General features: G+C 56.4%; 52 protein-coding genes and 2 tRNA genes (2 of these 54 running past the window's edge). 37 read left to right on the top strand and 17 right to left on the bottom strand.

All coding sequences use genetic code 11. The annotated features are described in order from the left end of the window. The 7 genes from bioB to BW956_RS01565 form a co-directional block, all read left to right on the top strand. Window positions 1-972 carry the 3' portion of a biotin synthase BioB gene (gene bioB, locus BW956_RS01595; RefSeq protein WP_076460280.1) on the top strand. It extends 96 nt beyond the left edge of the window, so 972 of the gene's 1068 nt are visible here — the last part of the coding sequence; the start codon falls outside the window, past its left edge; its stop codon occupies window positions 970-972. 9 nt (window positions 973-981) lie between these two features. After that, complete coding sequence (bioF, locus tag BW956_RS01590; protein ID WP_076460278.1) at window positions 982-2151, top strand: 8-amino-7-oxononanoate synthase; 1170 nt, start codon at window positions 982-984, stop codon at window positions 2149-2151. Beyond that, entirely contained in the window at window positions 2148-2915 is a 768-nt protein-coding gene (bioH, locus tag BW956_RS01585) for a pimeloyl-ACP methyl ester esterase BioH (RefSeq protein WP_076460277.1), read from the top strand. Before bioF ends, bioH begins: the two co-directional genes overlap by 4 nt. Then, complete coding sequence (gene bioC / locus BW956_RS01580; RefSeq protein ID WP_076460275.1) at window positions 2902-3684, top strand: malonyl-ACP O-methyltransferase BioC; 783 nt, start codon at window positions 2902-2904, stop codon at window positions 3682-3684. The genes bioH and bioC overlap by 14 nt, the downstream gene beginning before the upstream one ends. Further along, a complete protein-coding gene (bioD, locus tag BW956_RS01575; protein ID WP_076460274.1) occupies window positions 3681-4367 on the top strand; it encodes a dethiobiotin synthase in 687 nt (228 codons plus the stop codon). The genes bioC and bioD overlap by 4 nt, the downstream gene beginning before the upstream one ends. A 106-nt stretch (window positions 4368-4473) precedes the next feature. Then, entirely contained in the window at window positions 4474-4719 is a 246-nt protein-coding gene (locus BW956_RS01570) for a hypothetical protein (protein WP_010321850.1), read from the top strand. A 38-nt stretch (window positions 4720-4757) separates the two neighbouring features. Further along, window positions 4758-5537 carry a putative metalloprotease CJM1_0395 family protein gene (locus BW956_RS01565; protein ID WP_076460272.1) on the top strand — a complete coding sequence of 260 codons (780 nt, stop codon included), beginning with the start codon at window positions 4758-4760 and terminating at the stop codon, window positions 5535-5537. Here BW956_RS01565 and BW956_RS01560 read toward each other — a convergent pair. Genes BW956_RS01560 through xseA form a run of 3 tightly spaced genes read right to left on the bottom strand, consistent with a single transcriptional unit; the run spans window position 5521 to window position 8361 of the window. Then, entirely contained in the window at window positions 5521-6294 is a 774-nt protein-coding gene (locus BW956_RS01560; protein ID WP_076460271.1) for an alpha/beta fold hydrolase, read from the bottom strand. The two genes, BW956_RS01565 and BW956_RS01560, sit on opposite strands and share 17 nt — an antisense overlap. A 45-nt stretch (window positions 6295-6339) precedes the next feature. Beyond that, window positions 6340-6966, bottom strand: coding sequence for a BamJ family beta-barrel-assembly machinery protein (locus BW956_RS01555; protein ID WP_076460269.1), 627 nt, complete (start codon window positions 6964-6966; stop codon window positions 6340-6342). A gap of 60 nt (window positions 6967-7026) precedes the next feature. After that, window positions 7027-8361: an exodeoxyribonuclease VII large subunit gene (gene xseA / locus BW956_RS01550; protein WP_217695090.1), complete on the bottom strand. Its 1335-nt coding sequence runs from the start codon at window positions 8359-8361 to the stop codon at window positions 7027-7029. A gap of 133 nt (window positions 8362-8494) precedes the next feature. Between xseA and guaB the strand changes: the two genes are divergently transcribed. The 7 genes from guaB (at window position 8495) to tadA (ending at window position 15923) form a co-directional block, all read left to right on the top strand. Then, window positions 8495-9964 carry an IMP dehydrogenase gene (guaB, locus tag BW956_RS01545; protein WP_076460267.1) on the top strand — a complete coding sequence of 490 codons (1470 nt, stop codon included), beginning with the start codon at window positions 8495-8497 and terminating at the stop codon, window positions 9962-9964. A 94-nt stretch (window positions 9965-10058) separates the two neighbouring features. After that, entirely contained in the window at window positions 10059-11639 is a 1581-nt protein-coding gene (gene guaA, locus BW956_RS01540; protein WP_010321844.1) for a glutamine-hydrolyzing GMP synthase, read from the top strand. Window positions 11640-11822: 183 nt separating this feature from the next. Then, on the top strand, window positions 11823-12395 hold the full coding sequence (locus tag BW956_RS01535) for a LemA family protein (protein WP_076460265.1): 573 nt from the start codon (window positions 11823-11825) through the stop codon (window positions 12393-12395). Next, window positions 12392-13474, top strand: a complete 1083-nt coding sequence (locus BW956_RS01530; RefSeq protein ID WP_076460263.1) for a DUF3137 domain-containing protein — start codon at window positions 12392-12394, stop codon at window positions 13472-13474. Before BW956_RS01535 ends, BW956_RS01530 begins: the two co-directional genes overlap by 4 nt. A gap of 52 nt (window positions 13475-13526) precedes the next feature. Then, window positions 13527-14102 (top strand): TetR/AcrR family transcriptional regulator, encoded by a 576-nt coding sequence (locus BW956_RS01525; RefSeq protein ID WP_076461267.1) that lies wholly within the window; start codon window positions 13527-13529, stop codon window positions 14100-14102. A gap of 110 nt (window positions 14103-14212) precedes the next feature. Then, window positions 14213-15256 (top strand): NADP-dependent oxidoreductase, encoded by a 1044-nt coding sequence (locus tag BW956_RS01520; RefSeq protein WP_076461265.1) that lies wholly within the window; start codon window positions 14213-14215, stop codon window positions 15254-15256. A 166-nt stretch (window positions 15257-15422) separates the two neighbouring features. Further along, the gene (gene tadA / locus BW956_RS01515) at window positions 15423-15923 is read left to right on the top strand and encodes a tRNA adenosine(34) deaminase TadA (RefSeq protein ID WP_076460261.1); all 501 of its coding nucleotides are present in this window, start codon (window positions 15423-15425) and stop codon (window positions 15921-15923) included. Here tadA and mltF read toward each other — a convergent pair. Then, entirely contained in the window at window positions 15920-17422 is a 1503-nt protein-coding gene (mltF, locus tag BW956_RS01510) for a membrane-bound lytic murein transglycosylase MltF (RefSeq protein ID WP_076460259.1), read from the bottom strand. The genes tadA and mltF overlap by 4 nt on opposite strands. Before the next feature lie 108 nt (window positions 17423-17530). Here mltF and purL point away from each other — a divergent pair, with 108 nt between their 5' ends. Then, a complete protein-coding gene (gene purL, locus BW956_RS01505) occupies window positions 17531-21433 on the top strand; it encodes a phosphoribosylformylglycinamidine synthase (RefSeq protein WP_076460257.1) in 3903 nt (1300 codons plus the stop codon). A gap of 72 nt (window positions 21434-21505) precedes the next feature. Here purL and BW956_RS01500 read toward each other — a convergent pair whose 3' ends face one another. The 4 genes from BW956_RS01500 to BW956_RS01485 all read right to left on the bottom strand — a co-directional run bounded on the left by BW956_RS01500 (window position 21506) and on the right by BW956_RS01485 (window position 23639). After that, the gene (locus tag BW956_RS01500; RefSeq protein WP_076460255.1) at window positions 21506-21937 is read right to left on the bottom strand and encodes a DsrE family protein; all 432 of its coding nucleotides are present in this window, start codon (window positions 21935-21937) and stop codon (window positions 21506-21508) included. A 93-nt stretch (window positions 21938-22030) separates the two neighbouring features. Then, window positions 22031-22633 carry an OmpA family protein gene (locus tag BW956_RS01495; protein WP_010321835.1) on the bottom strand — a complete coding sequence of 201 codons (603 nt, stop codon included), beginning with the start codon at window positions 22631-22633 and terminating at the stop codon, window positions 22031-22033. Between the two features lie 153 nt (window positions 22634-22786). Further along, window positions 22787-23086: a YciI family protein gene (locus BW956_RS01490; RefSeq protein ID WP_076460253.1), complete on the bottom strand. Its 300-nt coding sequence runs from the start codon at window positions 23084-23086 to the stop codon at window positions 22787-22789. 1 nt (window position 23087) lies between these two features. Continuing rightward, a complete protein-coding gene (locus BW956_RS01485) occupies window positions 23088-23639 on the bottom strand; it encodes a septation protein A (RefSeq protein ID WP_010321833.1) in 552 nt (183 codons plus the stop codon). Between the two features lie 98 nt (window positions 23640-23737). On the opposite strand from BW956_RS01485, the gene BW956_RS01480 reads away from it, so the two are divergent. From BW956_RS01480 to rluB, 4 genes are all read left to right on the top strand, one after another. Then, on the top strand, window positions 23738-24556 hold the full coding sequence (locus tag BW956_RS01480) for a PHP domain-containing protein (RefSeq protein ID WP_244894309.1): 819 nt from the start codon (window positions 23738-23740) through the stop codon (window positions 24554-24556). Between the two features lie 35 nt (window positions 24557-24591). Continuing rightward, entirely contained in the window at window positions 24592-25212 is a 621-nt protein-coding gene (locus BW956_RS01475) for an L-threonylcarbamoyladenylate synthase (RefSeq protein ID WP_010321831.1), read from the top strand. 73 nt (window positions 25213-25285) lie between these two features. After that, the gene (locus tag BW956_RS01470) at window positions 25286-25684 is read left to right on the top strand and encodes an H-NS histone family protein (RefSeq protein ID WP_029510936.1); all 399 of its coding nucleotides are present in this window, start codon (window positions 25286-25288) and stop codon (window positions 25682-25684) included. A gap of 109 nt (window positions 25685-25793) precedes the next feature. Beyond that, window positions 25794-26726: a 23S rRNA pseudouridine(2605) synthase RluB gene (gene rluB / locus BW956_RS01465; RefSeq protein WP_076460249.1), complete on the top strand. Its 933-nt coding sequence runs from the start codon at window positions 25794-25796 to the stop codon at window positions 26724-26726. An 85-nt stretch (window positions 26727-26811) separates the two neighbouring features. Here rluB and BW956_RS01460 read toward each other — a convergent pair whose 3' ends face one another. The 3 genes from BW956_RS01460 to ubiG are packed head-to-tail and all read right to left on the bottom strand — an operon-like array spanning window position 26812 to window position 28992. Then, window positions 26812-27567, bottom strand: a complete 756-nt coding sequence (locus BW956_RS01460; protein WP_076460247.1) for a YciK family oxidoreductase — start codon at window positions 27565-27567, stop codon at window positions 26812-26814. A 33-nt stretch (window positions 27568-27600) separates the two neighbouring features. Then, complete coding sequence (locus tag BW956_RS01455; RefSeq protein WP_076460246.1) at window positions 27601-28272, bottom strand: HAD-IA family hydrolase; 672 nt, start codon at window positions 28270-28272, stop codon at window positions 27601-27603. Window positions 28273-28275: 3 nt separating this feature from the next. Beyond that, on the bottom strand, window positions 28276-28992 hold the full coding sequence (gene ubiG, locus BW956_RS01450; RefSeq protein ID WP_076460244.1) for a bifunctional 2-polyprenyl-6-hydroxyphenol methylase/3-demethylubiquinol 3-O-methyltransferase UbiG: 717 nt from the start codon (window positions 28990-28992) through the stop codon (window positions 28276-28278). Between the two features lie 100 nt (window positions 28993-29092). Here ubiG and BW956_RS01445 point away from each other — a divergent pair, with 100 nt between their 5' ends. From BW956_RS01445 to BW956_RS01385, 13 genes are all read left to right on the top strand, one after another. Then, window positions 29093-30448 (top strand): HDOD domain-containing protein, encoded by a 1356-nt coding sequence (locus tag BW956_RS01445; protein ID WP_010321824.1) that lies wholly within the window; start codon window positions 29093-29095, stop codon window positions 30446-30448. Between the two features lie 115 nt (window positions 30449-30563). Continuing rightward, the gene (gene gyrA / locus BW956_RS01440; RefSeq protein WP_076460243.1) at window positions 30564-33200 is read left to right on the top strand and encodes a DNA gyrase subunit A; all 2637 of its coding nucleotides are present in this window, start codon (window positions 30564-30566) and stop codon (window positions 33198-33200) included. 26 nt (window positions 33201-33226) lie between these two features. Beyond that, entirely contained in the window at window positions 33227-34309 is a 1083-nt protein-coding gene (gene serC / locus BW956_RS01435) for a 3-phosphoserine/phosphohydroxythreonine transaminase (RefSeq protein WP_076460241.1), read from the top strand. 1 nt (window position 34310) lies between these two features. Continuing rightward, on the top strand, window positions 34311-35201 hold the full coding sequence (gene pheA / locus BW956_RS01430) for a chorismate mutase (RefSeq protein ID WP_076460240.1): 891 nt from the start codon (window positions 34311-34313) through the stop codon (window positions 35199-35201). Window positions 35202-35231: 30 nt separating this feature from the next. Continuing rightward, on the top strand, window positions 35232-36335 hold the full coding sequence (hisC, locus tag BW956_RS01425) for a histidinol-phosphate transaminase (RefSeq protein WP_076460238.1): 1104 nt from the start codon (window positions 35232-35234) through the stop codon (window positions 36333-36335). After that, on the top strand, window positions 36329-38566 hold the full coding sequence (locus BW956_RS01420) for a bifunctional prephenate dehydrogenase/3-phosphoshikimate 1-carboxyvinyltransferase (RefSeq protein WP_076460236.1): 2238 nt from the start codon (window positions 36329-36331) through the stop codon (window positions 38564-38566). The genes hisC and BW956_RS01420 overlap by 7 nt, the downstream gene beginning before the upstream one ends. Beyond that, a complete protein-coding gene (gene cmk, locus BW956_RS01415) occupies window positions 38566-39258 on the top strand; it encodes a (d)CMP kinase (protein ID WP_076460234.1) in 693 nt (230 codons plus the stop codon). Before BW956_RS01420 ends, cmk begins: the two co-directional genes overlap by 1 nt. A 28-nt stretch (window positions 39259-39286) precedes the next feature. Further along, on the top strand, window positions 39287-40963 hold the full coding sequence (rpsA, locus tag BW956_RS01410; protein ID WP_076460232.1) for a 30S ribosomal protein S1: 1677 nt from the start codon (window positions 39287-39289) through the stop codon (window positions 40961-40963). A 67-nt stretch (window positions 40964-41030) separates the two neighbouring features. Next, window positions 41031-41327 (top strand): integration host factor subunit beta, encoded by a 297-nt coding sequence (ihfB, locus tag BW956_RS01405; RefSeq protein ID WP_010321816.1) that lies wholly within the window; start codon window positions 41031-41033, stop codon window positions 41325-41327. 35 nt (window positions 41328-41362) lie between these two features. After that, entirely contained in the window at window positions 41363-41668 is a 306-nt protein-coding gene (locus BW956_RS01400; RefSeq protein WP_010321815.1) for a LapA family protein, read from the top strand. Between the two features lies 1 nt (window position 41669). After that, complete coding sequence (gene lapB, locus BW956_RS01395) at window positions 41670-42860, top strand: lipopolysaccharide assembly protein LapB (RefSeq protein WP_076460230.1); 1191 nt, start codon at window positions 41670-41672, stop codon at window positions 42858-42860. 8 nt (window positions 42861-42868) lie between these two features. Then, complete coding sequence (pyrF, locus tag BW956_RS01390) at window positions 42869-43594, top strand: orotidine-5'-phosphate decarboxylase (RefSeq protein ID WP_175611947.1); 726 nt, start codon at window positions 42869-42871, stop codon at window positions 43592-43594. Between the two features lie 81 nt (window positions 43595-43675). Then, the gene (locus tag BW956_RS01385; protein WP_076460228.1) at window positions 43676-43957 is read left to right on the top strand and encodes a ComEA family DNA-binding protein; all 282 of its coding nucleotides are present in this window, start codon (window positions 43676-43678) and stop codon (window positions 43955-43957) included. Window positions 43958-43996: 39 nt separating this feature from the next. Here BW956_RS01385 and BW956_RS01380 read toward each other — a convergent pair whose 3' ends face one another. The 3 genes from BW956_RS01380 to BW956_RS01370 are packed head-to-tail and all read right to left on the bottom strand — an operon-like array spanning window position 43997 to window position 48304. Further along, a complete protein-coding gene (locus tag BW956_RS01380) occupies window positions 43997-44899 on the bottom strand; it encodes an AEC family transporter (RefSeq protein WP_076460226.1) in 903 nt (300 codons plus the stop codon). 51 nt (window positions 44900-44950) lie between these two features. Beyond that, window positions 44951-45439: a universal stress protein gene (locus BW956_RS01375; RefSeq protein WP_076460224.1), complete on the bottom strand. Its 489-nt coding sequence runs from the start codon at window positions 45437-45439 to the stop codon at window positions 44951-44953. Between the two features lie 9 nt (window positions 45440-45448). Further along, complete coding sequence (locus tag BW956_RS01370; protein ID WP_083702886.1) at window positions 45449-48304, bottom strand: FAD-binding and (Fe-S)-binding domain-containing protein; 2856 nt, start codon at window positions 48302-48304, stop codon at window positions 45449-45451. Between the two features lie 155 nt (window positions 48305-48459). On the opposite strand from BW956_RS01370, the gene pdhR reads away from it, so the two are divergent. From pdhR to aceF, 3 genes are all read left to right on the top strand, one after another. Beyond that, window positions 48460-49221 (top strand): pyruvate dehydrogenase complex transcriptional repressor PdhR, encoded by a 762-nt coding sequence (gene pdhR, locus BW956_RS01365; protein WP_010321808.1) that lies wholly within the window; start codon window positions 48460-48462, stop codon window positions 49219-49221. 246 nt (window positions 49222-49467) lie between these two features. Further along, window positions 49468-52116: a pyruvate dehydrogenase (acetyl-transferring), homodimeric type gene (gene aceE, locus BW956_RS01360; protein ID WP_076460222.1), complete on the top strand. Its 2649-nt coding sequence runs from the start codon at window positions 49468-49470 to the stop codon at window positions 52114-52116. Window positions 52117-52164: 48 nt separating this feature from the next. Further along, on the top strand, window positions 52165-54117 hold the full coding sequence (aceF, locus tag BW956_RS01355; RefSeq protein ID WP_076460221.1) for a pyruvate dehydrogenase complex dihydrolipoyllysine-residue acetyltransferase: 1953 nt from the start codon (window positions 52165-52167) through the stop codon (window positions 54115-54117). Between the two features lie 107 nt (window positions 54118-54224). Here aceF and BW956_RS01350 read toward each other — a convergent pair whose 3' ends face one another. The 3 genes from BW956_RS01350 to BW956_RS01340 all read right to left on the bottom strand — a co-directional run bounded on the left by BW956_RS01350 (window position 54225) and on the right by BW956_RS01340 (window position 55786). After that, the gene (locus tag BW956_RS01350) at window positions 54225-55517 is read right to left on the bottom strand and encodes an NCS2 family permease (protein WP_076460219.1); all 1293 of its coding nucleotides are present in this window, start codon (window positions 55515-55517) and stop codon (window positions 54225-54227) included. 91 nt (window positions 55518-55608) lie between these two features. Further along, window positions 55609-55685 (bottom strand) — tRNA-Pro (locus BW956_RS01345). Between the two features lie 24 nt (window positions 55686-55709). After that, window positions 55710-55786, bottom strand: a tRNA-Pro gene (locus tag BW956_RS01340). 173 nt (window positions 55787-55959) lie between these two features. Between BW956_RS01340 and BW956_RS01335 the strand changes: the two genes are divergently transcribed. Together BW956_RS01335 and BW956_RS01330 are read left to right on the top strand one after the other, a co-directional pair. Further along, window positions 55960-56328: a CidA/LrgA family protein gene (locus BW956_RS01335; RefSeq protein ID WP_076460218.1), complete on the top strand. Its 369-nt coding sequence runs from the start codon at window positions 55960-55962 to the stop codon at window positions 56326-56328. Next, window positions 56321-56774, top strand: the 5' portion of a protein-coding gene (locus BW956_RS01330; protein WP_076460216.1) for an LrgB family protein. 260 nt of this gene lie beyond the right edge of the window; 454 of the gene's 714 nt are visible here — the first part of the coding sequence; the start codon lies at window positions 56321-56323; its stop codon lies beyond the right edge, outside the window. The genes BW956_RS01335 and BW956_RS01330 overlap by 8 nt, the downstream gene beginning before the upstream one ends.

Here is a 56774-nt window from a genome sequence, read left to right as displayed (position 1 = left end):
TTCCAGGCGCAGAGCGTTCACCGGCAGCACTTCAATCCCAATGAGGTACAGGTCAGCACTCTGCTGTCGATCAAGACCGGCTCCTGCCCGGAAGACTGCAAGTACTGTCCGCAGAGCGCCCACTACAACACCGGCCTGGAAAAGCAGCGCCTGATGGAAGTGGAAGCGGTACTTAACAAGGCGAAGCAGGCCAAGGCATCCGGCTCCACCCGCTTCTGTATGGGCGCGGCCTGGAAGCACCCCACCGACCGTGACATGCCCTACGTGATCGAGATGATCAAAGGTGTAAAGGCAATGGGGCTGGAAACCTGCATGACGCTGGGCATGCTGAAGGAATCCCAGGCCGAGCAGCTGTCCGAAGCGGGGCTGGATTACTACAACCACAACCTGGATACCTCGCCGGAGTTCTACGACAAGATCATCACCACCCGTACCTACGAGGATCGTCTCAACACCCTGCAGCACGTGCGTGATTCCGGCATGAAGATCTGCAGCGGCGGCATCCTCGGTATGGGCGAGACCGCCAGGGACCGATACGGCCTGCTGATGCAGCTGGCCAACCTGCCGCAGCAGCCGGAATCGGTGCCGATCAACATGCTGGTGAAAGTGCAGGGCACGCCGCTGGAAAACGTGGAAGACCTGGATCCGCTGGAGTTCATCCGCACCATCGCCGTGGCGCGTATCATGATGCCGAAGTCCCACGTGCGTCTGTCCGCCGGTCGTGAGCAGATGTCCGACGAGCTGCAGTCCATGGCCTTCTTTGCCGGTGCCAATTCTATCTTCTACGGCGAGTGCCTGCTGACCACGCCAAACCCGGAAACCAACCGCGACCTGCAGCTGTTCAAGCGCCTGGGCATTCGCCCGGAGCAACGCATCGAAGACTCCGATGCGGACCAGGAGCAGAAGCTGGCCGCCGAAATTCAGGCCCAGCAGGACGCCGACCTGTTCGTCGACGCTACCGCGACTCACTGAGGCGCGCCCATGTCCTTCAATGATCTGGCTGCCGCGCTCGAGGCGCGGCGGCAGGAGAACCTCTACCGCCAGCGCCGGGTGCTGGAGTCGGCGCAGGGGCCGGAAGTCAGCGTCGATGGCAAGCGCTATCTGGCGTTCTGTTCCAACGACTATCTGGGCCTGGCCAACCACCCAGAGGTGATTGCGGCGCTCAAGCAGGGCGCTGATACCTACGGCGTGGGTGGCGGTGCTTCCCATCTGGTCAACGGTCATTCACAGGCGCATCACGCGCTGGAAGAGGAGCTGGCTGCTTTTACCGGTCGCGAGCGGGTATTGCTGTTTTCCACCGGCTATATGGCCAACATCGGTGCCATCAACGCCCTGATCGACAAGCAGGGCGCGGTATTTCAGGACCGCCTAAACCATGCCTCCCTGTTGGACGCGGGTCTGCTCAGCGGCGCCCGCTTTCAGCGTTACCTGCACAACGACCCCGACAGCCTGGCCCAGCGCCTGAGCCGCCCCGAGGCCCGCCGCAAGCTGGTGGTCACCGATGGCGTGTTCAGCATGGATGGCGATATCGCCAATCTGCCAGAATTGAGTCGCGTCACACGCGAAAATGATGGCTGGCTGATGGTCGATGATGCCCACGGCTTTGGCTGTTTGGGTGCGACCGGCGCAGGCTGTGTCGAGCACTTTGGCTTGAGCAATGAGGACGTACCGGTACTGATCGGTACCCTGGGTAAGGGCTTCGGTACCTCCGGCGCCTTTGTCGCCGGTTCCGAAGTGCTGATCGAAACCCTGATCCAGTTCGCTCGCACCTACATCTATACCACCAGCATGTCGCCGGCCGTGGCCCAGGCCACCCGTGCCAGCCTGAAGCTGGTGCAGGCCGAGGTCTGGCGTCGCGACAAGCTGGCGCAGTTGATTCAGCGCTTCCGCCACGGCTGCGAACAGCTTGGCTATGAACTGATGGACTCGCCGACGCCGATCCAGCCGATCATGATCGGCGATGCCGGTGAGGCGATGCGCATCAGTGCCGCTCTGGAGGCGCGCGGCATCTTCATCAGCGCCATCCGTCCGCCCACGGTACCGGCGGGTAGCTCGCGTCTGAGGGTTACCCTCAGCGCCGCTCACAGCGAAGAGCAGGTGGACCGTCTGCTGGAGGCACTGGATGTGGTTCGTTCAGGAGGCGCGGCATGAGCCTGTGGCATGAAACGCGAGGCATTGGCCCTGATCTGGTGCTGCTGCACGGCTGGGGGCTGAGTTCTGCCATCTGGGGTGATTTTGCCGATCGTTTGACGGAACAATATCGAGTGACGCTGATCGACCTGCCAGGCCTGGGGCGCTCCTTGCCGGTCGGTGACATGTCGCTGGATGTGGTGGTGGAGGCACTGCTGGCGGTTGCCCCTGAGCGGGCCCACTGGCTGGGTTGGTCGCTGGGTGGGCAACTGGCGCTGGCGTTGGCACAGCAGGCATCCGAGCGGGTCAAAAGCCTGAGCCTGATCGCGGCCAACCCCTGTTTTGTGGCGCGTGACGACTGGTCCTGTGCCATGGCGCCTGAAGTGTTCAACGCTTTCGTTGAGTCGCTGGCCGACAATGAGGTCAAAACGCTGCAACGCTTTGCCGCCCTGCAGACCCGTGGCTCGGCTACGGCCCGTGACGAGCTCAAGCGTCTCAAGTCCGTAATTGTGTCGGCCGAGCCTCAGGCGCTGGCACCGGCGCTGATGCTGCTGGAGTCTGATATGCGCCCGGCTCTGGCTACTCTGGGCTGCCCCGCTCAGTTGATACTGGGCGCTGAAGATCAGTTGGTCCCCCAGGCGTTGGCAGCAGAAGCGCAGCACTTGAACAACAACCTGAGTGTTGAGGTGCTTGAACAGGGTGCTCATCTGCCGTTTATCAGTCATGCCGATAGGGTGCTGGCGTCCATTCAGCGACAGGTGGATGCAACTGATGCAGCGGGATAAGCGCAAGGTCGCCCAGGCATTCAGCCGAGCGGCCCAGAGTTACGACTCCGTGGCCCAGTTGCAACGCGATATTGCCGATCAGCTAATGAGTTGGTTACCGCCACAGGTTGAAGGCAATCTGCTGGATCTTGGGTGTGGTACCGGCTATGCCGCGCCTCATTTGCGTGAACGTTACCCTCAATCCCCCCTGCTGCATCTGGATCTGGCCCATGGCATGCTCAGTTTTGCTCGCGAGCAACGTCCTGTACCGGATGCTCATTATCTGTGTGGGGATGCCGAGCAGCTGCCGCTGGCGGATGCGAGTGTGGACCTGGTCTGGTCCAGCCTGGCGGTGCAATGGTGCGAGCAGCCTGAGCGTCTGCTGGCTGAGCTGGCACGGGTACTCCGGCCCGGCGGACGTTGCCTGTTGGCCACGTTGGGTCCGGAAACCCTGCATGAGCTCAAGCGCGCCTGGGCGGCGGTGGATGACGATGTGCATGTGAACAGCTTCATCCCGCTCCAGCAACTGCTGCAGCACAACCAGGGGTTGAAGCTTGTGCGTTGCGAGACGGAACGGCGTGTGCTTCGTTACAATCGCCTGCAGGAACTGATGCAAGAACTCAAGGCGCTGGGTGCACACAATGTGAACAGCCGGCGAGAGCAAGGCTTGAGCAGTCGTCAGCGTCTGGTCCGGTTGCTGGAAGCCTATGAGCAGCAACGCCAGGCTGATGGCAGTCTCCCTGCAACCTACGAAGTCTATTATCTGGAATTGCTCAAGGAGCCCCAGTGAAAAAGCGTTTCTTCATCGCCGGTACCGATACCGACGCCGGCAAGACACTAGTCACCATTGGCCTGCTGGTTGCCGCCAACCGTAAGGGAATGCGCACCATTGGCCTGAAGCCGGTCGCGGCAGGCTGTGAGCCGACAGCTGAAGGGCTGAGAAACTCGGATGCACTGCAGCTGCAGGAAGCCGCCAGCGTCAAACTGAGTTATGAGCAGGTGAACCCCATCGCATTTGAGCCGCCGATCGCGCCGCATATTGCCGCTGCGCAGGAGGGGCGTAACCTGAGTGCCGACCGTCTGGCTGCCTATTGCCGTGGTGCCATGATGCAGCCGGCCGATCTGGTGCTGGTAGAAGGAGCGGGTGGCTGGCGGGTGCCCTTGAGCATGCGCGAAAGCCTGGCACGCTTGCCGCAATTGCTGGAGCTGGACGTCATTCTGGTGGTTGGCATGAAGCTGGGCTGCATCAACCACGCCATTCTGACGGCCGAGGCGATCGCCCGTGATGGGCTGCGCCTGGCAGGGTGGGTCGCCAACCATGTGGACCCCGAGATGAGTTGCCCGGATGAAAACCTGGCAACTCTGGAAACCCTGTTTCGTGCGCCCTTGCTGGGGCGGGTCCCCTGGATGGAAGCGCCTTCTGCGGATGCCGTGGCCGATTGTATTGATCTGAATACCCTCTTGCCTGAGTAAAAAGTGACCAGAGGCAGGGTTTGTTCTATACTGGCCCTGTAAACAGGTGACAGTTGATGTCACAGGTCACAAGATTCGGGTCAAAGCCCGCAAGGTCAGGTGAAGCATGAACGTTACAGCTGCTCAGAACAGTGGTCTGTTCAATACTAATCGTACTCTGGATAATGCCCCCAAAGCGTCCGGTGACGTGCAGGGCAGTGGTAAACCTGAAGACACCAGCTTGTCTTCCGGCCGTGAAGTCAATCCGGCAGTTGCCCAGTCTACGCTGGAGGCTACTACCGAGGCCGCATCTACCAAGGTCGTCAATCAGGCTGACGAAGTCTTGGGTAATCTGATCGATACTCGCGCCTGATCAGGCACGCACTGATCACATGATCAGGGGGTAAAGTCATGAGCTCACCTCTGGTTTCTTCCACTGTAGCCCCGGTGCGCTATACCGGGTATTCAGCGAGCGTTGATCTCGGCGGTAAGCGCGCTGTAGGTGCTGAGGCTGATGAAGAGGCCTCAGCATCCGGTTCATCTTCCGCATCCAGTCGTGCCGAAGTGTTCAGTTCTTCCGAACAGGCGGCATACGGACAGGATGGCAAAACACGCGCTCAGGTAATTGAAGAGCAGCGTGTTATTGACGCGCTTCAGTCACGTGATCGAGAAGTCCGCCAGCACGAACGTGCGCATCAGGCGGCGGGTGCCGGCCACACCGGTGCTGTTTCCTACACTTTCCAGAAAGGCCCTGATGGGCGCATGTATGCCATTGGTGGTGAGGTTGGCATTGATACCTCTGCCGTCAGCGGTGATCCGCGAGCTACGCTGGAGAAGGCGGAAGTCATCATTCGTGCTGCCATGGCTCCTGCCGACCCATCTCCTCAGGATTATCGCGTTGCTGCCAGCGCCAGAGCAATGGCTGCTGATGCCCGTGCCGAGTTGCAGAAAATGGAAACGGAAAAGGCTGAGCCCGGTGAAGAGGGCGCTGAAACCGATGACAGTTCGGCTGAAAGCGCAGAAGATAGCCAGAGCGGCAGTGTGTTAAACCAGCAAGCAGATGCTCAGGATGGTGGCCGCTCTTCGGCGGCCAATGATAACGGGCTTGGCAGCATTGAGCAGCGCCTTATCCAGTCAGGCGCCTATAACCGACTGTATCCGCCCGGCACGATATTCAGTCAGCAGGCGTGAAAAACTGCTGTACCAGTCGGGTGAAAATGGCTGGTTTTTCCACATGCGGCAGGTGGCCTGCGCCGGCGATAATCTTGAAACCCGCCTTGGGAAAGTTGTCCTGAATCGGCTGTTGGTGCTCGGCTTGCAGGTAATCCGAATCCCCGCCTTTGATAAACAGAACCGGTCCTGCATAGGGGGCTCCTGACCTGGCAGGTGCGGCGCCAATATCGGCATAGCGCTCGGCCAGGGCGTTCAGGTTCATGCGCCAGGCAAACTGTTTTTCCTCGTTGCGATAGAGGTTCTTCAGCAGAAAGGCGCGCGTTGCCTCTTCGTCTACATATTGGCCAAGAATTTCATCTGCTTCACGGCGGCTTTTCAGGCTTTCCAGAGGAATTGCCTTGAGGCCGGCTATAACCTCATCGTGACGTGGTGCGTAGGCTACAGGTGCGATATCAACCACAACCAGCTTTTCCACTCGTTCGGGATGATCCAGGGCAAACTGCATGGCGACCTTGCCGCCCATGGAGTGGCCCATCAGTAGCACCTTGTCCAATGACAGCGAGTCCAGCAGTTCCAGCAGGTCCGCACTCATCAGTGAGTAGTCAATCTGCTCGGCATGTGGTGATCGGCCATGGTTGCGCAGGTCGACCGCCAGAATATCGAAATGCTCACTCAGCGCCTTGGCTTGCAGCCCCCAGTTTTCCAGGCTGCCAAACAGACCGTGCAGAATGACCAGCGGGGTGCCCTGTCCGAGGCGTTGGTAGTGCAGTTTCATGATGGCTCCTGAAAGCAAGCGGGGTGCCTGAGCACCCCGAAAAGATCAGACGATATCGAGCAGTTCGACATCAAAGACCAGAGTCGAGTACGGCGGGATACCACCCGGTGAGCCCTGAGCGCCGTAACCCAGCTGATAGGGTACGTACAAACGCCATTTGGCACCTTTGGTCATCATCTGCAGTGCTTCGGTCCAGCCTGCAATTACGCCACCTACCGGCAGTTCGATCGGCTGGCCGCGCTCGTAAGAGCTGTCAAACACCTTGCCGTCGATAAATGTGCCGTGATAGTGCGCACGTACCTTGCTGTCAGGCTGCGGCTTGTCACCACCTTCTTCGCCTTCAGTTACGATTTCGTACTGCAGGCCGGACTCCAGAGTAATGACACCATCACGCTTGGCGTTTTCAGCCAGGAACTGCTCGCCTTCAGCTGCGGCTTCCTTGGCTTTGGCTTCCTGCTCGGCGCGCAGACGCTCAGTGATTTCGTTGAACGCTTCCTGAATCTGCTCAGCAGGGATACGCAGGCCTTCGCCAGCGAAAGCATCACGCAGGCCCTGGGTAACGGCGTTGATGTCGACACCATCGAAGGTGCCCTGAGCCAGCTGGTCGCCCATCTGGCGGCCGATGCCATAGCTGGCACGCTGTTCAATGGTTTCCAATGTCGCTTCTGACATGTAATTGACCTGTTTCGAGGGTTGAAAGGGTGGGGATCCTAACACAGACAGCCCTTGGGATCAGTCGTCCGTGCGTTCGACGGTACTGAATACGCGCCCCTGATGCAGCTGTGTGACCAGCTGATCGCCCGCTTTAAGCTGCTGGCTGCTGGTAACAGCCTGACCTTCTGAGTCCTGTACGATGGCATAGCCACGTTCCAGTGTGGCAAGAGGGCTGACACCATGTAACTGGCGCATTTGTGCCGACAGTTGCTCTTGCTTGTATTTCAGTAAGCGCTGCATGCCAGTGTTGAGGCGTTGTTGCAGCGGTGTCAGTAACGCCTGCTTGCGGGCCAGCAGGCGCTGAGGGCTGCTGCGCTCCAAACGATGTTCCAGTTGCTCCAACCGTTGCCCCTGCATGCGCAGTTTCTGCTGCAGAGCTCGTTGCAATCGCAATTCCAGCTGGTCGAGCCGCTGGGACTGCTCGCGCAGGCGTTCACCGGGGTGGCGCAGACGCTGGCGCAGGTGTTGCAGCTGCATGCGCTGCTGGTTCAGCTGGCGCAGGATCTGTCGGTGCATCCGCTTTGACAGTACTTCCAATTGGCGCAGCTGGATACTTCGGTCAGGACTGATCAGTTCTGCCGCCGCCGAAGGGGTGGGTGCACGCAGGTCGGCGACCAGGTCACTGATGGAAATATCGACTTCGTGCCCAACGGCTGAAACGACAGGGATGCGGGAGGCGACAATGGCGCGGGCCACTGTTTCTTCATTAAAAGGCCAGAGGTCCTCCAGGGAGCCACCGCCACGGCCTACAATCAGCACGTCGCAGCGCTGATCCCGGTTGGCCAGTTCAATGGCTTGTACAATCTGAGCCGCGGCCTCAGCACCCTGAACAGCGGTCGGATAGAGCGCGACGGGCAGCGATGGGCAGCGGCGTTGAAGTACCTGCAGGATATCGTGAATAGCGGCGCCCGATGGCGAGGTGATCACACCCAGGTGTTGTACCTGGGGCGGGATGCTGCGTTTACGCGCCTGGTCAAACAGGCCTTCAGCAGACAGACGTTGCTTCAGCTGCTCGAAAGCGGCCTGCAGGCGGCCGGTACCGCTTTCGCGCATCTGCTCGCAAATCAACTGGAAGTCACCACGGCCTTCATACAGGCTGACTTTGGCCAGCACGCAGACCTGATCGCCTTCCTTGGGCCTGAAGCCAACCCTGAGGTTGCGACCCTTGAACATGGCGCAGCGCACCTGGGCGCGCTCATCCTTGAGAGTAAAATACCAGTGTCCGGATGAGGGGCGTGCCAGGTTGCTGATTTCACCCTCGACCTGAACGGTCATGAAGGAGTTCTCCAGCAGCGCCTTGACCTCTCGGTTAAGCTGGCTCACGCTGAGCGCGTTACGGTTTCGATTCGGCATGGATGGGTTCATGCGTGCATCATAAACCAGCCGGGCACGAGCCGCACGGGTATCGTTATTTGGATTGCAGGAAAGCTCTTTTTCATGCATAATTTCCTGTTTAATTTTTCACAGAAATACGGGCTGGTTCAGTATGTTGCGAATCGTTGAAGAAGCGCTCACCTTTGATGATGTTTTGCTGGTTCCGGGATACTCCGAAGTACTCCCGAAGGACGTTTCACTGAAGACCCGCCTGACCAAGGGTATTGAACTGAATATTCCGCTGGTCTCGGCGGCCATGGATACTGTTACCGAATCCCGCCTGGCAATTGCCATGGCGCAGGAAGGTGGCATGGGTATCATCCACAAGAACCTCACCATCGAACAGCAGGCCGACGAAGTGCGTCGCGTCAAAAAGTTCGAATCCGGTGTAGTGACCGATCCTGTCACCTGCAGTTCTGATACCACTGTACGGGAAATCATTGAGCTTTCTCGCAAGCTCAGCTTCTCCGGTTTCCCGGTTGTCGATAACGGTGAGCTGGTCGGTATCGTGACCAGCCGTGATGTCCGTTTCGAGAACGATCTGGAAGCAACGGCTTCAACTATCATGACGCCCAAGAGCAAGCTGGTGACCGCCAAAGAGGGGGAAGACCCCGAGGTGATCCGTGAGCTGCTGCGTAAGCATCGCATCGAGAAGATTTTGTTGGTCGATGATGCTTTCGCCCTGCGCGGCATGATGACTGTAAAAGACATGAACAAGGCGCAGGCCTTCCCCAACGCTGCCAAAGACAGCCAGGGTCGTCTGATTGTAGGCGCTGCTGTTGGTACTGGTCCGGAAACACCGGATCGAGTGGCTGCACTGGCGGCTGCCGGCGTTGACATGATTGTGGTGGATACCGCACACGGCCACTCCAAGGGTGTGGTTGACCGTGTTCGCTGGGTGAAGGAAAACTTCCCGCAGGTGCAGGTTGTAGGCGGTAACATCGCTACGGCTGAAGCCGCTGTCGCGCTGGCTGAAGCGGGCGCTGATGGTGTTAAGGTCGGTATCGGCCCGGGCTCCATCTGTACGACTCGAATCGTTGCCGGCGTAGGTGTGCCTCAGGTATCCGCAGTGGCCAACGTTGCTGCAGCACTGCGTGAACATGGCGTACCGTTGATTGCCGATGGTGGTATCCGCTTCTCCGGTGACTTTGCTAAAGCGGTGGCAGCAGGTGCATCTGCGGTAATGGTTGGTTCCATGCTGGCCGGTACTGACGAAGCGCCGGGTGAAGTTGAGCTGTTCCAGGGTCGTGCCTTCAAATCCTACCGTGGCATGGGCTCACTGGGTGCGATGTCTGGCCTGACCGGTTCTTCTGACCGCTACTTCCAGGATGCCAAAGACGGTGCCGAGAAGCTGGTGCCGGAAGGTATCGAAGGTCGCGTGCCCTGCAAGGGCCCGATGGGCGGTGTGGTACATCAGCTGATGGGTGGCCTGCGTGCCTCCATGGGTTATACCGGTTGTGCAACCGTTGAAGAGATGCGCAACAAGCCCAAATTCGTTCGCATTACCAATGCCGGCATCACCGAGAGCCATGTGCACGATGTCAGCATTACCAAGGAAGCCCCCAACTATCGTGTGGGCTGATTTTTTACAACACTAACCTGAAAGTGGGGCGCAACGGCTGCCCCACTTTTTGTTTGCGCCGCATAGCGGCCAGCTTTCGGTGGAGTCACTGAGTATGAGCAAAGACATTCACGCGCAACGCATCCTTATTCTGGACTTCGGGTCCCAGTACACCCAGCTGATCGCACGTCGTGTACGTGAAATCGGTGTGTACTGTGAGATTCATGCCTTCGACATGGATGAAGCGGCGATTCGTGAATTTGCCCCCAAGGGCATCATTCTGGCGGGCGGTCCCGAGTCCGTTACCGAACTGGATTCGCCTCGTGCGCCCGAGTGTGTCTTCAATATGGGGTTGCCGGTACTGGGTATCTGCTACGGCATGCAGACCATGGCCGAGCAGCTGGGCGGCAAGGTTGCCGGTTCTGACAAACGCGAATTCGGTTATGCCCGTGTACGTCTGGCCGATAGCCCGAGCCGTTTGCTGGAAGGTATCGAAGATCATATCGCCAACAACGGTTCTCTGTCGCTGGATGTATGGATGAGCCACGGTGACAAGGTTACCGAGATGCCGGAAGGCTTCCACGCCATCGCGTCTACCGACTCTGCACCAATTGCGGCCATGTGCGATCCCAAGCGCAACCTTTACGGTGTTCAGTTCCACCCGGAAGTGACGCACACCAAACAGGGCCTGCGTATTCTGGAGCGTTTCATTCGTGAAATCTGCGATACCGAAGCGCTGTGGACGGCTGCCAACATCATCCAGGATCTGGTTGAAAAGGTTCAGCAGCAGGTGGGTGATGAGAAGGTACTGCTGGGTCTGTCCGGTGGTGTCGATTCATCCGTTGTTGCGGCGCTGCTGCACAAGGCGATCGGCGACAAGCTGACCTGTGTCTTTGTTGATAACGGTCTGCTGCGTAAGGGTGAGGGCGAGCAGGTAATGGATATGTTTGCCCGCAACATGGGTGTAAACGTTATCCGTGCCAACGCCGAAGACCAGTTCCTGGGTCGTCTGAAAGGCGAAGCGGATCCGGAAGCCAAGCGCAAGATTATCGGCAACACCTTCATCGAAGTGTTCGATGATGAGTCCGAAAAGCTGAAAGACTGTCGTTTCCTGGCGCAGGGCACTATCTACCCGGACGTGATCGAGTCGGCTGCCTCCAAGACTGGCAAGGCGCATGTGATCAAGTCACACCACAACGTGGGTGGTCTGCCGGAAGACATGAAGTTCGACCTGGTTGAGCCGCTGCGTGAGCTGTTCAAGGACGAAGTACGCAAGATCGGCCTGGAGCTGGGTCTGCCGTACGATATGGTCTACCGTCACCCGTTCCCGGGACCGGGTCTGGGCGTGCGTATTCTGGGTGAAGTGAAGAAGGAATATGCAGAGATTCTGCGTGAAGCCGATGCCATCTTCATTGAAGAGCTGCACAAGGCAGACTGGTACCACAAAACCAGCCAGGCATTTGCGGTGTTCCTGCCGGTTAAATCTGTCGGTGTTGTGGGCGATGGTCGTCGCTACGAGTACGTCATTGCATTGCGTGCCGTTGAAACGATCGACTTCATGACCGCGCGCTGGGCGCACCTGCCGTATGAGCTGCTGGAGACTGTTTCCGGTCGTATCATCAACGAGGTAGACAAGGTGTCCCGCGTCACCTACGACGTATCCAGCAAGCCGCCGGCTACGATTGAGTGGGAATAATCGCGTCTTGAAGGCTTCTGCTTTCAATCTCGAGTGAACTGAAAAAGCCCATGATTTCATGGGCTTTTTTTGTGTTTGTACGGCAGCAATTCAAGCGGACTGAGGTGCTGTTGTAAAAGCTTGACCCATTTTGGTGCGGGCTCTAGGCTTGTAACCCCCACCTGTCTATACAAGGACGTTGTTATGAGCTGGATGATTGCGGCGGTTGTCGCTGTTCTGCTGCTGTTTTATTTCTGGTACGCCACCATTGTTTCTCGTCGCAACGCGGCTGAAGAAGCCTTCTCCGGCATCGACGTTCAGCTGAAAAAGCGGACGCATCTTATTCCCAATATTCTGAAAATTGCCTCACGCTTTATGGAGCATGAGCAGACACTGTTGACCGAAATTACCCGCCTGCGCACCGAGGTGCTTAAGGCTGCCGAATCGCCTGAGCGTGCGGATGCTGAAAAGCGCTTCGAGCTGGAAGCGGTTTTGGAAAGCAAGCTTTCCGGTCTGATGGTGGCAGTGGAAAACTACCCGGAGCTGAAGTCTCAGGACAACATGATTGAGGCCCAGCGTGTGTATGCTGATGTAGAGGAGCATATTGCAGCGGCACGGCGTAGCTACAATGCTGCGGCAAGGCGCTTTAAGGATGCGATCCAGATTTTTCCCGGTACGTTGATTGCTGCGGCGATGGGAGCAAAACCTCTGCCTTTCTTTGAGATTGCGGAAGTGGATCGGGCGCCTGTAAATGCTGATGACTTTCTGAAGTCATGAGTTTTATCAGAACCTTTTTTCAGGCAAAAGAAGCGGTCAAGCAGCTGGTCGATGGATCTGCATATCGCAAGCCTGAAGCGAGCAGTCCTTTATCGGACGAGTTCAAGCAGATCATTGAGCGTGATGTTTTGCCGTTGCTGGAGCCGCTGGAGCAATATCGTCTGGAAAAACTGGCCAGCAAAAACTGGCGCAAGACCTGGTTTTTTCGTCTGGGTTGGCTGCTTTGGGTGCCGGCACTGATACTGGATATTGCCACCCTTGTCTCCGGTGACTTGTCACTACTAACCCTGTTTGCGCTTATTGGGTGTGGGGTTTGGGTGTTTTGGCCACATGTTCAATATATGCGCCGATATAAAGAAAAATTGCTGCCGGTGTTACTGCAGGCCTTCGGTGATTACGAATATGACGAGAGTGGCTGTATTGACCTGAAGGCGGTGGAGTCATTCGAGATACTGCCATCCTACTCCAGCAAAACCAGCGAAGATTGTATCCGTGGCGTTGTTGATGGCGTAGCGTTTGAGTTTTGTGAGCTGGAGCTCAAGCGCAGCAGCGGTAACTCCAGCACCACGGCTCACGATGGTGGCGCTTTGCTGCTGACCATGCCGTTCTCGTTCAGTGGTTATACGGTGGTTAGAACCGATTACGGCAAGGTGGGAAATGTACTGGCTGCACCACTTAGGCGGGACAGGGTTGCGCTGGAAAACCCGGAGTTTGAGAAGCGTTTTGAAGTGTATGGTTCTGATCAGCAATATGCTCGTTACCTGCTGACGCCTGCGATGATGGAGCGCATTATCGCTCTGGACGAGTTGTTTCGGGCGCGTGCCCAGGGCTCTGGTATTACCTGCGAATTTCGGGGTGACAAGGCACTGTTCATGCTGTCGTATTTCGGAGATCTCATGGAGGTTGCGGATATTGATGTGTCAGCGTTCGACCTGGACCGGATGCCGTTGCTGGAACAGGAATTGGCCATGATCACCGGGATTATTCACCAGCTGAAGCTGGATTGGCTGGCGGCCCGAAACCTGGCAGGGCAGCAGTTCTCGGAAGCTGTTGCGGATACAGGCACTGCAGACAGGTAAGTAGTAGCAAAAGAGCTAGACGACCGGTCTAATTGTCTATAAAATGCCCAGCATGAGTACCCGACACGAAAACACCAAAGAGCATTTGCTGGAAACTGGCCGACAGATGCTGTCATGCCAGGGCTTTGGTTCGGTTGGGTTGAGCACGTTGCTGAAAGAAGCAGGAGTGCCCAAGGGCTCTTTTTACCATTACTTCCAGTCCAAAGAGCAGTTTGGTGAAGCACTGCTGGCATCCTATTTCAGTCAGTACCTGGCAGAGATGGATGCAATTTTTGGTGTTCGGGGGGCGTCAGGTCGCGAGCTGTTGCTGGAGTATTTTTCCCGCTGGCAAGAGCGCTACGGAGACTGCCTGGTCATCAAGCTGGGGGCCGAAGTTGCGGACCTCTCTGATGCCATGCGGATGACGCTGGAAGCGGGGACCGACAGGGTGGTGAAACGGCTGGCGCGCGCGATCGATGCGGCGATTGCCGATGGATCCTTGCCGGCAAAGGATAGTCAGTTGCTGGCCGTAAACCTGTATCAGCTTTGGCTTGGGGCCGGCTTGTTGCGAAAGCTCAATCGTGATCAGGCGGGTATGGAGGCAACCATGCAGCTGACCCGTCACTTGCTGGATTCTCCCGCCTCTTAAAAGAGGGGGAGGGTGCGGCTTTTTATTTATCAACTTACTAGACGACCGGTCTATTCTTTTCTGGCAAAGCCAGGAGTCAGATCGTTTCAGCTGTAATGAATGAGGTTGTTATGTCACAAAACGCAATTGCAAATCGCCAGATGATTCTTGCCAATCGCCCGTCCGGGGCGCCAGGCAAGGATAACTTTGAGCTTAAAACCTCGGATATCCCTGCTATCAAGGATGGTCAGCTTTTGTTGCGGACCGTGTATCTGAGTCTTGACCCCTACATGAGGGGGCGCATGAGCGATGCCGAGTCCTATGCGGAGCCTGTTGGTCTGGGGGAGGTTATGGTGGGCGGCACCGTCAATCGCGTGGTTGAGTCCAAGCACCCGGACTATCAGGCTGGTGATTGGGTGCTTAGCTATACAGTGGGCTGGCAGGATTACGGGGTATCCGATGGCTCCATGCTGTTCAAGCTGGACCCTGAGCTTGCGCCTGTCTCCTACGCGTTGGGCGTACTGGGTATGCCAGGGTTCACGGCTTATATGGGGTTGATGGATATTGGCAAGCCCAAGGCGGGCGAAACCCTTGTGGTCGCAGCGGCAACCGGTCCGGTAGGGGCTACAGTAGCGCAAATCGGTAAAATCCAGGGGTGTCGGGTTGTTGCCATCGCTGGTGGTGAGCAAAAGCGTCAACATCTGGAAAGTCTTGGTGTTGATGTGGCGCTTGACCACCGTGCCGATGATTTTGCTGCTCAGCTGGCAGCGGCCTGTCCGCAGGGCATTGATATCTATTATGAAAATGTCGGCGGAAAGGTGTTTGATGCAGTATTGCCGCTACTGAATACCGCTGCGCGCATACCGCTATGCGGGCTGGTCGCCCACTATAACGATCAGGAGCTGCCGCTGGGGCAAGACCGCATGGCGCTGTTGATGACCACAATTTTGATCAAGTGTCTCACTGTTCGTGGCTTCATTATCTTTGATGATTATGACGACCGTTATCCCGAATTTGCGGCTGCGATGGCTGAGTGGGTGAGTGCTGGCAAAGTTCAGTATCTTGAGCAGGTCATCGATGGGTTGGAGCAGGCACCGGAAGGATTGCGAGATCTGCTGGATGGTAAAAACTTTGGCAAGCTGGTGGTAAGAGTCGGGCCGGACGAGCTGGCATAAACCCCAAAAGCTGAGTGTTTTTCCAGTAAAGGCTGTGCATGTGTATGCATGGCCTTTTTAGTGTCTATTTGGCGTGCGCTTTTCACAGCCGTGCTCAGGGCTTATGATTCCCGACCTGAATACCGGAATGAGTAGGCTTGCCTGAGGCAGGCAAAAGTATGTGGATATGACCGAACAGACACAGATTGATGAATGCTTCATGCAGCAAGCCCTGGCGCTGGCGGAGCATGCTGCCGATGCGGGTGAGGTGCCTGTGGGGGCTGTTGTGGTGCTTGATGGCGAGGTAATCGGTGAGGGCTGGAACCGCCCCATTAGCGGTCATGATCCCTGTGCACATGCTGAAATCATGGCGCTGCGTGAGGCGGCGGCTCGAGTCGAAAATTATCGTCTGCCGGGAGCTGAGCTGTATGTCACCATTGAGCCCTGCACCATGTGCGCCGGTGCTATTGTCCATGCACGTATAGCCCGTGTCGTGTTTGGCGCAACCGAACCTAAAGCCGGCGCGGTTATCAGTAATGCCCATATCTTTGACCAGCCCTGGCTCAATCACTGGCCGGAATATACGGGTGGTGTGTTGGCTGAGCAGTGCAGTGAGCGCATCAGCGCGTTTTTCCGTGAGCGGCGTGAACAGAAGCGTCGTGCCAGGGCAGCATCCGCTCAACCCTAGAGTTGAGAGGGCAGGTTTGACAGCGGCAGTCTGGGTTTTTCCTGGACTGCAGGTGCGGGCAGGTCGCCGGCCGGTTCTTCAGGGTCTGTGTCCAGGGTGAACTCACCGCTGGTTGCCGTTTCCACTTCCCAGCGCATCAGCTCCATATATTTGCGGATATTGCTGACGTAGGTCACGGGCTCGTGGCCACGGGCGAAGCCATAGCGTGTCTGTGGGTAAAACTTGGGGTCGCTAAGCTTGGGTAGATACTCACGGACATGCTTCCAGTTGTCGGGATCTTTACCCCCTTTTTGCGTAAGAATGCGTGCGTCTTCAAGATGGCCAAAGCCGATGTTGTAGCCGGCAAGCGCAAACCAGGTGTGATCCGGCTCCAGAATACGGTCGGGGATTTTTTTCTTCACATTGACCAGGTAGCGGGCACCGCCAAGGATGCTTTGTTTGGGGTCGGTTCGATCATCTACGCCCACTTCTGAAGCGGCGGCATTGGTCAGCATCATGATGCCGCGTACCCCAGTGGGGGAAACAGCGTCCGCATCCCAGTGAGATTCCTGATAGGCAATGGCGGCCAGTAATAGCCAGTTGATCCCGGTTTCCTCTTCCGCCTGACGGAACCAGGGGTAAAGAGGCAAAAAACGCTCGTGCAAGTCTTCGCGGAATGAAACGGTATCAAAGAAATTGAGTGGGTTGGTGCGTGAAAAATAGCGCTCTTCCAGCAGCTTGATGCGCCTTTGTGTGCTTTCCATTTTGAACCACTGGGTGAGTGCTGCTTTCAGCGAGCCATCATGATGCTGGTTCAGCATCCAGGCGATCGGCTGAGGAGGTTGCAAATCAAAGGCTGCCTTGAGGCCGGGATAAAAGGATTTGTGGTTATCGAATACGCTGGAGTCGAGCACGGTGTAGTCCAGGCTGCCTTCATGCACCTGGTCGAGCAGATCGATGACCTGGTCATCTTCGCTGACGGTCCACTTCAGCTCCGGGTACTCGGTCTTCAGATTCTCCAGCACGTTAATGTAGCTGGAGCCTTGCAGCACCTTGATGGACCGACCGTAAAGGTCCTCCACATCGCGCGGCGCCGGGTTGCCTCGCCGTACCCGGTAAACAAGGACGGGGGCGCTGCTGCGGTAGGGCGGTGAAAAATCGAAGCGTTTACGCCTTTGCTCGGTTGCGGTCAGGCCGGCGGCCGCCAGGTGGGCATTGCGTTCCTGCAGCACGCCGAAAATGTCTGCAAAACGGTCGCTTACGGTCAGCTCCAGCTCCACGCCCAGGTGTTCGGCAAAGGCTTTAGTCAGTTCGTACTCAAAGCCGGCAGGCTCTCCCTTGCGGGTGAAATAGGTGAGTGGGGAGTTGGTCGTAACAACGCGGATAACCCCCTTCTGCTGAATGGCTTCCAGCTGCGAAGGAGTGTTCAGGCCGATCATGGACAACGCAAACATGATGCTGACCAGAGCGGCCAGATAGATGAGTTCGCGAAGGTGGGGGGCGTTACGCAGCTTAAACATCGGCAGGTCTGTTCTGTATCTCGGTGGCCTGATCGGGTAAAATTGTCATTTAATTACTGCTCTCCCAACGCCTGACTCTCAGGTAGAACCAAGAGGCTCGATATCAACATGCTCGTACTGCGTGGAGCTCCCGCTCTTTCGTCTTTTCGTCATGCAAAACTGCTGTCCCAGGTCCAGTCACAAGTCCCGACTGTCAATGGACTATACGCAGAATTCGTCCATTTTGCAGATCTGAAACGTGATCTGGAAGACCAGGAGTCTCAGGTTCTGGATCGTATCCTGCGATACGGCCCCAAGGCCAGCGTTGAGGAGCCGGCCGGTCGCCTGTTCTTGATCGTACCGCGCCCCGGAACTATTTCACCCTGGTCCAGCAAGGCAACTGACATCGCGCACAACTGCGGTCTGGATGCCGTTGATCGCCTGGAGCGCGGTCTGGCGTACTACGTTAGCAGCGAGCAGGCATTGACCGATGCTGAAGCCGAACAGGTTGCTGCGCAGTTGCATGATCGCATGGTTGAAGCTGTCATGGCTGACCTGGATCAGGCGCAGGCGTTGTTCCGCCATGAACAGCCGCGCCCGATGACGCAGGTCGATATTCTCGACGGTGGCCGTGAAGCGCTGGTTAAGGCCAATAGCGATCTGGGCTTGGCGTTGGCAGATGATGAGATCGATTATCTGGTCGAAAGTTTCAAAGGCCTGGGGCGTAACCCCAATGACGTTGAGCTGATGATGTTTGCGCAGGCGAACTCCGAGCACTGCCGTCACAAGATCTTCAACGCCAGCTGGGACATCGATGGTGTGCGTCAGGAGCATTCCCTGTTCGCCATGATCCGCAATACCTACAACCAGGGCGGTGAAAACGTTCTGTCTGCCTACAAGGATAACGCATCCGTTATCGTGGGCAGCGAAGCAGGCCGTTTCTACCCGGATGCAGCGACCGGCCAATACGGTTACAACCAGCAGGCGATCCACATTTTGATGAAAGTGGAAACCCACAACCACCCGACTGCGATTGCGCCGTTCTCCGGTGCGGCCACTGGTTCCGGCGGCGAAATCCGTGACGAGGGTGCCACCGGTCGCGGCTCCAAGCCGAAGGCGGGCCTGACGGGCTTCACTGTATCTGACCTCAATATCCCGAGCTTCGAGCAGCCCTGGGAATCCGGTTACGGCAAGCCGGAGCGCATCGCGTCAGCGCTGGATATCATGATCGAAGGTCCGATCGGTGGTGCTGCGTTCAACAACGAATTCGGTCGTCCCAACCTGACCGGTTACTTCCGTACCTTCGAGCAGAAGGTACCGGGTGCCAACGGTGATGAAGTACGCGGCTACCACAAGCCGATCATGATTGCCGGCGGTCTGGGCAACATCCGTGAAGACCATGTCGAGAAGGGCGAAATTACCGTTGGTGCCAAACTGATCTGTCTGGGCGGCCCGGCGATGCTGATCGGCCTTGGTGGTGGCGCTGCCTCTTCCATGTCTTCCGGCAGCTCTTCTGCCGATCTGGATTTTGCTTCCGTTCAGCGTGGTAACCCGGAAATCGAGCGTCGCTGTCAGGAAGTGATCGACCGCTGCTGGCAGCTGGGTGACGACAACCCGATTGCGTTCATCCACGATGTGGGTGCCGGTGGTCTGTCCAACGCTTTCCCCGAACTGGTGAAAGACGGTGGCCGTGGTGGCAACTTCGAGCTGCGCAACGTTAACAACGACGAGCCGGGCATGTCGCCGCTGGAAATCTGGTGTAACGAAGCCCAGGAGCGTTACGTGATGGCGGTGAAGCCGGAAGATCTGGCTCGCTTCGAAGCGATCTGTGAGCGTGAGCGTTGCCCGTTCGCAGTCGTCGGTGAAGCCACCGAAGAGCATCATCTGACGTTGGGTGATACCCACTTCGAAAACAAGCCGGTTGACCTGCCGATGAGCGTGCTGTTCGGCAAGCCGCCGAAAATGCACCGTACCGTCGAGCGTAAGGCTTACGAAGTACCTGAATTTGATACTGCTGAAATCGAACTGGCGGATGCGGCCGAGCGTGTACTCAAGCTGCCGGCGGTTGCCTCCAAGTCTTTCCTGATCACCATCGGTGACCGCTCTATTACTGGTCAGGTCGCCCGTGACCAGATGGTTGGCCCCTGGCAGGTACCGGTCGCCGACTGCGCCGTCACTACTGCTTCTTTCGACACCCATGCCGGTGAGGCGATGGCGATGGGCGAGCGTACCCCGCTGGCACTGATCGATTCCCCGGCCTCTGGCCGCATGGCGATCGGTGAAACCATCACCAACCTGGCGGCGGCGCGTATTGGCGAATTGTCTGATATCAAGCTGTCTGCCAACTGGATGTGTGCTGCTGGCCACGCCGGTGAAGATGAAAAACTGTACGACACCGTCAAGGCGGTGGGTATGGAGCTGTGTCCTGAGCTGGGTATCACCATTCCGGTGGGCAAGGATTCAATGTCCATGCGTACTGTTTGGGATGACAACGGCGAGCAGAAGAGCGTCACCGCGCCGATGTCGCTGATTATCTCCGGCTTTGCGCCGGTATTGGATGCGCGCAAGACACTGACCCCGCAGTTGCGTACCGACAAGGGCGAAACTGACCTGATCCTGCTGGACCTGGGTAACGGCCAGAACCGTATGGGTCTGTCTGCGCTGGCGCAGGTATACAACGAAGTGGGCCAGAATGTACCGGATGTGGACAACGCTGAACTGCTGGCCAACTTCTTCGCTGCCGTGCAGGAGCTGAACGAGCAGGGTCTGATCCTGGCTTACCATGACCGTGCTGATGGCGGCCTGCTGGCGACTATCGCCGAGATGGGCTTTGCTGGTCGTACCGGTGTTGATCTGAACCTGGATCTGCTGGCTGAAGATAGCTCCGAGCTGGCGGCTGCGCTGTTCAACGAAGAGCTGGGCGCGGTGATTCAGATCCGTCGTGATGACATGGAAACCGTTCTTAACGAGCTGAACGCAGCGGGCCTGGCTGACGTGGCCAAGGTGGTCGGTACCCTGAATCCGGATCTGCAGCTGAATGCCTTCTACGATGATGAAGAAGTGTACAGCGCCGATCTGATCCAGTTGCAGCGCTGGTGGGCCGAAACCTCATACCGCATTCAGGCACTGCGTGATAACTCCGAGTGCGCGCAGCAGGAGTTTGATCGTCTGCTGGATCGTGAAGATCCGGGCTTGAGTGCCAGCCTGAGCTTCGACCAGAACGACGATGTGGCGGCCGAACTGATTGCCTCCGGCGTGCGTCCGAAAGTGGCGATTCTGCGTGAACAGGGGGTCAACGGCCAGGTTGAAATGGCAGCGGCATTTGACCGTGCCGGCTTTGACGCGATCGATGTGCACATGAGTGACATCCTGTCCGGTCGCATCACTCTGGATCAGTTCCGTGGTCTGGTCGCCTGTGGCGGTTTCTCCTACGGTGACGTCCTGGGCGCCGGTGAGGGTTGGGCCAAGTCGATCCTGTTCAACACGGTGGCGCGTGAACAGTTCTCTGCCTTCTTCGAGCGTGAAGACACCTTCGCGCTGGGCGTATGTAACGGCTGTCAGATGCTGTCCAATCTGCACGAGCTGATTCCGGGCGCGGATCTCTGGCCGCACTTCGTGCGCAACCAGTCCGAGCAGTTTGAAGCGCGTGTTGCCATGGTGGAGGTTGAAGACAGCCCGTCCATCTTCCTGCAGGGCATGGCGGGTTCTCGCATGCCGATCGCCGTTGCTCACGGTGAAGGCCGTGCCGAGTTTGAAGACGATGCGCAGCTGCGTATGCTGAATGAGTCTGGCAATGTGTCTCTGCGTTATGTGGATAACCGGGGCGATGCGACTACTGTGTACCCGGCCAACCCGAACGGTTCGCCGCTGGGTATCACCGGTCTGACGACGCCGGATGGTCGTGTCACTATCATGATGCCGCACCCGGAACGCGTGTTCCGTGCCGTCCAGAACTCCTGGGCGCCGGATGAGTGGGCCGAAGATGGTGCCTGGATGCGTATGTTCCGTAATGCACGTGTTTGGGTAGGCTGATCAGTCTCTCCCGACAAAATAAAAAACGGCAGCCTCGGCTGCCGTTTTTTGTGTCTGCGATTTAGTGGGGGCTTAAGGTCTGACGTAACTGAATCCTTGCTGCTGCAGGCGAACGATTTCAGGCAATCCTGCCTGAACCACATCACTCGCCTCAACATCGTACAGGTCGCTGCGACTGATGTTATAGCCGTCCAGTGTATTGCCGCAAATAATAAAGCGCACGCCACTTAGGCGCAGTGTATCCAGCGCAATCTGCTTGTCGCTATCAGCTTTGGCGTCCATGAAATACTCAATTGCCTGGCCGTGAATAACGGCTCGCAGGTCGATATTGTCTTCGCCCACGGCCTGAATATGGTTGCTGATATTGGTAAAGGTGGCTGATACCCGAGAGGTGTCGCCATAGTTTATGTGGTACACAACCTTTTGTGCCGGATATTCAGTATCGGCGTATGTGGGAAGGGCGAATATAAAGAGTGCCCACACCATAAAGAGTGGCTTAAGCATAGTGAGACTCCTGTGTTAACTGGGTGCTGCGTGACACATATCCATAAAAAAAGCCGGCACAGGGCCGGCTTTTAGGGGAAGCGCTAATGCAGATTACTGCATGCGCTTCTTACCCATGATTTCCACGTCTACACGACGGTCCGGACGCAGGCATGCGATCAGCTCGGCGCCACGACCGGTGCAGTTTGCAACCGGAGCGGACTCACCCATGAAGCCGATAGACATCTTGCTTGCGTCAACGCCAGCCTGTTCCAGCTTGGCGGCAACGGCGCTTGCGCGGCGCTCAGACAGCTTCTCGTTGTATGCGGCAGAACCGATAAAGTCAGCGTAACCGACCAGCTTAACGCTGTTCAGGCTAGCCAGAGAACCGATGTAGTTAACAACGTTGCTCACGTCACCAACTTCGGTGCTGTCGAAATCGAAGTAGAGCGCAAATTTCTTCTCTACGTCAGCCATTGTAGCCGGTGCAGGAGCGGGAGCCGGTGCCGGAGCAGCGGGCTCTTCATTCATAGCAACCACGCCGTCACAGCCAACAACTGCTTTTTCCTGAGTCCAGGAGCTGGTGTGCCAGCATTCACCGAAGCTGGTGCGCCAAATAGTGTCGCTGGAGTTTACGGCGTAACCCGGAACTCCTGCCTGAGCAGCAGATGCACCCAGAGCCATTGCCAATCCAGCAGCCATTGCAATCTTTTTCATCGTCATATCCTTGTGCCAGGTGGATGTTCAGATCTACGAACAATATTAGTACATTAAAGCTGTTAATGCCTTAACGCCAGCCAAACATCTCACGTACCCATCACGACAGCAAAGCTTACGTGGTATGTAGAGCCAACTGATTTCAATGTTAGCTCAAGGCAATACTTTTTTATACGGTTTTACTGTCACTTTCTGATAAACACCGGCAGAAATATACGGATCAGCATCCGCCCAGGCCTTGGCATCTTCCAGTGATGCAAATTCGGCCACAACCAAACTACCGGTAAAGCCAGCCGGGCCCGGGTCTTCGCTATCAATGGCGGGGTGGGGCCCGGCGATCAGCAAGCGGCCCTGCTGTTTAAGCTCTTCCACGCGGGCCAGGTGGTCCGGGCGGGCGGCCATACGTTTATCGTGAGTGCCGGGAGCATCTTCGGCCATAATTGCGTAATACATGTCATTCCTCCTTGCTATCGGTTTGCTCGGGCGCATGGCGAGAAATATAGATGCCTTGTGCCAGGATAAATACCAGGGTGCAGCCCAGCATGCCAAACAGTTTGAAATTAACCCAGGCATCTTCGCTCAGGGTATAAACCACGATCAGGTTGAGAGCGGCCATCAGTACAAAAAATGCAACCCAGGCCAGGTTCAGTCGACGCCAGACGAAAGCGGGCAGCTCAACGGCTTGCCCCATTAAGCGTTCAACAATCGTTTTTTTGCCAATGAATTGGCTGCCGAGGAATGCTGCAGCAAACAGCAGATTCACAATGGTTGGTTTCCATTGAATAAATGCCTTGTTATCCAGGGCAACGGTCGCGCCGCCTAGGATAATAACCAGTCCCAGTGTCACCAACTGCATTTTTTCAATTTTATGCGTGGTGAACCAGGTGTAGGCCATCTGGGCCAGCGTGGCCGGAATTAGCACGGCAGTTGCCAGAATTATGTCGCCACTGAATTTATAGACTGCAAAGAATATAATGACAGGAAGAAAGTCGAGTAGTAGTTTCATCGGCCTGCTAATCTGATTGATAAGGTTGTGACTAAGGCGTGCCTCAATACATGAAAGCTGACACCCAAAGTACAGATCTGCCCTGTTTTGATCTGCACATGCATAGTACCGCATCCGATGGTGCGCTGTCGCCGCAGGCGCTGGTCGAACTGGCGTCTCAAAACGGGGTGCAGTTATTGGCACTGACTGATCACGATACCCTGACAGGCCAGGCCGAAGCGGCGGCTGCGGCAAAGCGTCTTGACATGAAATTTATCCCGGGAGTTGAGCTGACATGCCGCTGGAATAAGCGTGTTATCCATCTGTTGGGTCTGAATATCGATCCTGACCATAAAGGCTGGAAGGGGTATTTGGATCATTTGTCATGTCTGCGTAATCAGAGGGCAGAGAAAATAGCCAAGAAATTAATCGGTAAAGGACTGCCTGACGACCTTCTTGAGCAGGCAAGAGCCTTGGCCGGTGATGGTCAGATTGGGCGGCCGCATTTCGCTCGTGCATTGCTGGAAGCAGGATTGGTCAGCAGTGAGAGCGAAGCTTTTGATCGCTTTCTGGGTCAGGGTAAGCCGGGTGATGTCAAAGCCGAGTGGCCTGATATGGCAGAGGCCATTAGTCAGGTGCAGAAAAGCGGTGGGTATGCACTGCTGGCTCACCCTACCAAATATAATCTGACGTTTTCCCGTTTGCGGATTTTATTGGCTGAAATGGTAGCGGCGGGTGTCGATGGTTTTGAAATAGCCTACCCGGGGGTTAGCCAGGAGCAGATCGGTTTGCTGATGCGGATAGCGGATCAGCATGATCTGCAGGTTTCATCAGGCAGTGATTTTCATACCCCCAAACATCGCTGGACGCACCTGGGGCGTTTCCCGAGGGTTGAAACACATCGCCACCTGATTCATGCACTGGTAGCAGGCGGGTGAGTACGATGACGGAATATGAGTATACAGGAGGCCCTATGAGCCAGTTTTTTCAGGTACATCCCGAAAACCCGCAAAAGCGATTGATTCAGCAGGCGGTGGAAATAATCAGAAGTGGCGGGGTTGTTATTTATCCTACCGACTGTGCATATGCAGTTGGCTGCCACTTGGGCGATAAAAAAGCCGTGGATCGTATTAAGCGCATCCGAAATCTGGATGATAAGCACAACTTTACCCTCGTTTGTGACGATCTTTCGGCTATCAGTACCTATGCCAAGGTGGATAACCAGACATTTCGCTTGCTGAAAGCGCACACGCCGGGTGCCTATACCTTTATCTTGCCGGCAACCACCGAGGTGCCGCGCCGACTGCTTCACCCCAAGCGACGCACAATCGGTATTCGTGTGCCGGATAATCCCATTGTGGCTGAACTGCTCTCCTATTTGGGGGAACCTATTATGAGTACATCACTCATAATGCCGGGTGAAGAATTGCCTTTGACAGACCCTTATGAAATGCGTGATCTATTGCAGCACCAGGTCGACCTGATTATTGATGGCGGTTATTGCGGCATGGAAGCAACCAGTGTCATTAATATGACCGAAGAAGTGCCTCAGGTAACTCGTGAAGGTGCGGGAGATACACAATTTTTCAAATAACCTGATGCAGGTTGTTGAAAAAAACATTTTTATGTCGATAATTGAAGAAAATCTATTTAACACGGGCACCAAAATGACAGACTTTATTAAGACGCTGACGCGCAAAAACTCTCTTCGCAAGCACTGCAACGAGCTGAGCCTGGCTGAAATCGATAAGGTGATTGCTGATCTGAACGATATTCGTGTCGAAATTGAAGAGACTAAACGTCGCGAAGAAGAGATTGAGCTGGCTAAAAAAGAGAAAGTCGAACAGATTCAGCGCCTGATGAAAGAAGCCGGTGTTGATCTGGACGAACTCAAAAAAGGTATCGAACCGACGGCTGCGCGTAAAACCGTTAAGGCTAAATACGTTATTGAAGATGCCGAAGGTAAAGAGCACGCCTGGTCAGGCCGTGGCCGTACCCCGGTCGCTTTCCGTGAATATATGGACAAGCACGGCATCAGCAAAGATCAGTTGCCCACCGCTGACTGATCGGGCATCATAGCGTCTAAGAAAAGCCTCTTTGGGGAAACCTGAAGAGGTTTTTTTATTTCTAATTAAGCCGCGTGACAGTATTCGCGGTCAATTAAGAGACGTCAAAATGAGCGATGAAAAGTTACAGAAGGTTTTGGCGCGCTCCGGTATTGGCTCACGTCGTGAGATGGAGCGTTGGATTGAAAGTGGCCGTATCAGTGTAAACGACGCGGTTGCGACCCTGGGAGATCGTATTGGTCCCCATGACGAAGTTAAAGTGGATGGCAAGCCGGCCGAGCTGACTTTCCCGCAAACGGCAGAACGCCGTGTGCTGATTTATAACAAGCCCTTGGGTGAGGTGTGTACGCGCCATGATCCTGAAGGTCGTCCGACGGTGTTTGATAACCTTCCGCCGCTGAAACAGGGGCGTTGGGTGGCGATTGGTCGCTTGGATATCAATACCACGGGCTTGCTGATTTTTACCACTGATGGTGAATTGGCTAACCGCATGATGCACCCATCCATGCAGATTGATCGTGAGTACGCGGTGCGCGTGCTGGGTGATGTTGAAGATGCCATGCTGACACGCCTGATGGAAGGCGTGCTGCTGGAAGACGGTATGGCGCGCTTTACCGATGTGCGTTATTTCGACGGCGAAGGTGCCAACAAATGGTATCACTGTGTGGTAATGGAAGGCCGTAACCGTGAGGTGCGTCGTCTGTGGGAGTCACAGGGGATGCAGGTGAACCGTTTGAAGCGTGTACGCTTCGGCCCGGTCTTTCTGCCCAGTGATGTCAAGGTCGGTACCTGGCGTGAGCTTGGTTCCAAGGAAGTCGACCTCCTGTCGAAAGAGGTGGATCTGGAGCCGGTGCGCACCCATCGCCCGACGCCGATCGAGTCCGAAAAGGAAGAGCGACTGTACAAGCGTCAGCGTGTGCGTCAGGAAGTGATCAAGGGGCAGACGGAAGAAGCCAAACCGCGTACGCCTGGTCGTTCCAAAAGCAAGGCACGCTCTGTCGGGCGTCGTAATACTAGCAATCGTCGCGGGCGTCGCGTTTAAGCCTTCCGGTGATTGTTACGATATTAAAAAAGGAGGCCTTGGCCTCCTTTTTTAATGCTCTATAGCAGTGGATCCTGTTTAGTGCTCAGGCAGAACCCTCACCCTGAGCATCAAGGGACTTGCCGTTGACGCTACGGCTATCCGGTCCCATCAGGTACAAATAGAGAGGCATGATATCGGCCGGTGTCGGGTTGGTTTCCGGATCTTCAGCCGGGTAGGCGTAGGCACGCATGTTGGTGCGTGTTGCACCGGGGTTGATCGCATTAACACGAATGTTGGGCGAATTATCCAGCTCATCTGCGAGTACTTCCATCATGCCTTCGGTGGCAAACTTGGAAACCGCATAAGCGCCCCAGTAAGCGCGCCCTTTGCGGCCAACGCCTGATGAAGTGAAGACGATGGAAGCATCGCCTGAGTGTTGCATCAGCGGCAGCAGGGTCTGAGTCATCAGGAAGGGCGCATTCACGTTAACGCGCATGACCTGGTCCCAGGTGATGGGGTCATAGTTTTCCAGTGGTGTACGCATGCCCAGCAGGCTGGCGTTATGCAACACGCCATCCAGGCGGCCGAACTCGTCATAGAGCTTGTTGCTCAGCTCGATGTAATCATGCTCGGTCGCGGAATCCAGGTTCATCGGGACGATGGCGGGCTGCGGGTGTCCTGCCGCCTCGATTTCGTCATAGACCGCTTCCAGTTTTTCCAGAGTGCGGCCCAGCAGGATGACGGTGGCGCCATGGGCTGCATATGCCAGAGCCGCAGCGCGACCTATGCCGTCTCCGGCACCGGTGACCAATATAATGCGGTCCTGCAGCAAATAGGTGCGGGCGCTGTAGTGAAACATCCTTGACTCCTTAACAACAGTCGGTGAAGCAGTTCAGTGTGCTTGTAAAATTGAGTGTAGCAGGGGGCGCAGGTCTTCGGCTTGCGCGCAGATATAATCAGCGTTCCAGTCCGAGCAGGATTCGCCCTCGTTCAGGTAGCCCCAGGCAGCGGCAATGGTTTTCATGCCAGCGGCTCTGCCTGCTTCGATATCGCGGATATGGTCGCCCACATAGATGCTGTCTTCGGGGCGGCTACCCAGTATCTCGCAGGCGAGCACCAGTCCTTCCGGATCCGGCTTGGTCTGTTTTACCTGTTCAGGACAGATGATGCACTGACAATGGCCCAGCCCCACCTGTTGCAGCAGTGGACGGGTGAAGCGCTCAGGCTTGTTGGTGACGATGCCCCAGGGGTGCTTGCTGGCTTCAAGCCAGTCCACCAGTTCTTCTATTCCAGAGAAGGCGCAACTATCGGGGTAATCAGTACCTGCGTAATCATCCAGAAGCTGCTGGTGTAAAGCGGCAAACTCGGGGTGGTCCTGCTCGAGCTCGAATGCATGGCGAACCATGGCGCGAGCGCCATTGGAGACCTGGGTTCTCAGGCTGTCATAGCTGATCGATGGGCGGCCGTGCTGAGCCAGCATGCGATTGATGATGCCGTGAAAGTCTCGGGCGGTATCCAGCAGTGTGCCGTCCAGATCAAACAGAATGGCGCTTTGAGGGCTCATGAGTTATTCGCCCTTCTGGCAGGCCAGCATGTAGTTGACGTCCACATCTTCGGGGTCAAGGCGATATATCTTGGTGATCGGGTTGTATACCAGCCCGGTCATTTCCAATGTCTCCAGCCCCGCAGCGCGTACCCAGCCGCCAAGCTCCGCCGGTCGGATGAATTTATTGAAGTCATGTGTGCCAGCCGGAACCAGCTTGAGTAGTCGCTCAGCCCCAAGAATGGCGAAAAGGTAGCTTTTCGGGTTGCGGTTCAGGGTGGACAAAAACAGGCGGCCGCCCGGTTTAAGCAGGCGTGCGCAGGCATTTACCACCGAGGCAGGATCTGGCACGTGTTCCATCATTTCCATGCAGGTGACCAGGTCGAAGCTTCCGGGCATTTCTTCAGCCAGGGCTTCCACTGTAATTTGGCGGTAATTGATCTGCACACCGCTCTCCAGCCCGTGCAGCTTGGCAACCTTCAGTGGGGCTTCGCCCATGTCGATACCGGTTACTTCAGCTCCGCGCTGGGCCATGGCTTCGGAAAGGATGCCGCCGCCGCAGCCGACATCAAGGGTTTTCTTGCCTGCCAGGCTGCCGATACGGTCAATGAAGTCGACCCTGAGCGGGTTGATATCGTGCAGAGGTTTGAATTCGCTGTTGCGGTCCCACCAGCGGCTCGCCAGTTCTTCAAATTTGGCAATCTCGGTTGGGTCCAGGTTCAGCCCGGCATCCTGTTTCATGATCTCTGCCTTTGCTCCAGAATTCGAATGAGCGCATTCTATCACTATTGGTCAGAGGCGCGGAAATCAACCGGGCCCATGGATGTATCGAGGAGAAGGCATGATCGGTTTCTGGAAGCGCAACGGTGCGCAGGCTGATGAACAGAAGGCTGTGCAAGAGAGCGACAAGGGAGTGTCGTTTGGTCTGGGCGAATCGGCTCAGGTTGAACTGATCAATCAGGCGCGTCATTTGACCCTGGAGGCCGGTGCGTCGGTGGCACAGGCGCTTGCGGCCATGGAAAGCAGAGGCTCCAACATATTGCTGCTGGTGCAGAGCGGTCGTGTTCATCTGGATATCAGCGAAAATGCGAATCCGCTGGAGCTTGGTGCAGGACAGGTTGTGAGCTGTATGGCGTCAGGCTGTCCTTTGCTTGCGCGCTTGCATGTTCAGGAGAGAAGTGTGCTGCTGTGCCTGTCTGAATCGGCGTTGAGCCAGTTGCAGGACAGTACTCAGACCCTGTTGTTGCGTCAGGGGCAGGCGTTTGCTGCGCAGGCAAATGCGGCCCTGTTTGCTGCAGCCGATAAGGCTGAGGCACGTTATCTGCAGTTGTCAGATGCGCTGTTTCGTTCCATGGAAACCGGAGAAGTGCAATTCGCCGAATCGGATGCCGTCACTCAAGTGGTCAAGCGTATTCCACGTCTGCCGCTGGCAAGTGTTGAGTTGCTGAGGACGCTGACGGATGAAAACAGCACCCATGCTCAGGTCGCCGAGCTGGTGCATCAGGACCCCGCACTGACAGCGCAGTTGCTCAAGGCGATCAACTCGCCTGCCTACAGCCTCGGGCAAAGTGTGACGGACGCATCCCAGGCCGTGAGTCTGCTCGGGTTTGAAGGGGTGTACCAGATCATTATGGCTGAGAGCTTGCGCAAGTCATTGCCGGATAATGAGCAGTTCCGGAACAGCTACCAGCGTGCCCTGATGCTGTCGCACATCGCCTTTGCCCTGGCACAGGCAACAGGAAAAGGGCGCCCGGCCGAGGTGAGCACCATTGCGCTCCTGCATGACCTGGGGCGTGTGGTGATTGCCTTGCTGGTGCGTCAGAATCCTTCCTTTAAGGGTGTCATCCGGCAGGTCCACCCAGGGGTGGTCGGGGCGAGACTGCTGAAAGACTGGCAGTTGCCTGAAGCCGTTTGGCGTGCAATCGAAGTGCAGCATTACCCTGAGTTCGCCATGCCGGCGCGTCTGCCGCAGGATCAATTGATACCGGCAGCTCTGATGTATATCTCGGGGTGGGTGCTGGATGGAATGCAAAAACGCGAAACCACAGCCCTTTTTGTGCGCGAGTATCAGCGAGTACTCGGCATGAAACCCGTTGATGTAGATACCTGTTGGGAACAGATTCTTAAACCGCGCCTGAAGCAACGGCGCAATGCGCTGCCCGTCGTGCTGAAAAACTGGCTGGAACAATCGGATTAAGCATTCTCATTGGCGTCGGGTAGGCGTGAAATGAGACGCGCTGTGGTATACTCCCGCAGTTTACAGGCGCGCCATCAGGGCGTGCTCGGGTACCGGATCAAGGAAAGCTGAGCGAATGGGTGATTTAGCCAAAGAAGTTCTGCCAGTCAATATTGAAGACGAGCTGAAACAGTCCTACCTCGATTACGCCATGAGCGTAATCGTTGGCCGAGCTCTGCCGGATGTGCGTGACGGCCTAAAACCGGTTCATAGGCGTGTACTTTTCGCCATGAACGAACTTAACAACGCCTGGAACCGGCCGTATTTGAAGTCGGCGCGTGTAGTGGGTGACGTAATCGGTAAATACCACCCGCACGGCGACAGTGCCGTGTATGACACCATTGTCCGTATGGCGCAGGACTTCTCCATGCGTTACATGCTGGTGGATGGTCAGGGTAACTTTGGTTCCGTTGACGGCGATTCCGCAGCGGCCATGCGTTATACCGAGATCCGCATGGCGAAGATCTCGCACCAGATGCTGGCGGACCTGGATAAGGAAACCGTGGATTTCGTCGACAACTACGACGGAACCCAGAAAATTCCCGCAGTCCTCCCCACTCGCTTGCCCAACCTGCTGCTGAACGGCTCTGCCGGTATCGCTGTGGGCATGGCGACCAATATTCCGCCCCACAACCTGGGTGAGGTGGTCAGTGGCTGTATCGCACTTATCGACAACCCGGATATCAGCATCGATGAGCTGATGGAGTGCATCCCGGGTCCGGACTTCCCCACCGGCGGCATCATCAATGGCCGTGCAGGTATCCTGCAGGCCTATCGCACCGGCCGCGGCCGTATCTACGTGCGTGCCCGTCATCACGTGGAAGAGCATCCGAAAAACGGGCGCCCGGTCCTGGTGATCACCGAAATTCCATACCAGCTCAACAAGGCGCGTCTGATTGAAAAGATCGCTGATCTGGTGAAAGAGAAGAAGATCGAAGGCATCAGCGAGCTGCGTGACGAATCCGATAAGGATGGTATGCGCATCGTGATCGAGCTGCGTCGCGGTGAAGTGCCCGAGGTGATCATCAACAACCTGTTCAGCCAGACACAGCTGCAGAGCGTGTTCGGTATCAACATGGTGGCCCTGGTTGATGGTCAGCCCAAGATTCTGGATCTTAAATCGATTCTGGAATGCTTTGTTCGCCACCGCCGTGAAGTGGTTACACGCCGTACCGTCTATGAACTGCGCAAGGCACGTGAGCGTGGCCATGTGTTGGAAGGCCTGGCCATTGCGCTGGCCAATATTGACGCCGTGATCGAGATGATCAAGCAGTCGCCCACACCCGCAGAAGCCAAGGAACGTCTGCTGGAAACGGCCTGGGAGCCGGGTGATGTGACCGACATGCTGGAGCGCGCCGGCGAACATGCCTGCCGTCCGGAAGACCTTGAGCCCCAGTACGGTATGCATGACGGCCATTATCACCTGTCGCCGGTTCAGGCGCAGGCGATTCTGGACCTGCGACTGCACCGCTTGACCGGTCTGGAGCATGAAAAGCTGATCGGTGAGTACCGTGAGCTGCTGGAGAAGATTGCGGAATTGCTGCACATCCTGGGCTCTTACGAGCGCCTGATGGAAGTGATTCGCGAGGAGCTGGATGAGGTCGTCGCCGAGTACGCGGATGAACGTCGCACCGAAATTCAGGCGTCCATGCAGGATCTGACAGTGGCGGACCTGATCAACGAAGAGGATATGGTGGTTACCATTTCCCACGCGGGTTACGCCAAGACTCAGCCGTTGACCGATTACCAGGCCCAGCGTCGTGGCGGTAAGGGCAAGTCGGCAACAGCGATGAAGGATGAAGACTTCATCGAACATCTGCTGATCGCCAATACGCACGATACCGTGCTTTGCTTCACCAACATGGGCAAGGTTTACTGGCTCAAGGTGTACGAGATTCCGCCGGCCAGCCGTGCTTCACGTGGTCGTCCGGTGATCAACATCCTGCCGTTGGCTGAAGACGAATGGATCAGCACCATCCTGCCGGTGAAAGAGTTTGATCCGGACCGCTTCGTCTTCATGGCAACTGCCAACGGTACGGTCAAGAAAACGCCGCTGGATGCCTTCTCGCGTCCGCGTAGCACAGGTCTGATTGCGCTGGATATCGTTGAGGGCGACCGCCTGATCGGCGCCACTCTGACCAACGGTCAGGATGATGTCATGCTGGTGACCAGTGCCGGCAAGGCGATCCGTTTCAATGAGAACGATGTCCGTGCCATGGGTCGAACCGCTCGCGGTGTTCGTGGTGTGAAGATGGAAGAAGATGCACGCGTGATCTCCCTGATCGTGCCTCAGGAGGGTGGTGAGGTACTCACCGCATCCGAGCATGGCTATGGCAAGAAGACTCGTGTGGACGAATTCCCGCTGCGTGGGCGTGGTGGTCAGGGTGTAATTGCCATGCAGTGCACCGACCGTAACGGCCAGTTGGCAGGTGCTGTTCAGGTGTTTGATGGTGATGACGTCATGCTGATCAGTAACCGTGGCACCCTGGTGCGTACGCGCAGTAGTGAAATCTCCAGCCTGGGCCGAAATACCCAGGGCGTCATGCTGATTCGCCTGGCTGAAGAGGAAGCGCTGGTCGGTATCGCGCGTATCGAAGAGCCCGAAGAGGACGAAAGCGAAGGCGCTGAAGTTGAGGGTGCTGAGGTTGAAAGCACTGAAGCGGGCGCGGCCACCGAGGGCGATGCTGGCGAAGCCGATTCTACTGAAGACTGATTATTAAGTTTGGACGCGAAACTGACATGACACGCAAATTTAACTTCAGTGCCGGTCCTGCCGCACTGCCGGAAGAAGTGTTGCAACAGGCTCAGGCGGAGCTGCTGGACTGGCATGGCGAAGGCCTCTCCATCATGGAGATGAGCCATCGCAGTGCCGAGTATGTAGGGGTTGCCACCCAGGCTGAACAGGATCTGCGCGAGCTGATGCAGATCCCGGATAACTATAAGGTGCTGTTCCTGCAGGGCGGTGCCACGGCGCAATTCGCCATGGTACCTATGAACCTGCTGCGCGGTGCCGAGTCTGCCGATTACATCAATACCGGTATCTGGTCCAAGAAAGCGATCAAGGAAGCTCAGCGTTACTGCAACGTCAATGTTGCTGCCAGCGTTGAAGCCAACAATTTCACCTCGGCGCCGGTTCAGTCCGAACTGCAGCTGGACCCGAAAGCGGCCTACCTGCACTACACCACCAACGAAACCATTGGCGGTGTCGAGTTTGATTACATCCCGGATGCCGGCGATGTGCCGCTGGTCGCTGACATGTCGTCGGACATCCTGTCCGCACCGGTTGATGTCAGCCGCTTTGGCCTGATTTATGCAGGCGCCCAGAAAAATATCGGTCCGGCAGGCCTGACGGTTGTCATCGTGCGTGAAGACCTGATCGGCCAGACATTGGCAGGCACGCCCAGCATGTACGACTACAAGATCCATGCGGATGCCGATTCCATGAACAACACCCCACCGACCTTTGGCTGGTATCTGGCCGGTCTGGTGTTCCAGTGGATCAAGCGCCAGGGCGGTGTTCAGGCGATTGCCGAGATCAACCGTCGCAAGGCTGCCAAGCTCTATGCCGCGATTGATGGCAGTGACTTCTATGGCAACCCGGTGGCGGTTAATAACCGCTCCATCATGAACGTGCCGTTCACGCTGGCGGATACCGCTCTGGAAGCGCGTTTCCTGGAGCTGGCGGAAGCCGAAGGGTTGCTGAACCTCAAGGGGCATCGCTCAGTGGGTGGCATGCGAGCCAGTATCTACAACGCCGTTCCGGAAGCGGCGGTAGATGCCCTGATCGACTTCATGCAGCGTTTCGAGAAAGAGCAGGCGTAACATGAGTCAAGATCAGTCACCGGCCGCTGATGCACAGGAAGCAGAGCTGAGGGTTCTGCGCGACGGGATTGACTCTGTCGATCGCCAGATTCACCAGCTTCTGAATGACCGTGCCCGGCTGGCTCAGTCGGTCGCGGAGGTGAAGGAACGCTACCGTCAGGGCGATGAGCTGCCAGTGTTTTATCGTCCCGAACGTGAAGCTCAGGTGTTGCGGGCCGTTATGGCGCGCAACGAGGGCCCGCTGGCAGATAAAACAGTGGCACGCCTGTTCCGTGAGGTGATGTCTGTGTGTCTGGCGCTCGAGGAACCCCTTGAAGTGGTATTCCTGGGGCCCGAAGGCACCTTCACCCAGCAGGCGGCGCAAAAGCACTTTGGCCAGTCGGCCCATTGTCGAGTGTTGAGTAGCCTGGAAGCGGTGTTTGAAACGGTTCAGAGCAGCGAAGCACATTACGCAGTGGTGCCGATTGAGGTCGAGGATGCGGGTCTGATTCGCCACACACTGGACCTGTTCCGTCGTTATGATCTCTATATCTGCGGAGAAGTGGAATTGGCGCCGGCGGTTTCGTCTGAAGCCACCTCACGCTGTCCGCGGTTCCTGGTGGTTGGTCGTGATGCCATTGGTCCCAGTGGCGAAGACAAGACTTCACTGCTGCTGGAGTGCCGCGATGAAGCCGGTGCCTTGCATGAGCTGCTGGCACCTTTCCACCGTCGCAATATCAGCCTGACCCGTCTGGAAACCCGCAGCAGTGGTGAGCATGACTGGCAAACGCTGTTTTATATCGACTTTGAGGGCCATGTGTCCGAGCCGCAGATCGGCGAGTTGATGGGGGAACTGGAACAGCTGGACGTCAACGTGAAATTCCTGGGGTCCTACCCCAAGGCTGTACTCTAAAAGCCTTACACAGAAGAAGGATGCCTGCACATGTCTTGTGATCTGAAGGCACTGGCAACACGCGGGGTGCAGGGTCTGCATCCCTACGAGGCTGGCAAGCCGGTTGAAGAACTGGAGCGCGAGCTGGGAATCAGCAATATCATTAAGCTCGCCAGTAACGAAAACCCGTTGGGCCCGAGTGCCAAGGCTATAGAGGCGGTTGAGGCCGCCATGAGCGAGGCCGCTCGTTACCCTGACAGCAGTGGCTTTCGACTCAAGCAGGCGTTGCGCCGGCACTATGGCCTTGAACAGGAACAGCTGACGCTGGGGAATGGCTCCAACGATGTACTGGAGCTGATAGCGCGGGCTTTTCTGAACCCTGATGACGAAGTTGTCTTCTCCGAGTATGCCTTCGCGGTTTATCCCATCGTAACCCAGGCATGCGGTGCCAAAGCGGTGGTCGCACCTGCACACGAATATGGCCATAACCTGCAGGCGATGGCGGAAGCCATTACTGAGCGCACTCGGCTGATTTTCATTGCCAATCCGAACAACCCTACTGGTACAGCTCTGCAACGGGATGAACTGGTTGCGTTTCTGGATGCTGTTCCGGAAAGCGTGATTGTGGTGCTGGATGAGGCTTACACCGAATATGTGACCGACACGGATTTTCCCGATGGTCTGGAGCTGTTGCCGAATTATGCCAATCTGGTTGTGACGCGTACCTTCTCCAAGGCGTGGGGGGTGGCAGGGCTGCGAGTCGGCTTTGCTGCAGCCTGTGCCGATATAACAGACCTGCTTAATCGCGTTCGCCAGCCCTTCAACGTATCTCTGCTGGCGCTGGCGGCAGCAGAGGCGGTGCTGGATGACACTGATTATCTGCAAAAGAGTGTGGCGCTGAATACCTCCGGACTCAAGTATCTGGAGCAGGGGCTGACGGCTCTGGGGCTTGGCTTTATTCCGTCCTATGGCAACTTCATTACTGTGGATATGGCACGTCCTGCTCTACCGATTTTCGAGGCTTTGCTGCGTGAAGGTGTGATTGTAAGGCCTTTGGGCGGTTACCAGATGCCTGACCACCTGCGTGTCAGCATCGGCTTGCCGGAAGAGAATGAACGTTTCCTGCGTGCCTTGAAGCAGGTGCTCGCGTGCTGAGTTACTCCTCCCTGTCGAAGTACCCCATCAAGCGTGTTCTGGTGATAGGTCTTGGCCTGATCGGCGGATCTTTTGCCAAGGCACTGAAAACCCGCTCCTGTGTTGAAGAAGTCGTTGGAGCGGACCGTAACCCGGACGAGTGCCGCCTTGGGCTGGACCTGGGTGTGGTTGACCGCGTAGCCGAAGATTTGGCCGCAGAGGTTGGGCTGGCGGATCTCATTGTACTGGCCGTGCCGGTCAAGGCGATGGAAAAGGTTCTGGCCGAGATTAAACCACACCTGCGTTTGCAGACACTTGTAACCGATGTTGGCAGTACCAAAACCAACCTGGTGACAGCGGCGCGTGCAATCTTTGGCCGTCTGCCGCCTACCTTTATTCCGGGTCACCCGATTGCCGGGGCCGAAAAAAGTGGTGTGCGAGCATCGGATGCTGACCTGTTCGAACGTCACAAACTGATTCTTACGCCGCTGCCCGAAACCGATCCTGATGCCACCCTGGAACTGGCGCGTCTTTGGCAGGCGGTGGGTGCGGAAGTGTTGCAAATGGAAGTGGAGCGTCACGATGAGGTGCTGGCAGCGACCAGTCATCTGCCTCACCTGTTGGCGTTCTCGCTGGTGGATACGCTGGCCCGGGAAGAGGAAAACCTGGATATCTTCCGCTATGCAGCGGGTGGTTTTCGCGACTTCACCCGCATTGCTGCCAGTGATCCCACCATGTGGCATGACATCTGTATCGCCAATCGTGAGGCTATTCTGGCGCAGATTGACCGCTATACCTCAGGTGTCGGGCGCCTGCGAGCGGCGGTGGACAGCGGTGACAGTGAAACCCTGCTGGGTATCTTCACCCGCGCCAAGTCTGCCCGTGACCATTTCACCCGTTTGATCAATAAAACCGGTTATTCATCGAATGATCATATGGCAGGCGTAAGCTTGCGCGCCCAGAGAACGGATGAAATTGATGGCCAGATCAACCTGCCCGGTGACAAGTCGATTTCACAGCGCGCCATCATTCTGGCATCGCTGGCTGAAGGCGTGACCGATATCACCGGATTCCTTGAAAACGAAGACAGCCTGGCAACACTTCAGGCGCTTCGTGATATGGGGGTGGTGATTGAAGGCCCTCATCAAGGGCAGGTCAGAGTATACGGTGTTGGGCTAAATGGCTTGCAGCCACCGCCCGGACCGCTCTATCTGGGGCACTCGGCTACGGCCATGCGATTGCTGGCAGGTGTGCTGGCAGCACAGCCCTTCGATACGGAGCTGTTTGGTGACGAGGCTCTAAGTCAGCGCAATATGACGCGGGTAGTCGATCCGCTGCGGGCCATGGGCGCGCAAATCGAAATCAGTGACACCGGCGGTGCCCCCTTGCGTATCAAGGGTGGGCAGGCGCTACAGGGGATAGAGTACACACTGCCCATGCCCAGTGCTCAGGTTAAATCGGCGCTCCTGCTCGCCGGACTTTGGGCCTCTGGTGAAACCCGTATTCGTGAGCCGGTGCTGACGCGTGATCATACGGAGCGCATGCTGGCTGCGTTCGGAGCCGATGTCGAAGCCGGTGAGCAGGGTGTGGTAATCAAGGCACCGCGGGCGCTTACAGCCACGCGTGTGGCCATTCCCAGGGACATATCCTGGGCCGCCCTCTGTGGTATCGCCGTGGCCGGTAGTGGTCAGGGCCAGCTTGAGCTGGATGCTGTGGGTATGAACCCGACCCGAACGGGTGCTCTGGAAGTACTGCAGCAGATGGGGCTGCAGGTTGAAGTCAATGCGCAACCCGATCAGGCCGGGGAGCCGGTGGCGCAGCTGAACATTCAGGCCGGATCGCGCTTGCAGGCTGTTCAGGTGGGTGGTGAGTTGCTGTCACGTGCTATGGATGAATTGCCCCTGCTGCTGGTGGCTGCGGCCCAGGCGGAAGGTGTTAGCCGTTTTAACGGCTTGAGCCGACTCAGGCATAAAGAAGAAGACCCGGTGGGGCGTACCGTCGAATTATTACGGACCCTGGGTATCAAAGTTGAAGAGAGCGAGGACGAAGTTGTCGTGACCGGAGCAGGCATAAGCGGTGGCCAGGTTGATGCCGCCGGTTCCCTGCGCGCCGGTATGGCAGCTCTTGCGTTGGGGTTCAGTTGTAGCGAGCCCTGTTTGATTGACCGTTGCGGCAGCCTGCTGTCTGCCTGCCCAGATTTTGTCGAGCAGGCTCAGCGGGTGGGATTGAAAGTGCATAAGGAGGAGGACTGATGTCCACCCATAATAACGATACTGCAGTAATTGCCGTTGATGGCCCCAGTGGCTCAGGCAAGGGAACAATCTGTCGCTTGCTGGCACGCGAGTTGAACTGGCACCTGCTGGATAGTGGAGCCCTCTATCGTCTGACGGCGCTTGCCGCGCGTCATCATGGCGTAGAGCTGGATGATGTCGAGGCGCTGGAAGTGCTGGCCGCGCATCTGGATGTTAGCTTCAAGCCACAAGAGGATGGCGAGACTCAGGTCGTACTGGAAGGTGAGGAAGTTACTCATACCATCCGCAATGAACGTGTTGGCAAGGACGCTTCCGTGGTTGCGGCGCTGGGCCCTGTTCGTGACGCCTTGCTGAGCCGTCAGCGCGATTTTGCCCATGCGCCTGGGCTGGTAGCCGATGGGCGTGATATGGGCACCGTTGTGTTTCCTGAAGCCAAGCTGAAAATCTATCTGGATGCCAGTGCAGAAGAGCGTGCGCAACGACGTTATAAGCAGTTGATTAGCAAGGAGCCCGGTGCTAGCCTTGATGATATATTGAGCGATATTAAAGCGCGTGACGACCGCGATATGAACCGCGCCGTTGCGCCTCTTAAGCCAGCGCCGGATGCTGTGAGGCTCGATACAACCTCAATGAGTATTGAGGATGTATTGCAGTCTGTACTGGACGAGGCCAGGCACAGAGGGCTGCGCTGATGTAGCCACATGTGGGGAAGGAACGGTAATGAGCGAAAGTTTTGCGGAGCTGTTTGAAGAGAGCCTAAAAGAGCTGGATATGGTGCCGGGGTCGATCGTGACGGGCACTGTGGTGGCAATCGACAATGATTATGTCACCGTCAATGCCGGCCTGAAGTCCGAAGGTGTTATCCCGCTGGAGCAGTTCCGTGATGAACAGGGAGAATGCTCGCTGCAGGTGGGTGATGAGGTGCGTGTCGCACTGGAATCACTCGAGGACGGCTTTGGCTCGACTGTTCTTTCTCGTGAGCGTGCCAAGCGCATCGAGGCCTGGGAGGTACTGGAGCAGGCCTACGAAAACGGCGAAGTGGTTACTGGCCACATTATTGGCCGTGTGCGCGGTGGCCTGACCATCAACGTTCAGGGGCTTAACGCCTTCCTGCCCGGCTCGCTGGTTGATATCCGTCCTCTGCGGGATACCTCGCACCTGGAAGGTCAGGAGCTGGAGTTCCGCATCGTCAAACTGGATGCGCGCAGCAACAACCTGGTGGTATCTCGCCGTGCCGTACTTGAAGAAGCGTACAGCAAAGAGCGTGAAAAGCTGCTTGAGAAGATGGAAGAGGGCCTGGTTGTCAAAGGTGTGGTCAAGAACCTCACCGATTATGGTGCCTTCATCGACCTGGGCGGCATCGATGGCCTGCTCCACATCACCGATATCGCCTGGAAGCGCGTCAAACACCCGAGTGAAGTGCTCAATGTGGGTGACGAGATTGATGTCAAAGTGCTCAAGTATGATGCCGAGCGCAAACGTGTCTCCCTGGGCCTCAAGCAGTTGCAGGAAGACCCCTGGACCAAACTCATCGGTGAATATACTGTCGGCACTCGCGTGAAGGCCAAGGTGACCAACCTGACCGATTACGGTTGCTTCGCCGAGATCAGTACCGGTGTCGAAGGTCTGGTGCATGTGTCCGAAATGGACTGGACCAACAAAAATATTCACCCCTCCAAGGTTGTTCAGGTTGGTGATGAAGTTGAGGTCATGATCCTCGATATCGACCAGCAGCGTCGTCGTATCTCGCTGGGCATGAAACAGTGCCAGACCAACCCCTGGGAAGCCTTTGCGACAACACATGCCAAGGGCGATACCGTCAGCGGTCGTGTCCGCTCCATTACCGATTTTGGTGTGTTTGTGGGCCTGGATGGTGGTATCGACGGCCTGGTGCACCTGTCCGATCTCTCTTGGGATCTGCCCGGTGAAGAGGCGATGAAAGACTACAGCAAGGGCGATGAAGTTGAGGCTCTGGTCCTGTCTGTTGACCCTGAGCGTGAACGTATCGCCCTGGGTATCAAGCAGCTGAACTCCGATCCCTTTACACTGTTTGCTTCTGATCACCCCAAAGGCAGCAGCGTGACCGGTACACTGACCGAGGTAACCCCGCGTCAGGCGACGGTTGAGCTGGCTGAAGGTGTTGAAGGTGTGCTGAAGGTGGCCGAGTTGTCACAGGATCACACCGAAGATCTGACCAACGAGCTTAAAGTGGGCGATTCTCTTGAGGCATCAATCCTCAGCGTGGATCGCCGCAATCGTACGATCAACCTGTCCGTGCGCCAGATGGAGCGCGAACAGACCAAGCAGGCCATGCAATCTGTGCGCGAGCAGGACAGCGTCGCTCCGACAACGATCGGGGACCTGATCAAGCAGCAGATGAACAAGCAGGATTCCTGATAATCCACTTGTCCCGGCGGCCGTCAGTTTTGCTTGCTGACGGCCTCTGGTCGGAACCGGAGGTGTTATGACCAAGTCGGAATTGATCGAACGTTTAATCGACAGCCACCCTGAATTGTCGGTAAAAGATGTAGAGTTGGCTGTCAAAACCATGCTGGATCACATGACGGATGCTCTCTCAACGGGAGAGCGTATAGAGATCCGAGGGTTTGGCAGTTTTTCCCTTCATTATCGAGCACCGCGTATGGGCCGCAACCCGAAAACCGGTGAGGCCGTTCCCCTGACTGAGAAGTTCGTTCCGCACTTCAAGCCAGGCAAGGAACTGCGTGACCAGGTGAATGAAGGGCTTAAAGACGGCTTCTAGCTGATGGACCCATTTAAACCCTAGAGGAAATTGCATTGAACTGGTTGAAAAACCTACTCCTGATTCTGCTCGGCTTGGTATTGCTGGGCATTGGCATCTTGTTCACCATCCACAACACAACGCCCGTGAGCATTGATCTTGTATTCTTCACGCTGCCAGAAGCGAGCCTGTCGTTGTGGCTGATTGCGGTGTTTGTATTGGGCAGCATTTGTGGCATGGTCTTGAGCGGTTTCGCACTTCTGGGGCTGAAAACACGTCTGCGTTCTTCCCGACGCAAGGAAACGGCTTACCGCAAGGAACTTGATCAGCTTCGTACGGCAGGTCTGAAAGACAGCCGTTGAGATGTTTGCAGATTATCTGCTGATAATACCGCTGTTTCTGGCTGTCGCCCTGGGCTGGTGGTTAGGCAGGCAGCAAGCCAACGGAGCGCCATCGTCGGAGAGGTCCCGCGATGGCCAGTTGTCCCATGAGTACTTCACAGGCCTTGACCACCTGATCAACGAGCAAACGGATGAAGCCATTGAAAGCTTTATTCGGGCGCTTGAGATCAACTCTGATACCGTTCCTGCACACCTGACACTGGCCAAACTCTTTCGCCGCAAGGGCGATATCGAACGTGCGGTCGGGATTCATCAGCGCTTGCTGGCGCGCCCTGATCTTGTTGAAGCCGATTTCATCCGTATTCAAATGGCACTGGCCAAGGATTATCACGCGCTGGGGCTGCTGGATCGTGCTGAAAACCTCCTGCATGATATCATGCGCCAATCTCGAGATACCGAGCTCGCAACCAACGCCCGGCAATGGCTGATCAAGCTGTATGCCCAGGAGCGGGAGTGGCAATCCGCGCTGGATACAGCGCAGCAACTGCCCCGCAAAGCGAAGGAAGCTATTGGCGTGGAGCTGGCGCACTATTGCTGCGAGTTGGCAGTCGTGCAAGGTTCTGCAGGTGAGCAAACGTCGGCGGAAGGGTATCTGCGCGAAGCACTGGGCTATGACCCCGGCTGTGGGCGGGTATACCTGCTCAGGGCCGAACAGCAGATGCGGCAAGGCAGCTGGCAGCAGGCGATCAACTCGTTGCAGCAGGTACTGGTGAAGGCTCCTAAGCTGGTGCCGGAAACCATCAAGCCCCTGCAGCAATGTTTTGCCGAGTTGGACAGGCCTGCTGAACTGGAAAGCTATCTGCGCACCTGCCTGGCGGAAGCGCCGTCAGCCACGGTCATCATGGCTCTGGCTGAATGTATTCGAGAGCGCGAGGATGTACTGGCAGCCGGCCTGTTTCTGACCGAGGAGCTGCGCAAGCACCCGTCGATAAAAGGCTTTAACCGGCTGATTGACCTGCACCTCGCCTATGGTTCCAGCAGTGCTCGACAAAGCCTAACCGTGCTAAGGGGGCTGACCGGGCAGCTGGAGCAGAGCAAACCCAAGTATCAATGTAGCCATTGCGGCTTTGCCGGACGAGTACTGCACTGGCAGTGTCCTTCCTGCAAGCAATGGGGTGTAACTGCACCGATCCAAGGGCTGGAAGGTGAATGAGAGAGAAAATGATGATTGATGACAAACGTATAATTGTGGCCCTTGATTACCCCGATCGTGATCAGGCTTTGCAGATGGCGCGCCAGCTGGATCCGGCGCTTTGTCGGGTTAAGGTGGGTAAAGAACTGTTTACCCGTTGTGGGCCGGGCATCGTTGAAGCCCTGCATGCACTGAACTTCGACGTGTTTCTGGACCTGAAATTCCACGACATTCCCAATACCACAGCCCGTGCGGTGCGTGCTGCTGCCGAGCTGGGTGTCTGGATGGTCAACGTTCACGCTTCTGGCGGTACACGCATGATGGCGGCTGCGCGTGAGCAACTGGAGCAGGTAAAGGATAACCGTACCCTGCTGATCGCGGTTACCGTTCTGACCAGCATGCAGCGTGAAGATCTGGCTGAGATTGGGCTGGATGTGGATCCAATGGAGCACGTGGTTCGTCTGGCAAAACTGACCCAGGCGGCGGGTCTCGATGGAGTTGTCTGTTCTGCGCAGGAAGTCTCCGCTATTCGTGAAGCGGTTGCCGGTGATTTTGCTTTGGTGACTCCGGGAATTCGCCCGGCTGACAGTGAGCGTGGTGACCAGCAGCGTATCATGACCCCGGAGCAGGCGATCCTGACGGGTAGTGATTACCTGGTGGTTGGCCGCCCGATTACCCAGGCATCGGTACCGGTTGAGGCGGCTCAGCGTATCCAGCAGGAAGTGATGCAGGCATTGCAGTCACGCCGCGCTTGAGTTGCTAATGGTAAGGTATTAAGCTGTACGGAGCTGGTTACGGAATGACCAGCTCCTGATAAACATAAAAGGAACTTTGTCATGTTGAAATCCCTCTTCCGGGCTGCTGTTCTTGCAGCCAGCTTTGCTTTTGCCCCTCTTTCATTTGCATCAGAACCTGTCGATATCAATCAGGCCAGTGCCGAGCAGATAGCGGCTGCTCTTAACGGTATTGGGCCAGCCAAGGCTCAGGCAATCGTTCAATACCGTACCACTAACGGCCCCTTTGTATCCGTGGATCAGTTGGCAGATGTGAAAGGCATAGGCCCGGCAACCGTGAACAAGAATCGCTCGTTGATTCTGGTTGAAGGCAGCGCCGAGTAATTTGCTTTGAAACGATGGGCCCGATTGGGCCCATTCTGTTTAGCTCAGCTGAAGGGCAAAGGCGAGTACAACCGGAATAATAATCAGGCTGCTGATGTTGCCCAGAAGCACAATTGAGGCAACCTGATGAGGTTCCTGGTTATAACGCTCAGCCACCATGTAATTGAGGACTGCCGGCGGAAGGGCGCCGAAAATGATCAGGTAGCCGAACTGAACCGGGTCCAGCTGTAATATCGGCTGCAACAGAAACACCATGGCCAGGCCGCTGGCCGGGGCCAGAATGCTTGACCAAAGCCCCAGCCGCCAGTTGGAAAAGTCTACGCTGGTCATGCGTACACCCAGCGCAAACAGCAGCAATGGAATGGCAATCTGCCCCAGCATGTCGACAGGTACCTGGACCGCCTGAGGCAGGCTCAGGTCAAAGGAGCTGAACACCAGGCCGGCAATGGTCGCGATGATCATTGGCATGCGCAATACGTTAAACGGATTGGTGCGGTGGTCCATGATGTAGATCCCCACTGTAAAGTGCAGCAGGTTTTCCACCAGAAACAGTACCACTGCGGCAGGCAGAGCCTGCTCACCAAATGCCAATACCAGCAACGGAATGCCCAGGTTGCCACTGTTATTGAACATCATTGGGGGCAGGAAGGTTTTCGGGTGTATTTTCAGAAAACGGCAGAGGGGCCAGAGCAGCAGGCCCGAGCCCAGTACTACAAGCAAACCGCCAATAGCCAGTGTCGAGTAGGCTGGCAGGTCGAATGATTTGGCCGACATGACTGAAAAGATCAGTGCCGGACAGAACACATCAATATTGATGCGATTGGCAACCGCCATGTCGGTATGTCGCGCGCGGGCGTAGAGAAAACCGACGCCAACGATGGCAACCAGCGGGAAAACAGTAAGAAAGATGCGCTCCATCAGCGCCATGGCTGTGCTTTCCATGGGAAATCCTTGCAGGCTGACCGGAGCGCGGCATGTCAGCCTGCACTGCGATCAGATGAATTGTTTACCGGTGGGAACTACATACACGGGGATGGGCGCATGCCGTATAACCTGGCTGGCCGTGTGTCCGTGATGCCCGAACCCGCTCTCGGCGCCCATGATAATAACATCTGCGTCGAGCTTTTCAGCCTGGTCGAGAATGGTATCGGCAAATGGCCCTTCGGCAACCTGAGGTTCAATAATGAGTGACTCGGTATCCGGCAGGGATGCCAGCTCTTCATCAATAAAGTCGGCAACCCGACTGCGCATTTTCTCCAGTACGTGTTGTATACCTTCATCATGCACACGCTTGACCATGTCCTCCGGCAGGTAGCTGCTAATCAGGGCATGGCCCATTTCGCCAACCGGCTCGACAACATGCAACATATGGATGTGAGCACCGTTCTGTCGCGCCATCTGTACCGCGTGGCGGAAGACCGGTCGTGAATATTCATTCAGTGAAGTGGTGTACAGAATGGTTTTAATCGTGGGCAAAGGCATGATGACCTCCTAACAACTACGGGGCTGAGAGCATTGATCCAGCAGGTAGACCACGGAGCGATACTCCAGGCCGCTGTGATGGCTAAGGCCAATTTCACAGGTACGACTGGTGGAGTAGCCTCCTTCGCAGTGCTGAACCGTCTGTTTGAGCGAACGCAGGGCTGATGCATTGAGCTCGGGGGTGGTAAATCCCTTGTCACCGGCGAAACCACAGCAGGTAATCTGGTCGGGCACTACAACTTCACGGCTGCAGGCTGAAAGAATACGCCGCAAAGGTTCGGTAAGGCCCTGGCGTTGAGTGCTGCAGGTTACATGCAGCGCCACAGGCTGGTCGATCGGCGTAATCTCAAGTGCCGGCAACACGAACTGGTCCAGGAATTCGATGCTGTCATACAGCCTGATTCGGCTATCCAGCCCTTCCTGAAGGCGCAGGCTGCACGGGCTGGTATCGGAATAAACCGGAATACGGCCTTGTTCAGTTACCTCCAGCAAACGAGCGCTCAGTTCTTTGCGTTTGTGGTTGGCAGCACTGAACATGCCTTTGGACTGGAAGGGCATGCCGCAGCAGAGCCCTTCCAGCGCATCCGGCAGAAGGACTTCAAATCCGGCCTTGCGCAGCAACTGAATGGTTTTGTCAGCCAGTGAGGTGGGGTCTTCAGCTCCGCGCATTGGTCCCATGGTGCGGCTGGCGCAACTGGGCAGATAGACAACCTGCATCGCCTGGTCAGACACTTCAGGTGGTGCGCTCTGTGTTACCTTAATGCGCTTTGCAGCAGTGGGCATGGCGGGTGTCCATTGCTGTACCCGGTTACCACTCAAGCGGCGAATGCCTGATGTCAGCGACTGCATGCGCTGGCTGCCCAGTAATTTATGTGCTCCATCAGCCAGTGAGAAAGCGGCGCGGCTGGTCTTCATCAAGCCGCCGTAATGTCCTGCTGCCCAGTTAGCCAGGTTTTCACGGGTTTCGTTGTTGTGGTGGCGGATCTCGCGGGTCAGGTCGCCGGTATTGATGCCAACCGGGCAAGTGGTCGAGCAAAGCCCGCAGGCGGCACAGGTTTCGTCACCCTGGTAGGCATAGTCCTTGCGCAACTGCTGCAGGCGTTTTGGGTCTGTGCCGCTGTTCTCAAGACGTTTGATTTCCCGCCAGAGCACAATGCGCTGGCGCGGGGTGAGCGTTAAGTCACGTGAAGGGCAGGACGGCTCGCAGAAACCGCACTCAATGCACTTGTCCACCAGAGGATTGGCCGCAGGCAGAGGTTTCAGGTTTTTCAGGTGGACCTTCGCGTCCTCATTGAGAATGACGCCCGGGTTAAAGATGCCGGCTGGGTCAAGCAGGGCCTTGAGTTGCTGCATCAGCTGGTAAGCGTCCTGTCCCCACTCCAGCTCGACATAGGGTGCCATGTTACGTCCTGTGCCATGCTCTGCCTTCAGCGAGCCGCCATAGCGGTGGACAACCAGATCCGCAACATCATCCATCAAGCCTTCATAGCGACGCAGAGCATCGTCCGTATCAAAAGACTGGGTAAAGACGAAGTGCAGGTTGCCCTCAAGGGCATGACCAAAGATCAGCGCCTCGGGATAGTCCCAGCGTACAAATAGCTCATGCAGGTCCGCTACGGCCCGGGCCAGTTGCTCAACCGGGAAGGCGACATCTTCGATAATCACCGTTGTACCGGTTTCACGTACGGCGCCAACGGCCGGGAACAGCCCCTTGCGTATCGCCCAGTACCGTGCGCACTCGTCCGCATCGGTACTGAATACGATCGGTTGACTGGTTTCCAGGTGAGCGATGCTGGCCTTGATGTCAGTAATCTGTTGGTTCAGTTGCTCGGCTGTTTCGGCGCGCGTCTCAATCAGCAGGGCAGCGGCGTCTTCCGGCAGGGTACGGATAAACTCGGGCATACCCGGTTTGTGCTCGATTGAACGCAGGCCGGCGCGATCCATCAGTTCAACCGCTGCAACGGGGGTTGGCTTGAGCAGGCTTACCGCTTCGCAGGTGGTCTGTACGCTGTTAAAGAACACCAGAGCTGTCGCCTTGTTCGGATGCTCGGGGACCGTCTTGTAGGTAATGTTGGAAATGAAGCCAAGGGTGCCTTCGGAGCCGATCATCAGGTGCTGAAGGATATCGATTGGATCTTCGTAGTCGATCAGGGCGTTGAGGGCGTAACCGGTGGTGTTCTTGAGTCGGTACTTGTGCTCGATCTTCTCGCGCAGTGCCGGGTTTGATCGTGTCAGTTCCCCGAGTGAGCTCAGCGTCTCCATCAATCCGCGATGCTGGCGGCGGAAATTGTCGACAGATTCAGGGTCCGCAGTATCCAGTACCGAGCCATCCGACAGGACCATCCGCATAGCACTTAGGGTGCGATAACTGTTCTGCGCCGTACCGCAACACATGCCACTGGCGTTGTTGGCGGCAATGCCACCAATCTTGGCAGCATTGATGGAAGCGGGGTCCGGGCCGATTTTGCGGTTGAACGGCGCGAGGTAGCGGTTGGCATGGGCACCAATAACACCGGGCTGCAGGCGAATTTCGCTGGCATCAGCGTTGATGTCGTAGCCTTTCCAGCCATCACCCAGCTGCACCAGTACGGCATCGGTAATGGCCTGACCGGACAGGCTGGTACCGGCTGCGCGAAAGGTCAGCGGGGTACCCAGTTCCTGAGCCAGGGAGATCAGGCGCACGACTTCCTGCTCAGTCTCGACACGAACCACCAGCTGAGGAATCAGGCGGTAAAAGCTGGCATCTGTGCCGTAGGCAAGTGTGCGCAACGGGTCGGTAATAAGCCGGTCGGCACTGATGAAGGTTTGCAGTCGCTCGAACAGAGTCTGGAACTCGGGCTTCATGGTAGCTGTATTATTGGTCATACCAATTATCCATGTTTGTTTTCGGAACTCTATTCCTTGTCATTAATGGTTGTCAATCGGTTTATTTATGATCAATACTGTGCGAGTTATTGAATAATTGGTTATACCAATTCGATTTTGTGTCTTTCGCTATTGTTCAGGAGTATGGATCCAGTATGGTCTACAAACGCGTCAAGCAGCCGAAAATTTCGGATGTCATCATGCAGCAACTGGAAACCATGATTCTGGAAGGCACGCTGAAACCGGGACAGAAGCTGCCGCCTGAGCGTGAGCTGGCGGTGCAATTTGAGGTGTCACGGCCGTCTCTGCGTGAAGCGGTTCAGAAGCTGGCTGCCAGGGGACTACTGGAAAGTCGTCAGGGAGGCGGTACCTATGTGGCCCAGGATCTGGGGTCCAGCCTCTCGGATCCGTTGCTGGAACTGTTCAAGACGCACCCGGAATCGCAGTATGACTTGCTCGAGTTTCGTCATGCGCTGGAAGGGGTGAGTGCCTACTATGCGGCCTTGCGCTCCACGCCGGCAGATAAGGAAGCCATTCAAGCGCATTACGACCAGCTGCAGCGGTACCATGATGAGAAAAGCTTCGACAAGGAAGTGGAGGCCGATGTGGAGTTCCATCTGGCCATAGCGGCGGCAACCCATAACGTGGTGTTGCTGCACATGATGCGTGCACTGTTTACGCTGCTGCGCCAGCATATTTGGGAGAACCTGGAGCAGGTATACCCCAAGCATGATATCCGCTCTCGCATTCATGAGCAGCATCATCGGTTGTTGCAGGCTATTCTGGAAGGAAACCCGGATGCGGCCCGTCAGGCTGCCCATGCGCACCTCGCATTTGTTGAAGATGCGCTGTTGCAGCAGGGCCAGGAAAACACACGTTTGGAAAGGGCTTTAAGGCGGTCTACGCTGAGTACATGAGGCACGTAATCGGCACCGCAAAGAAGTTGTAAAAAAAACTACAAAACACTGAAAAGAGTCAGGGTTTAGTGTCAACACATTGAGCCCAATATAGACATAAGTATAGTCTCTATGTAGTATCGCTACATAATTAATACCAAAAGAAACCGGGACGGCTGCCAGTTGTCAGGTGTGCAATCCATGCCTGCATAGATCGATCCCGGACATCCACGCTTACAAGTGATCGGAGAAGGCAAAGTGCGAGATATGATTGAAGATATCGATCCAATCGAAACCCAGGAATGGATGGATGCTCTCGAATCCGTCGCCAAGAATGAAGGTGACGAACGTGCCAGCTACCTGTTAAAGGAGCTCGGTAACAAGGCTACAGACTTGGGAGTGGAAGCAGGTACCAGCCTGAACACTTCCTACGTCAACACCATCTCGCCGCGTGATGAAGTGCGCATGCCGGGGGATCTGTTCATGGAGCGTCGTATCCGCTCCTTCATTCGCTGGAATGCCATGGCCATGGTCATGCGTGGCAACGACAACGATGACGCGCTTGGCGGCCACATCTCCAGCTTCTCCTCTTCCGCAACACTCTACGACATCGGTTTCAACTACTTCTTCCATGGCCCCGAGGGCGACCGCGAATCCGACATGGTCTTTTTCCAGGGCCATATCTCACCGGGGATTTATGCGCGCGCTTACCTGGAAGGCCGTCTGACCGAGGAGCAGCTGGATAACTTCCGTCGCGAAGTCGACGGTAACGGTCTGTCCTCTTACCCGCACCCCTGGCTGATGCCGGACTTCTGGCAGTTCCCGACTGTATCCATGGGTCTGGGTCCGATTCAGGCGATTTATCAGGCACACGTGATGCGTTATCTGTCTGCACGTGACCTGGTGAAGCGTGGTAATCGCAAGGTATGGGCGTTCCTGGGTGACGGTGAGTGTGATGAGCCGGAGACTCTGGGTGCCATCTCTCTGGCCGGTCGCGAGCAGCTGGAAAACCTGGTCTTTGTTATCAACTGTAACCTGCAGCGTCTGGATGGTCCGGTACGTGGTAACGGCAAGATCGTTCAGGAACTGGAAGGTGTCTTCAAAGGTGCCGGCTGGAACGTGATCAAGGTCCTGTGGGGCCGTCACTGGGATCCGCTGTTCGAAAAAGATACCAAAGGTCTGCTGCGCAAGCGCATGGACGAAGTCTGTGACGGCGAGCTGCAGAACTACAAGGCTAACGGTGGCGCCTACACCCGTGAGCACTTCTTCGGCAAATATCCGGAACTGGCCGAGATGGTCAAGGATATGTCCGATGACGAGATCATGAATCTGAACCGCGGTGGTCACGACCCGTACAAGGTGTACGCGGCTTACCACGAGGCGATGAACAACAAGGGTAAACCGACGGTTATCCTGGCGCAGACCGTTAAAGGTTACGGCACAGGTGACTCCGGTCAGGCCAAGAACGATACCCACTCCCTGAAAAAAGTTGCCATGGACGACCTGAAAACGTTCCGTGACAACTTCAACATCCCGCTGTCTGATGAGCAGCTGAAGAGCGTCCCGTACTACCGTCCGTCTCCAGACTCTCCGGAAATGAAGTACATGTTCGAACGTCGCAAGCAGCTGGGCGGTTTCTACCCGGCGCGCCGTACCGAGTTTGAACAGTTGCAGGTACCTGAGCTTGAAGCCTTCAAGGGACAGCTCAAGTCCAGCGGCGAGCGTACCCTGTCGACCCAGATGGCGCTGAATCGTGTACTCAGCACGCTGGTTAAAGACAAGCAGATGGGCGAGCGCGTCGTCCCGATCGTACCGGATGAAGCCCGTACCTTCGGCATGGAGGGCATGTTCCGTCAGCTGGGTATCTACACTTCTGAAGGCCAGCGCTATGTGCCGCACGACTCTGACCAGATCATGTATTACAAAGAGTCCAAGAATGGTCAGATCCTGCAGGAAGGTATCAACGAAGCGGGTGCCATGTCGGCGTGGATTGCAGCTGCAACCTCTTATGCCAACAGCAACTGCACCATGGTGCCGTTCTACATCTTCTACTCCATGTTCGGCTTCCAGCGCATCATGGACCTGGCGTGGGCGGCAGGTGACTCCCAGGCGCGCGGCTTCCTGATCGGTGCGACGTCCGGTCGTACTACGCTGAACGGTGAAGGCCTGCAGCACCAGGATGGTCACAGCCACCTGATGGCGCAGATGATTCCGAACTGTGTGTCCTACGATCCGACCTACGGCTACGAGCTGGCCGTGATTGTTCAGGACGGCCTGAAGCGCATGTATCAGGATCAGGAAAACAAGTTCTACTACATCACCACGCTGAACGAGAACTACCAGCATCCGGAAATGCCGCAGGGTGCCGAAGAAGGCATCATCAAGGGCATGTACCTGCTGGAAGAAGGCAAGAAGACCGACCTCAAGGTGCAGCTGATGGGCTGCGGCTCAATTCTGCGTGAAGTACGCGAAGCTGCCACCATCCTGCGTGAAGAGTTTGGCGTCGAGTCCGATGTCTGGAGCACAACCTCCATCAACGAACTGCGTCGTGAAGCTCAGGATGTAAGCCGCTGGAACCTGCTGCACCCGGAACAGGAGCTGCGCACCTCTTACGTTGAGCAGTGCCTGGACGGTCATGAAGGTCCGGTTATCGCATCAACCGACTACATGCGCATGTATGCAGACCAGCTGCGTGAATTCATCCCGCGCCGCTACAAGGTGCTGGGTACCGATGGTTTCGGTCGCTCCGATACCCGCGGCAAGCTGCGTGAGTTCTTCGAAGTAAACCGTTACTACGTAGTAGTTGCGGCCCTGCGTGCGCTGCAGGAAGAGGGCAAGCTGGAGGCTTCGGTTGTCGCCAAGGCCATTCAGACGTTCAACATCAACCCGGAAAAGCCGGCGCCCTGGACACTGTAAGTGACAGGCGAGTGAACTTCTGACTGGTTTTAAGCGAGAGGAATTATTGTGACTACGACTACCATTAATGTGCCTGATATCGGCGGTAGCGAAAACGTCGACATTGTTGAAGTATGTGTCAGCGTGGGTGACAGCATCGCCGAGGGTGATTCTCTGATTGTGCTGGAAACAGACAAGGCTTCCATGGAAGTGCCGTCGACCCATTCCGGCGTTATTAAAAATATTATTGTTTCTGAAGGCGGTACCTGCAGCGAAGGTGATGCCATTCTTGAGCTGGAAGTTGAAGGTGAGGGCGAAGCGCCCGCAGCTGAAGCGCCGGCAGAAGCAGCGCCTGCTGCAGAGCCTGCGCCGGCCGCCGAGCCTGCGCCGGCACCTGCAGCGGCTGCCAGCAGTGTCGAGCAGGTGTTGGTGCCGGATCTGTCCGGTGCTGACAACGTTGATGTGATCGAAGTGCTGGTCGCTGAAGGTGACGAAATCGCTGAAGGTGACAGCCTGATCACGCTGGAAACCGACAAGGCCTCCATGGAAGTGCCTGCGCCCAAGGGTGGCAAGGTTGTTTCCATGAAGATCAAGGAAGGTGATCAGGTCAATGAAGGCGACCTGCTGCTGGAGCTTGAAGTCAGCGGCGGTGAGTCCGCAGAACCTGCTGCGGCAGAACCGGCTGCTGAAGCGGCGCCTGAGCCCGCAGCGGTAGCGCCGGCCCAGTCTGGCGGTGTCGAAACGGTTACTGTGCCTGATCTGTCCGGTGCGACCGATGTCGACGTGATTGAAGTGCTGGTCTCTGAAGGTGACGAAATTGCTGAAGGTGACGGCCTGATCACGCTGGAAACCGACAAGGCTTCCATGGAAGTACCCGCGCCCAAGGGTGGCAAGGTTGTTTCCATGAAGATCAAGGAAGGTGACCAGGTCAACGAAGGTGATGTGGTTCTGGAGCTTGAGGTTGCTGGTGCACCAGCTGCTGCGGCCCCGGCTCCGGCAGCAGAGGCGCCCAAGGCGGCTGCGCCTGCACCGGCTGCAGCACCTGCCAAGGCAGCGGCTCCGGCGGCTGACAAGAATGTCGACCTGAACGCGCTCGAGAAGAAAAACCGCAATGTGCATGCTGGCCCGGCTGTTCGCGCGCTGGCGCGTGAGTTCGGGGTTGAGCTGGCCAATGTGTCCGGTACGGGTCGTAAGGGCCGTATCCTGAAGGAAGACGTTCAGGCATACGTTAAATCTGCCCTCAAGCAGCTGGCCGAAAAAGGCCCGGCTTCGGCGACGGGTGGTAGCGGTATTCCTGCTATTCCGGCGGTAGACTTCAGCAAGTTCGGTGAGACCGAAATGGTTAAGCTGAGCAAGGTCGACAAGATCACCCGTGACAATATGTCACGTTGCTGGCTGAACATTCCGCACGTTACTCAGTTCGACGACGCGGACATTACCGAGCTGGAATCCTTCCGCAAGGAAATGAAAGATGCGGCTGCGAAAGAGGGGGTTAAGCTCACGCCGCTGCCTTTCATGATCAAGGCTGCTGCCATTGCGCTCAAGCGTCACCAGAAGTTCAATGCGTCTCTGCATCACGATGGCGAACACATCGTGTACAAGAAGTACGTGAACATCGGTATCGCTGTGGATACGCCTAATGGCCTGATGGTGCCGGTGATCAAGGATGCGGATCAGAAGAGCATCTATGAACTGGCCCGTGAAGCAACCGAGTTGGCCGGCAAGGCCAAGGACCGCAAGCTGAAGCCGAACGAAATGCAGGGCGCCTGCTTCACCATCTCCAGCCTGGGTGGCATTGGTGGTACCGGCTTTACGCCGATCGTGAATGCGCCTGAGGTGGCGATTCTGGGCATCTCCAAGGCCGATATCAAGCCGCGCTGGAATGGCAAAGAGTTTGAGCCGCGCATGATGCTGCCGCTGTGCCTGTCCTACGACCACCGCGCTATTAATGGTGGTGATGCGGGTCGCTTCCTGACAGACCTTAATGGCCTGCTGAGCGATATCCGTCGACTGGTGCTCTAAGCCAGCAAGCCAAATAAAAAAGGGGTGTGACTCGAGTCACACCCCTTTTTTTGTGTCAATTTGAAAACGGTCGGTAGCGGGGGTTGTAAAACACCGCTACCCGGCGGTTAGCCGTAGAATGCCATCTTAATGACGAACAGAGCCGACAGGATCCATAGGGCCGGGTTGAGCTGGTCGAAACGCCCGCTAAGGGCTTTGATCGCGGTATAAGAGATGATGCCGAACGCGATGCCGGTGGTGATGGAGAAGGTCAGAGGCATGCTGACAGTCGCGATCACAACCGGGGCAGCTTCGGTGATGTCATCCCAGTCGATATTCACCAGGCTGTGTGTCATCAGGACGGCAACAAACAGCAGTGCCGGCGCTGTCGCGTAGGCCGGGATGGTGCCAGCCAGCGGTGACAGGAACAGGCAGGCGATAAACAGCAGGCCCACGACAACGGCGGTCAGGCCAGTGCGACCGCCAGCAGCGATACCGGCGCCGGATTCGATGTAGCTGGTGGTGGTGGAGGTACCCATCACGGAGCCGGCCATGGTGGCGGTGGAGTCGGCCATCAGGGCGCGGCCCAGGCGAGGCAGCTTGCCGTCCGGTGTCAGCATCTTGCCTTTCTGGGCAACCGCGATCAGGGTGCCGGAGGTATCGAACAGGTCAACGAACAGGAATGAAAAGATAACACTGAGCAGGCCGATGCTGAGTGCGCCGCCGATATCCAGCTGCCCCAGTGTGGGTGCCAGTGAGGGCGGAGCGGAGGCGATGCCGTTGAATTCAACGTGGCCGGTTGCAAGGCTGATCAGAGTGATTGCCAGAATGCCGATCATCACCGAGCCGGTGATACGGCGGTAGTACAGGGTGGCGATAATGATAAAGCCCAGGCAGGCCATGATCGCGCCCCATTGGCTCATATCGCCAATGGTGACGAGAGTTGCCTGATTGTCGGTTACGATGCCGGCGTTCTTGAGACCGATGAAGCCGAGAAACAGGCCGATACCGGCGCCAATACCACCTTTAAGAGAAAGGGGGATGCTGTTAATGATCCACTCGCGGATGCGGAAGATCGACAGCAGGAAGAAGCAGACACCTGAAATGAAGACGGCGCCCAGTGCTGTTTCCCAGCTGTAGCCCATCTGGCCAACAACGGTGAAACTGAAAAAGGCGTTAAGGCCCATGCCGGGCGCCAGAGCGATCGGATAGTTGGCCCAGAAACCCATCACGAAACAGCCAATGGCAGCGGCAAGGCAGGTTGCAACGAAGACGGCACCCGAGTCCATTCCGGCTGCGGCCAGCATCGAAGGGTTTACGAAAATGATGTAGGCCATTGTCAGGAAAGTGGTCAGGCCTGCAACGACTTCGGTTTTCACCGATGTTTGGTGCTCGGAGAGCTTGAAGAGCTTATCCAGCATTGGAATATCCCACTGATTGCGCAATAAAGGAGACATTTTACCTGAGTCTCGTTATTGAACCAGTAGGAAAAAATAAAGCGGGAAAGAAAATTGGTCGGGATGACAGGATTTGAACCTACGACCCCTGCCTCCCGAAGACAGTGCTCTACCAGGCTGAGCTACATCCCGACGCAATACTTAGTTTTCAGCAAGTGGTCGGGGTGACAGGATTTGAACCTACGACCCCTGCCTCCCGAAGACAGTGCTCTACCAGGCTGAGCTACACCCCGACAAAGCTGAAAGCTAAGTGTTTGTTCTGATTGGTAGTCTGGCGTGGGAGCGCCTCAATCAGGAACGGGGCGCATTATAGAGAGCCCAGCGGCACTTGCCAATAGTCGAGGGGAAAAATGTTAAGAAAATAAGTACACTCGCCGTTTCATACTTCACATGGAGGAAGTGGGCGATGCTCATGGGACTGCTGATATTGCTGGTGTGTCAGTTGCTGGGTGAGTGGCTGGTGCTGGCATTGGCGCTGCCTGTACCGGGTCCGGTTATGGGGATGGTGTTGATGTTGGTTGCATTGATTGTGATGCGTCGTGTACCGGACATGATTCGCACACCGTCCGAAGGCTTGCTGCGCCACCTGGCGTTGCTGTTCGTGCCGGCTGGTGTCGGTTTGACGGTGCATGCTGAATTGATCGCCAAAGAGTGGCTGGTCATTCTGGTTGCTCTGGTGTTGAGCACGGTGGTCACGATTATTGTGACGGCCCTGGTTCTGAAGCGACTGACCCGAAACCTGAACCTGGATACAGGGGAGGGCGAGCATGAGTAACTTCTGGGTCTACTTTGCTGCCAAGCCGCTATGGTGGATTATTGTCACCATTGCGGCCTTCCTCTTCACATCATGGTTGAATCGGCGCGTGGGTGGTACTCCATTGCTGCATCCGGTGCTGGTAGCGCTGACGCTGATTATTATTCTCCTGCGTCTGACCGGAACCGACTATGACACCTATTTCGAAGGTGCACAGTTTATTCACTTCATGCTGGGCCCGGCCACGGTGGCGCTGGCCATTCCGTTGTACGACCATTTTGAGCGCGTAAAAAAAATGCTGGTTCCCTTATTGGTGGCCTGTTTCTGTGGGGCGCTGACGGCATCCCTGTCCGTCATTCTGGTGGCCTGGTTGCTGGGTGCATCAGAGGGCACCTTGTTGTCACTTGCACCCAAATCGGTCACTTCGCCGATCGCGATTGGTATTGCGGAGAAAATTGGTGGTTATC

Origin of the sequence: Marinobacterium stanieri, assembly GCF_900155945.1 — a bacterium.
Lineage (GTDB): Bacteria > Pseudomonadota > Gammaproteobacteria > Pseudomonadales > Balneatricaceae > Marinobacterium > Marinobacterium stanieri.
Note: the sequence above shows the minus strand (reverse complement) of the source record. Positions and strands in the feature narration are given on the sequence as shown.

What these genes read in the sequence shown, in the direction of transcription:
- bioF (WP_076460278.1), top strand. Translation starts at nt 982, where the DNA reads ATGTCCTTCAATGATCTGGCTGCCGCGCTCGAGGCGCGGCGGCAGGAG.
- bioH (WP_076460277.1), top strand. Translation starts at nt 2,148, where the DNA reads ATGAGCCTGTGGCATGAAACGCGAGGCATTGGCCCTGATCTGGTGCTG.
- bioC (WP_076460275.1), top strand. Translation starts at nt 2,902, where the DNA reads ATGCAGCGGGATAAGCGCAAGGTCGCCCAGGCATTCAGCCGAGCGGCC.
- BW956_RS01570 (WP_010321850.1), top strand. Translation starts at nt 4,474, where the DNA reads ATGAACGTTACAGCTGCTCAGAACAGTGGTCTGTTCAATACTAATCGT.
- BW956_RS01565 (WP_076460272.1), top strand. Translation starts at nt 4,758, where the DNA reads ATGAGCTCACCTCTGGTTTCTTCCACTGTAGCCCCGGTGCGCTATACC.
- BW956_RS01560 (WP_076460271.1), bottom strand. Translation starts at nt 6,294, where the DNA reads ATGAAACTGCACTACCAACGCCTCGGACAGGGCACCCCGCTGGTCATT.
- BW956_RS01555 (WP_076460269.1), bottom strand. Translation starts at nt 6,966, where the DNA reads ATGTCAGAAGCGACATTGGAAACCATTGAACAGCGTGCCAGCTATGGC.
- xseA (WP_217695090.1), bottom strand. Translation starts at nt 8,361, where the DNA reads ATGCCGAATCGAAACCGTAACGCGCTCAGCGTGAGCCAGCTTAACCGA.
- guaB (WP_076460267.1), top strand. Translation starts at nt 8,495, where the DNA reads ATGTTGCGAATCGTTGAAGAAGCGCTCACCTTTGATGATGTTTTGCTG.
- guaA (WP_010321844.1), top strand. Translation starts at nt 10,059, where the DNA reads ATGAGCAAAGACATTCACGCGCAACGCATCCTTATTCTGGACTTCGGG.
- BW956_RS01535 (WP_076460265.1), top strand. Translation starts at nt 11,823, where the DNA reads ATGAGCTGGATGATTGCGGCGGTTGTCGCTGTTCTGCTGCTGTTTTAT.
- BW956_RS01530 (WP_076460263.1), top strand. Translation starts at nt 12,392, where the DNA reads ATGAGTTTTATCAGAACCTTTTTTCAGGCAAAAGAAGCGGTCAAGCAG.
- BW956_RS01525 (WP_076461267.1), top strand. Translation starts at nt 13,527, where the DNA reads ATGAGTACCCGACACGAAAACACCAAAGAGCATTTGCTGGAAACTGGC.
- BW956_RS01520 (WP_076461265.1), top strand. Translation starts at nt 14,213, where the DNA reads ATGTCACAAAACGCAATTGCAAATCGCCAGATGATTCTTGCCAATCGC.
- tadA (WP_076460261.1), top strand. Translation starts at nt 15,423, where the DNA reads ATGACCGAACAGACACAGATTGATGAATGCTTCATGCAGCAAGCCCTG.
- mltF (WP_076460259.1), bottom strand. Translation starts at nt 17,422, where the DNA reads ATGTTTAAGCTGCGTAACGCCCCCCACCTTCGCGAACTCATCTATCTG.
- purL (WP_076460257.1), top strand. Translation starts at nt 17,531, where the DNA reads ATGCTCGTACTGCGTGGAGCTCCCGCTCTTTCGTCTTTTCGTCATGCA.
- BW956_RS01500 (WP_076460255.1), bottom strand. Translation starts at nt 21,937, where the DNA reads ATGCTTAAGCCACTCTTTATGGTGTGGGCACTCTTTATATTCGCCCTT.
- BW956_RS01495 (WP_010321835.1), bottom strand. Translation starts at nt 22,633, where the DNA reads ATGAAAAAGATTGCAATGGCTGCTGGATTGGCAATGGCTCTGGGTGCA.
- BW956_RS01490 (WP_076460253.1), bottom strand. Translation starts at nt 23,086, where the DNA reads ATGTATTACGCAATTATGGCCGAAGATGCTCCCGGCACTCACGATAAA.
- BW956_RS01485 (WP_010321833.1), bottom strand. Translation starts at nt 23,639, where the DNA reads ATGAAACTACTACTCGACTTTCTTCCTGTCATTATATTCTTTGCAGTC.
- BW956_RS01480 (WP_244894309.1), top strand. Translation starts at nt 23,738, where the DNA reads ATGCATAGTACCGCATCCGATGGTGCGCTGTCGCCGCAGGCGCTGGTC.
- BW956_RS01475 (WP_010321831.1), top strand. Translation starts at nt 24,592, where the DNA reads ATGAGCCAGTTTTTTCAGGTACATCCCGAAAACCCGCAAAAGCGATTG.
- BW956_RS01470 (WP_029510936.1), top strand. Translation starts at nt 25,286, where the DNA reads ATGACAGACTTTATTAAGACGCTGACGCGCAAAAACTCTCTTCGCAAG.
- rluB (WP_076460249.1), top strand. Translation starts at nt 25,794, where the DNA reads ATGAGCGATGAAAAGTTACAGAAGGTTTTGGCGCGCTCCGGTATTGGC.
- BW956_RS01460 (WP_076460247.1), bottom strand. Translation starts at nt 27,567, where the DNA reads ATGTTTCACTACAGCGCCCGCACCTATTTGCTGCAGGACCGCATTATA.
- BW956_RS01455 (WP_076460246.1), bottom strand. Translation starts at nt 28,272, where the DNA reads ATGAGCCCTCAAAGCGCCATTCTGTTTGATCTGGACGGCACACTGCTG.
- ubiG (WP_076460244.1), bottom strand. Translation starts at nt 28,992, where the DNA reads ATGAAACAGGATGCCGGGCTGAACCTGGACCCAACCGAGATTGCCAAA.
- BW956_RS01445 (WP_010321824.1), top strand. Translation starts at nt 29,093, where the DNA reads ATGATCGGTTTCTGGAAGCGCAACGGTGCGCAGGCTGATGAACAGAAG.
- gyrA (WP_076460243.1), top strand. Translation starts at nt 30,564, where the DNA reads ATGGGTGATTTAGCCAAAGAAGTTCTGCCAGTCAATATTGAAGACGAG.
- serC (WP_076460241.1), top strand. Translation starts at nt 33,227, where the DNA reads ATGACACGCAAATTTAACTTCAGTGCCGGTCCTGCCGCACTGCCGGAA.
- pheA (WP_076460240.1), top strand. Translation starts at nt 34,311, where the DNA reads ATGAGTCAAGATCAGTCACCGGCCGCTGATGCACAGGAAGCAGAGCTG.
- hisC (WP_076460238.1), top strand. Translation starts at nt 35,232, where the DNA reads ATGTCTTGTGATCTGAAGGCACTGGCAACACGCGGGGTGCAGGGTCTG.
- cmk (WP_076460234.1), top strand. Translation starts at nt 38,566, where the DNA reads ATGTCCACCCATAATAACGATACTGCAGTAATTGCCGTTGATGGCCCC.
- rpsA (WP_076460232.1), top strand. Translation starts at nt 39,287, where the DNA reads ATGAGCGAAAGTTTTGCGGAGCTGTTTGAAGAGAGCCTAAAAGAGCTG.
- ihfB (WP_010321816.1), top strand. Translation starts at nt 41,031, where the DNA reads ATGACCAAGTCGGAATTGATCGAACGTTTAATCGACAGCCACCCTGAA.
- lapB (WP_076460230.1), top strand. Translation starts at nt 41,670, where the DNA reads ATGTTTGCAGATTATCTGCTGATAATACCGCTGTTTCTGGCTGTCGCC.
- pyrF (WP_175611947.1), top strand. Translation starts at nt 42,869, where the DNA reads ATGATGATTGATGACAAACGTATAATTGTGGCCCTTGATTACCCCGAT.
- BW956_RS01385 (WP_076460228.1), top strand. Translation starts at nt 43,676, where the DNA reads ATGTTGAAATCCCTCTTCCGGGCTGCTGTTCTTGCAGCCAGCTTTGCT.
- BW956_RS01380 (WP_076460226.1), bottom strand. Translation starts at nt 44,899, where the DNA reads ATGGAAAGCACAGCCATGGCGCTGATGGAGCGCATCTTTCTTACTGTT.
- BW956_RS01375 (WP_076460224.1), bottom strand. Translation starts at nt 45,439, where the DNA reads ATGCCTTTGCCCACGATTAAAACCATTCTGTACACCACTTCACTGAAT.
- BW956_RS01370 (WP_083702886.1), bottom strand. Translation starts at nt 48,304, where the DNA reads ATGACCAATAATACAGCTACCATGAAGCCCGAGTTCCAGACTCTGTTC.
- pdhR (WP_010321808.1), top strand. Translation starts at nt 48,460, where the DNA reads ATGGTCTACAAACGCGTCAAGCAGCCGAAAATTTCGGATGTCATCATG.
- aceE (WP_076460222.1), top strand. Translation starts at nt 49,468, where the DNA reads ATGATTGAAGATATCGATCCAATCGAAACCCAGGAATGGATGGATGCT.
- BW956_RS01350 (WP_076460219.1), bottom strand. Translation starts at nt 55,517, where the DNA reads ATGCTGGATAAGCTCTTCAAGCTCTCCGAGCACCAAACATCGGTGAAA.
- BW956_RS01335 (WP_076460218.1), top strand. Translation starts at nt 55,960, where the DNA reads ATGCTCATGGGACTGCTGATATTGCTGGTGTGTCAGTTGCTGGGTGAG.